At 65.8% G+C, this 57,671-nt stretch carries 46 protein-coding genes and 1 rRNA gene (1 of these 47 running past the window's edge); 34 read left to right on the plus strand and 13 right to left on the minus strand.

Annotation, left to right across the window (positions count from 1 at the left end; translation table 11 throughout):
- Together rrf and KHO41_RS20940 are read left to right on the plus strand one after the other, a co-directional pair.
- A 5S ribosomal RNA gene (gene rrf, locus KHO41_RS20935) occupies positions 1–104 on the plus strand; the annotation flags it as partial.
- Positions 105–413: 309 nt separating this feature from the next.
- Entirely contained in the window at positions 414–1,331 is a 918-nt protein-coding gene (locus tag KHO41_RS20940; RefSeq protein ID WP_211955215.1) for a DUF3047 domain-containing protein, read from the plus strand.
- Between the two features lie 12 nt (positions 1,332–1,343).
- On the opposite strand, the gene KHO41_RS20945 is transcribed toward KHO41_RS20940, so the two are convergent.
- Positions 1,344–2,372, minus strand: a complete 1,029-nt coding sequence (locus KHO41_RS20945; RefSeq protein WP_211955216.1) for a DUF2891 domain-containing protein — start codon at positions 2,370–2,372, stop codon at positions 1,344–1,346.
- A gap of 15 nt (positions 2,373–2,387) precedes the next feature.
- The gene (locus KHO41_RS20950) at positions 2,388–3,581 is read right to left on the minus strand and encodes a M20 aminoacylase family protein (protein ID WP_211955217.1); all 1,194 of its coding nucleotides are present in this window, start codon (positions 3,579–3,581) and stop codon (positions 2,388–2,390) included.
- Positions 3,582–3,904: 323 nt separating this feature from the next.
- Here KHO41_RS20950 and KHO41_RS20955 point away from each other — a divergent pair, with 323 nt between their 5' ends.
- The 5 genes from KHO41_RS20955 to KHO41_RS20975 all read left to right on the plus strand — a co-directional run bounded on the left by KHO41_RS20955 (position 3,905) and on the right by KHO41_RS20975 (position 9,583).
- Entirely contained in the window at positions 3,905–5,491 is a 1,587-nt protein-coding gene (locus KHO41_RS20955) for an ABC transporter substrate-binding protein (protein WP_211955218.1), read from the plus strand.
- 127 nt (positions 5,492–5,618) lie between these two features.
- Positions 5,619–6,596, plus strand: coding sequence for an ABC transporter permease (locus tag KHO41_RS20960; RefSeq protein WP_211955219.1), 978 nt, complete (start codon positions 5,619–5,621; stop codon positions 6,594–6,596).
- A gap of 3 nt (positions 6,597–6,599) precedes the next feature.
- Entirely contained in the window at positions 6,600–7,514 is a 915-nt protein-coding gene (locus KHO41_RS20965; RefSeq protein ID WP_211955220.1) for an ABC transporter permease, read from the plus strand.
- A gap of 15 nt (positions 7,515–7,529) precedes the next feature.
- Positions 7,530–8,528, plus strand: a complete 999-nt coding sequence (locus KHO41_RS20970) for an ABC transporter ATP-binding protein (protein ID WP_211955221.1) — start codon at positions 7,530–7,532, stop codon at positions 8,526–8,528.
- Entirely contained in the window at positions 8,525–9,583 is a 1,059-nt protein-coding gene (locus tag KHO41_RS20975) for an ABC transporter ATP-binding protein (RefSeq protein ID WP_280519708.1), read from the plus strand. The genes KHO41_RS20970 and KHO41_RS20975 overlap by 4 nt, the downstream gene beginning before the upstream one ends.
- Before the next feature lie 63 nt (positions 9,584–9,646).
- Here the strand turns inward: KHO41_RS20975 and KHO41_RS20980 are convergent, their stop codons facing one another.
- Positions 9,647–10,825, minus strand: coding sequence for an ABC transporter substrate-binding protein (locus KHO41_RS20980; RefSeq protein WP_211955222.1), 1,179 nt, complete (start codon positions 10,823–10,825; stop codon positions 9,647–9,649).
- A 300-nt stretch (positions 10,826–11,125) separates the two neighbouring features.
- Here KHO41_RS20980 and KHO41_RS20985 point away from each other — a divergent pair, with 300 nt between their 5' ends.
- Positions 11,126–13,237: a molybdopterin-containing oxidoreductase family protein gene (locus KHO41_RS20985; RefSeq protein WP_211955223.1), complete on the plus strand. Its 2,112-nt coding sequence runs from the start codon at positions 11,126–11,128 to the stop codon at positions 13,235–13,237.
- Between the two features lie 7 nt (positions 13,238–13,244).
- Entirely contained in the window at positions 13,245–14,384 is a 1,140-nt protein-coding gene (locus KHO41_RS20990) for an aminopeptidase (protein ID WP_211955224.1), read from the plus strand.
- A 16-nt stretch (positions 14,385–14,400) separates the two neighbouring features.
- Here the strand turns inward: KHO41_RS20990 and KHO41_RS20995 are convergent, their stop codons facing one another.
- The 3 genes from KHO41_RS20995 to KHO41_RS21005 form a co-directional block, all read right to left on the minus strand.
- Positions 14,401–15,693 (minus strand): branched-chain amino acid ABC transporter substrate-binding protein, encoded by a 1,293-nt coding sequence (locus tag KHO41_RS20995; protein WP_244873933.1) that lies wholly within the window; start codon positions 15,691–15,693, stop codon positions 14,401–14,403.
- Positions 15,694–15,755: 62 nt separating this feature from the next.
- Entirely contained in the window at positions 15,756–19,055 is a 3,300-nt protein-coding gene (locus tag KHO41_RS21000; RefSeq protein WP_211955225.1) for an acetyl-CoA carboxylase family protein, read from the minus strand.
- Between the two features lie 72 nt (positions 19,056–19,127).
- Positions 19,128–20,906: an AMP-binding protein gene (locus KHO41_RS21005; protein ID WP_211955226.1), complete on the minus strand. Its 1,779-nt coding sequence runs from the start codon at positions 20,904–20,906 to the stop codon at positions 19,128–19,130.
- A 205-nt stretch (positions 20,907–21,111) separates the two neighbouring features.
- On the opposite strand from KHO41_RS21005, the gene KHO41_RS21010 reads away from it, so the two are divergent.
- Both KHO41_RS21010 and KHO41_RS21015 read left to right on the plus strand, forming a co-directional pair.
- Entirely contained in the window at positions 21,112–21,747 is a 636-nt protein-coding gene (locus tag KHO41_RS21010; RefSeq protein WP_211955227.1) for a TetR/AcrR family transcriptional regulator, read from the plus strand.
- A gap of 166 nt (positions 21,748–21,913) precedes the next feature.
- Positions 21,914–23,596 (plus strand): long-chain fatty acid--CoA ligase, encoded by a 1,683-nt coding sequence (locus tag KHO41_RS21015; RefSeq protein ID WP_211955228.1) that lies wholly within the window; start codon positions 21,914–21,916, stop codon positions 23,594–23,596.
- A 66-nt stretch (positions 23,597–23,662) separates the two neighbouring features.
- Here KHO41_RS21015 and KHO41_RS21020 read toward each other — a convergent pair whose 3' ends face one another.
- The 4 genes from KHO41_RS21020 to KHO41_RS21035 all read right to left on the minus strand — a co-directional run bounded on the left by KHO41_RS21020 (position 23,663) and on the right by KHO41_RS21035 (position 27,050).
- Positions 23,663–24,115: a hypothetical protein gene (locus KHO41_RS21020; protein ID WP_211955229.1), complete on the minus strand. Its 453-nt coding sequence runs from the start codon at positions 24,113–24,115 to the stop codon at positions 23,663–23,665.
- On the minus strand, positions 24,112–24,615 hold the full coding sequence (locus tag KHO41_RS21025; protein ID WP_211955230.1) for a MarR family winged helix-turn-helix transcriptional regulator: 504 nt from the start codon (positions 24,613–24,615) through the stop codon (positions 24,112–24,114). The genes KHO41_RS21020 and KHO41_RS21025 overlap by 4 nt, the downstream gene beginning before the upstream one ends.
- Before the next feature lie 108 nt (positions 24,616–24,723).
- Positions 24,724–25,725, minus strand: a complete 1,002-nt coding sequence (locus KHO41_RS21030; RefSeq protein WP_211955231.1) for a Bug family tripartite tricarboxylate transporter substrate binding protein — start codon at positions 25,723–25,725, stop codon at positions 24,724–24,726.
- 164 nt (positions 25,726–25,889) lie between these two features.
- Positions 25,890–27,050: a porin gene (locus KHO41_RS21035; RefSeq protein ID WP_211955232.1), complete on the minus strand. Its 1,161-nt coding sequence runs from the start codon at positions 27,048–27,050 to the stop codon at positions 25,890–25,892.
- 390 nt (positions 27,051–27,440) lie between these two features.
- Here KHO41_RS21035 and coq7 point away from each other — a divergent pair, with 390 nt between their 5' ends.
- The 18 genes from coq7 to lpxC all read left to right on the plus strand — a co-directional run bounded on the left by coq7 (position 27,441) and on the right by lpxC (position 48,001).
- Positions 27,441–28,064 carry a 2-polyprenyl-3-methyl-6-methoxy-1,4-benzoquinone monooxygenase gene (gene coq7, locus KHO41_RS21040; RefSeq protein ID WP_211955233.1) on the plus strand — a complete coding sequence of 208 codons (624 nt, stop codon included), beginning with the start codon at positions 27,441–27,443 and terminating at the stop codon, positions 28,062–28,064.
- A gap of 436 nt (positions 28,065–28,500) precedes the next feature.
- On the plus strand, positions 28,501–28,929 hold the full coding sequence (mraZ, locus tag KHO41_RS21045; protein WP_011299133.1) for a division/cell wall cluster transcriptional repressor MraZ: 429 nt from the start codon (positions 28,501–28,503) through the stop codon (positions 28,927–28,929).
- Positions 28,930–28,936: 7 nt separating this feature from the next.
- On the plus strand, positions 28,937–29,935 hold the full coding sequence (gene rsmH, locus KHO41_RS21050) for a 16S rRNA (cytosine(1402)-N(4))-methyltransferase RsmH (RefSeq protein ID WP_211955234.1): 999 nt from the start codon (positions 28,937–28,939) through the stop codon (positions 29,933–29,935).
- Positions 29,932–30,261: a cell division protein FtsL gene (ftsL, locus tag KHO41_RS21055; protein ID WP_211955235.1), complete on the plus strand. Its 330-nt coding sequence runs from the start codon at positions 29,932–29,934 to the stop codon at positions 30,259–30,261. Before rsmH ends, ftsL begins: the two co-directional genes overlap by 4 nt.
- Positions 30,258–32,060, plus strand: a complete 1,803-nt coding sequence (locus tag KHO41_RS21060; protein ID WP_211955236.1) for a peptidoglycan D,D-transpeptidase FtsI family protein — start codon at positions 30,258–30,260, stop codon at positions 32,058–32,060. Before ftsL ends, KHO41_RS21060 begins: the two co-directional genes overlap by 4 nt.
- Positions 32,057–33,619: a UDP-N-acetylmuramoyl-L-alanyl-D-glutamate--2,6-diaminopimelate ligase gene (locus KHO41_RS21065; RefSeq protein ID WP_211955311.1), complete on the plus strand. Its 1,563-nt coding sequence runs from the start codon at positions 32,057–32,059 to the stop codon at positions 33,617–33,619. Before KHO41_RS21060 ends, KHO41_RS21065 begins: the two co-directional genes overlap by 4 nt.
- The gene (locus KHO41_RS21070) at positions 33,616–35,016 is read left to right on the plus strand and encodes a UDP-N-acetylmuramoyl-tripeptide--D-alanyl-D-alanine ligase (protein WP_211955237.1); all 1,401 of its coding nucleotides are present in this window, start codon (positions 33,616–33,618) and stop codon (positions 35,014–35,016) included. Before KHO41_RS21065 ends, KHO41_RS21070 begins: the two co-directional genes overlap by 4 nt.
- A 14-nt stretch (positions 35,017–35,030) precedes the next feature.
- Positions 35,031–36,200 carry a phospho-N-acetylmuramoyl-pentapeptide-transferase gene (gene mraY / locus KHO41_RS21075; protein ID WP_211955238.1) on the plus strand — a complete coding sequence of 390 codons (1,170 nt, stop codon included), beginning with the start codon at positions 35,031–35,033 and terminating at the stop codon, positions 36,198–36,200.
- Positions 36,201–36,258: 58 nt separating this feature from the next.
- Positions 36,259–37,770 (plus strand): UDP-N-acetylmuramoyl-L-alanine--D-glutamate ligase, encoded by a 1,512-nt coding sequence (gene murD / locus KHO41_RS21080; RefSeq protein WP_211955239.1) that lies wholly within the window; start codon positions 36,259–36,261, stop codon positions 37,768–37,770.
- Positions 37,767–39,008, plus strand: coding sequence for a putative lipid II flippase FtsW (ftsW, locus tag KHO41_RS21085; RefSeq protein ID WP_211955240.1), 1,242 nt, complete (start codon positions 37,767–37,769; stop codon positions 39,006–39,008). Before murD ends, ftsW begins: the two co-directional genes overlap by 4 nt.
- Entirely contained in the window at positions 39,005–40,075 is a 1,071-nt protein-coding gene (murG, locus tag KHO41_RS21090; RefSeq protein WP_211955241.1) for an undecaprenyldiphospho-muramoylpentapeptide beta-N-acetylglucosaminyltransferase, read from the plus strand. The genes ftsW and murG overlap by 4 nt, the downstream gene beginning before the upstream one ends.
- Before the next feature lie 23 nt (positions 40,076–40,098).
- Positions 40,099–41,526: a UDP-N-acetylmuramate--L-alanine ligase gene (murC, locus tag KHO41_RS21095; RefSeq protein ID WP_211955242.1), complete on the plus strand. Its 1,428-nt coding sequence runs from the start codon at positions 40,099–40,101 to the stop codon at positions 41,524–41,526.
- Positions 41,523–42,506, plus strand: coding sequence for a D-alanine--D-alanine ligase (locus KHO41_RS21100; protein WP_211955243.1), 984 nt, complete (start codon positions 41,523–41,525; stop codon positions 42,504–42,506). Before murC ends, KHO41_RS21100 begins: the two co-directional genes overlap by 4 nt.
- Before the next feature lie 33 nt (positions 42,507–42,539).
- Positions 42,540–43,424: a cell division protein FtsQ/DivIB gene (locus KHO41_RS21105; RefSeq protein WP_211955244.1), complete on the plus strand. Its 885-nt coding sequence runs from the start codon at positions 42,540–42,542 to the stop codon at positions 43,422–43,424.
- A complete protein-coding gene (gene ftsA / locus KHO41_RS21110; RefSeq protein ID WP_011299120.1) occupies positions 43,421–44,653 on the plus strand; it encodes a cell division protein FtsA in 1,233 nt (410 codons plus the stop codon). Before KHO41_RS21105 ends, ftsA begins: the two co-directional genes overlap by 4 nt.
- Positions 44,654–44,827: 174 nt before the next feature.
- Positions 44,828–46,024, plus strand: a complete 1,197-nt coding sequence (gene ftsZ, locus KHO41_RS21115) for a cell division protein FtsZ (RefSeq protein WP_211955245.1) — start codon at positions 44,828–44,830, stop codon at positions 46,022–46,024.
- A 399-nt stretch (positions 46,025–46,423) separates the two neighbouring features.
- On the plus strand, positions 46,424–46,930 hold the full coding sequence (locus KHO41_RS21120; protein WP_211955246.1) for a peroxiredoxin: 507 nt from the start codon (positions 46,424–46,426) through the stop codon (positions 46,928–46,930).
- Positions 46,931–47,083: 153 nt separating this feature from the next.
- A complete protein-coding gene (lpxC, locus tag KHO41_RS21125; protein WP_211955247.1) occupies positions 47,084–48,001 on the plus strand; it encodes a UDP-3-O-acyl-N-acetylglucosamine deacetylase in 918 nt (305 codons plus the stop codon).
- A gap of 60 nt (positions 48,002–48,061) precedes the next feature.
- Here the strand turns inward: lpxC and KHO41_RS21130 are convergent, their stop codons facing one another.
- The gene (locus tag KHO41_RS21130) at positions 48,062–48,568 is read right to left on the minus strand and encodes a DciA family protein (protein WP_211955248.1); all 507 of its coding nucleotides are present in this window, start codon (positions 48,566–48,568) and stop codon (positions 48,062–48,064) included.
- A 401-nt stretch (positions 48,569–48,969) separates the two neighbouring features.
- Between KHO41_RS21130 and secA the strand changes: the two genes are divergently transcribed.
- The 5 genes from secA to KHO41_RS21155 all read left to right on the plus strand — a co-directional run bounded on the left by secA (position 48,970) and on the right by KHO41_RS21155 (position 56,766).
- A complete protein-coding gene (gene secA, locus KHO41_RS21135) occupies positions 48,970–51,744 on the plus strand; it encodes a preprotein translocase subunit SecA (protein WP_211955249.1) in 2,775 nt (924 codons plus the stop codon).
- A gap of 153 nt (positions 51,745–51,897) precedes the next feature.
- On the plus strand, positions 51,898–53,124 hold the full coding sequence (gene argJ, locus KHO41_RS21140; RefSeq protein WP_211955250.1) for a bifunctional glutamate N-acetyltransferase/amino-acid acetyltransferase ArgJ: 1,227 nt from the start codon (positions 51,898–51,900) through the stop codon (positions 53,122–53,124).
- Between the two features lie 201 nt (positions 53,125–53,325).
- Positions 53,326–54,222 (plus strand): ATP-binding protein, encoded by an 897-nt coding sequence (locus KHO41_RS21145; RefSeq protein ID WP_211955251.1) that lies wholly within the window; start codon positions 53,326–53,328, stop codon positions 54,220–54,222.
- The gene (locus KHO41_RS21150) at positions 54,219–54,647 is read left to right on the plus strand and encodes an NUDIX domain-containing protein (RefSeq protein ID WP_211955252.1); all 429 of its coding nucleotides are present in this window, start codon (positions 54,219–54,221) and stop codon (positions 54,645–54,647) included. The genes KHO41_RS21145 and KHO41_RS21150 overlap by 4 nt, the downstream gene beginning before the upstream one ends.
- Positions 54,648–54,726: 79 nt before the next feature.
- A complete protein-coding gene (locus tag KHO41_RS21155) occupies positions 54,727–56,766 on the plus strand; it encodes an OPT family oligopeptide transporter (protein WP_211955253.1) in 2,040 nt (679 codons plus the stop codon).
- A gap of 23 nt (positions 56,767–56,789) precedes the next feature.
- On the opposite strand, the gene KHO41_RS21160 is transcribed toward KHO41_RS21155, so the two are convergent.
- Positions 56,790–56,981: a DNA gyrase inhibitor YacG gene (locus tag KHO41_RS21160; protein ID WP_011299110.1), complete on the minus strand. Its 192-nt coding sequence runs from the start codon at positions 56,979–56,981 to the stop codon at positions 56,790–56,792.
- A 4-nt stretch (positions 56,982–56,985) separates the two neighbouring features.
- A protein-coding gene (gene zapD / locus KHO41_RS21165; RefSeq protein ID WP_211955254.1) for a cell division protein ZapD crosses the window boundary here: on the minus strand, positions 56,986–57,671 show its 3' portion. Its footprint extends 73 nt past the window's final position; 686 of the gene's 759 nt are visible here — the last part of the coding sequence; its start codon lies off the right edge, out of view; its stop codon occupies positions 56,986–56,988.

Raw genomic sequence — 57,671 nt, forward strand, 5'->3', positions numbered from 1 at the left:
CATAGCGAGCTGGAACCACCCCTTCCCATCCCGAACAGGTCCGTGAAACAGCTCCGCGCCGATGATAGTGCGGATTCCCGTGTGAAAGTAGGTCATCGCCAGGCTCTTATAATGCAGAACCCCTCAGCTCATTCGAGCTGAGGGGTTTTTGCTTTGGCGGCGCCGAAAACGAAAGCGAGTACGGAAGCGACAGCGAGAAAGCGCTCTTTAACCTCCAGCGTAGTGTTGTTCCGCACTGATTCGAGGGTACCGGAGCATTCCGGGCGTTCAGCGCTTCTGATATGTTCTTTCCCAAGCTTCGGCCGGGACCGAAGCGACGTAGTCTGCTGCATGCAATTTGCGGCAAGCAGTATGTAATACCAAAGCCCGATGCGAAGCAGCATCGCGGCGGATTCAGAGAAGCAGGGGGTCACATGGCGGCCAGGAGGTATCGGCTTGTTTTGACTGGCGTGGCGGTCGCGCTGACGTTGGCGGGATGCGCATCGACGCAGGTCAGTCCGCCATCGGATCCGGCGAAGATGGCTGCAGCCTCCGCCATCGATTGCAAAGTCTTCGCGGCCCGTGTCGCGTCTCAGCAAAGCCATCCCGCTGATGAGCCGGTGCCCGATGCACTGACCATCGCCAACGATCAAGCGATCGAGGCGGAAGCTGGCGACGATGGTGATGCCCCGCCGGCGCCGCTCCTGGCAAACCTTCCCCGGTTCTCCGCTGCATCTCTGCAAAGCCGCCTGCCTGTCGGGTGGCAACCATGGACGATCAACCGGAACAAGACGCCGACGCGTTATGCGCTCGCGGAAGTCGACGAGCGCGTCGTCGTCCACGCCCAGGCTGACAGTTCCGCATCAGGTCTCTACGTGCCCTTGCGCGATCGCGATGCGGGCATGCTGCGGTGGACGTGGAAGACTAACGGCATCATCCGCAATGCTGACAATGGCCAGGGGCCGCGTGAAGACGCCCCGCTACGCCTGTTTGTCGCATTTGATGGCGACAAGGGCAGTTTGTCGCTCAAGGACCAGTTGATGTACGAGATGGCCCGTCTGACAACCGGCCGCGAAATGCCCTACGCGACGCTGATGTATATCTGGGGCGGCAAGCGGGCGGAAGGCTCCGTGCTGTCGAATCCGCATACTGATCGAGTGCGCATGATCGTGGTAGATACGGGCACGAAGCACACCAATGAATGGCGTTGCCATGAACGTGACCTACGTGCCGATTACCGCAAGGCCTTCGGAACGGACCCCGGCCGGGTTATCGCCGTTGGCATCATGACCGATACCGACAATACACGGAGCACGGCAGAGTCCTGGTACGGCGACATCGCCCTGGACTGATCGACGCCTCCATTACTGGCCTCCCACCGGTTCGCTGAGTGCCAGCACGGCGAACGACGCAAGCCAGTGCGTTGCCACGTAGTCACCGTGCACGGCCTGCGGCAGCGAGGCGTCGATATGATCCGACCACGCGCGCACCGCGAGCGGGCGCAATTCCTCGGGCAAGACGGGCTCCAGCATTCGCCAGCACCACGCACGTGACAGGTTGAGACCGTCGAGGTGCGTCATTTTCGGGTCGCTGCGGTCCGTGACCGCTACAGGCGTGAGCCAGTTGGCCAGCTCCGTGCGCGTCGGGGCGAACAATTCCCACCATTCCGAAAAGGCACATCCGTCCATGACGGCGTGCATCAGCACGGCCTCTGTCAATCCTCCCGACAGGAACTCATCGCCGCCCGGCTCGTAACGCGCCGGATAGCGCTGATCGTGGCCGAACCAGCGGTGCGCGCGGCGAACAATCGCGCGGCGCAGTGCGTGATGCTGGTCCGTGCGCGCGTAGCTCAGCGCCATGATCAGTGCGAACGCGCTGTTGAAGTGCGTACCGGTGCGGACCGGGAAGTCCGCGACATCCAGATAGTCGACCAGTTGCTGGGCAAGGTGCCGGGCTAGTGGCGCACAGTTTTCGGCCCACCGGGCGATCTGCACGTCCTGTGTGCCTGCCGCCTGCAGTTCGGCCTGCAGCCGCAGCAGCCAGGCCCAGCCATAAGGCCGTTCGAACGTGCGCGAAGCCGGCTGCTGGAAGTACGCCAGTTCGGCGCCGATCACCTCCGGCTGGAATTGCCTTTCGAGCGTGGCCCGGATCCGCGGTGCATCATCCAAGTCCGGGCAGAGCGAGAGCAGGCGCACCAGCATCCAGTGCATGTGCACGCTCGAGTGCCAGTCATAGCTGCCGCAGAACACGGGATGCAGCAAGGCGGGATCGAGTGGCTCGTCCGGCCGCGTCAGCATGTGGTCCAGCTTGTACGGGTAGCGGCGTCCGATGTTCTCAAGCGCTACGCGCGCAAAGCCATCGGCGATGTCCAGGTCCAGTGCGATGCGCGCCATGGCTGTCGTGTTCGCTCAGGCCCGGGGCAGCCACTTCTCCACCAGCTTCACAAAGAAGGTCGACCCGACGGGCAGCAGTTCGTCGTTAAAGTCGTAGCTCGGGTTATGCAGCATGCACGGCCCCATGCCGTGGCCCGACTCGCGATGCGCGCCGTCGCCATTGCCGATGAACAGGTAGCAGCCGGGCTTTTCCTGCAGCATGAAGGAGAAATCCTCTGCACCCATTGTGGGCTCGACATCGGCATTGACGTTGTCCGCGCCGACCAGTTTCGCCGCCACGCCGGCGGCAAACTCTGCCTCCGCCGCGCTGTTGATCGTGGGCGGATAGTTACGGTGGAATTCGAAGTCGACCGTGCAATCGAAGGCCGATGCCACGGCACGCGCGACTTCCTCCATGCGCCGCTCGATCAGGTCGAGCACCGGCACCGTAAAGGTACGCACCGTGCCGCCGATCCACGCTTGGTCCGGCACGATATTGGTCGCGTCGCCGGCGTGGAACTGCGTGACCGAGATCACGGCCGTATCGATCGGCCGCTTGTTGCGCGTGATGATGCCTTGCAGCGCCGATACGATCTGTGCCGCGGTGAACACCGGATCATTGCCGTTGTTGGGCATGGCCGCGTGCGCACCCTTGCCGCGCACGACAATGCGGAATTCATTGCTCGATGCCATCAGCGGGCCGGCGCGTGTACCGAATGCGCCGACCGGCATGCCCGGCCAATTGTGCATGCCGAACACCGCATCGCACGGGAAGCGCTCGAACAGGCCGTCCTTGATCATCTCGCGCGCGCCGCCGCCGCCTTCTTCGGCCGGCTGGAAGATCAGGTTGATGGTGCCGTCGAAGTTGCGATGCTCGGCCAGATAGCGGGCCGCGCCCAGCAGCATCGCGGTGTGGCCGTCGTGGCCGCACGCGTGCATGCGGCCATCATGCTGAGACCGATGGCCGAAGGTGTTGGCTTCCTGCAGCGGCAGCGCGTCCATGTCGGCGCGCAGGCCGATGCTGCGCTGGCTGTTGCCCTGGCGGATCACGCCGACCAGGCCGGTCGTGCCGAGTCCACGATGGACTTCGATGCCCCAGGATTCCAGATTGTGCGCCACCACGTCCGCGGTGCGCTGCTCCTGGAAACACAACTCGGGATGGGCATGGATATCGCGTCGGATCGTGCGGATTTCGGCTTGCGCCTGCAGGATTTCGGGAATGAGCTTCATGATGCCGGAGACCGTACGACTGTCGTTGGATACCCCGATCATACGACGCCCGCCCGGAAAGCGCCAAAGCACGCCGATTCCGGGTCTTCGCAACATTGTATGGACATCTGCGCGATGGCGCGGTGCAAAACAAGTGGGTGGGTTTCCCCCAATGCCAGCTTTCACCGGCTGCTGGAACAGTTCATGCTTGAAGTGCCCGGCCGGCAATACCGTCGTTACCTGATGCCTGACCGCACCAAAATGCAGCGCCTCTTCGGATGACGCTGCGCGCGCGCATTGCCGATCCTAACGTCTGCTTCATCTGTTCCTGGGAGAGTTGCGCGATGTCCCTTCGCACATTCAAGAAGGCATTTGGTGCTGTCGCGGTAGCCGGGGCCATGAGCCTTGCGCTCGCCGGCGCGGCACAGGCCGCCGACCTCAAGCTGGCCATGAGTTCGCCGCCGACCTCGATGGATCCGCACTTCTACAACTTGTTTTCCAATATCAACGTGTCCGAACACGTGTTCGACTCGATGATCAAGATGGATCCCGACAGCCGCATCATTCCCGGCTTGGCGGAGTCGTGGAAGATGGTCAACAACCTCACGTGGGAATTCAAGATCCGCAAGGGTGTGAAGTTCCACGACGGTTCCGAGCTGACCACCGAGGACATCGTCTGGTCGCTGGACCGCCCGGCCACCATCCAGAACAGTCCCGGCAAGTTCGACGTCTACACCAAGGCGATCATCAACAAGAAGGTGATCGACAAGTACACCATCCAGCTCACCACCAACCAGCCGTACCCGCTGATGCTGAACGACCTCACGTCGATCTTCGTGGTGCAGAAGAAGGCGACGCAGGGCCTGAGCTCCGATGACTTTGCCCAGGGCAAGGGCATGATTGGCACCGGCCCGTTCAAGTTCGTCAGCTACGCGCGCGATGACCGGGTCGAGCTGGTGCGCAACCCCGATTATTGGGGCCCGAAGCCCGCGTGGGATAAGGTGACGCTGCGCTTCATCCCCAATCCGGCCACGCGCCTTGCCGCGTTGCTGTCGGGCGATGTGCAGGCCATCGAGAACGTGCCGACGCCGGATCTGCCCAAGGTGCGCAACGATCCCAAGCTGTCGTTCTTCTCCAAGATCTCGCACCGCGTGATCTACCTGTACTTCGATGCCAAGCGTGACAAGTCGCCGTACGTCACGACCAAGGAAGGCCAGCCGATGGACAAGAACCCGCTGAAGGACGCGCGCGTGCGCAATGCCATCAGCATGGCCATCAACCGGCAGGGCATCAAGGACCGGCTGATGGAGGGCCTGTCGGAGCCGACCAACAACCTCGTGCCACCCACGCTGTTCGGCTATAACCCGAACCTCAAGACGGTCAAGTACGATCCCGAGGGCGCGAAGAAGCTGCTCGCGGAAGCGGGGTATCCGAACGGCTTTGGCGTGACGCTGCACACCCCGAACAACCGGTATGTCAACGACGAGAAGATCGCGCAGACCATTGCGCAGAACCTGACGCGCGTCGGCATCGCGACCAAGGTGGAAGGCATGCCGATGGCGACGTACTCGTCCAAGGGCATCAAGCATGAATGGTCGTTCGGCCTGCTCGGCTGGGGAGCGCAGACGGGCGAGGTCAGCTCGCCGCTACGCGCGCTGCTGGCCTGCGAGGACAGCAAGAAGGGCTTTGGCACGACCAACTGGGGCGAGTACTGCAATCCGAAGATGGATGTGGTGCTCGAGAAGGCGCTGTCCACCGTCGATGACAACGAGCGTTCCAAGCTGCTGCAGGAGGCCACTGCCATCGCGATCAACGACGGCGGTATCATCCCGATCCACCAGCAGGTGACCACCTGGGCCACGCAAAAGGGTATCGTCTATATACCGCGTACCGACGAACGTACCTATGCGCACAACTTCAAGCCGCAGTAAGCGGCGCCATCCGGTCGCCCGCGGGTAGTCATCGCGGCAACGTACACCATGCGGGCCGTGCCTGGGACGGGCGCGGGGCTGGCCCGGCGCGGCCCGTAGTGGTGTGCGAAAGGATAGTGGTTCTGACATGCTGGTTTTCATCATCCGGCGGCTGATGCAGAGCGTGGTCGTGCTCTTCATCATGTCGCTGCTCGTCTTTCTCGGCGTCTTCGCCATCGGCAACCCGGTCGACATCCTGATCAATCCGCAAGCGGACCAGGAGGACATCAAGCGCACCATCGCCGCGCTCGGGCTCGACAAGCCGCTGTGGGAGCAATATCTCGTCTTCCTGCAGAACGCCTTGCACGGCAACCTCGGCATCTCGTTCGCGCACGGCACGCCCGCGCTCAAGCTGATTTTCGAGCGCATGCCCGCGACGCTGGAGCTGGCCGTATGCGCGATCCTGCTGGCCATCGTGCTCGGCATACCGCTGGGGCTGTGGGCCGGGCTGCGGCCCAATGGCATTGCCGGCAAGTCGATCATGACGGTATCGATCCTTGGCTTTTCGTTGCCGACCTTCTGGGTCGGTCTGATGCTGATCATGGTCTTCGCGGTGCAACTCGGCTGGCTGCCGTCCAACGGCCGCGGCGAGACTGTGCGCGTGCTCGGCGTGCCGCTGAGCTTCCTGACGGTCGACGGCATCCGCCACCTGATCCTGCCGGCGGTGACGCTGTCGCTGCTCAATATCGCGATGGTGATCCGCCTGACGCGCGCCGGCACGCAAGAGGCGATGCTCCAGGACTACGTGAAATTCGCGCGCGCAAAGGGGCTGTCCAATACGCGCATCGTCGGCGTGCATGTGCTCAAGAACATCATGATCCCGATCGTGACCGTGATCGCGCTGCAGTTCGGCTCGATCATCGCGTTCGCGATCGTCACCGAATCGATCTTCGCGTGGCCCGGCATGGGCAAGCTGATCATCGATTCGATCCAACTGCTTGACCGGCCCGTCATCGTCGCCTACCTGATGGTGATCGTGACGCTGTTCATCCTGATCAACCTGGCGGTGGACATTATCTACAGCGTGCTCGATCCGCGCGTGCGCATTGCCGACAACAAGGGCTGAGCCATGACTGCCGCTACCGCAGACAAGCCGAAAGCCGCGCGCGAGCAGACGCCGTTCCGCCGCTTCGCTGCCGAATTCCTGTCCAGCAAGATTGCCGTGGCAGGGCTGATCACACTGATCACCGTGATCCTGATCGCCATCTTCGCGCCGTGGCTGGCGCCGCAGAACCCGTATGACCTCGCGACACTAGACGTGCTCGATGCGCGCCTCGCCCCCGGCGAGCAGGCCGGCAATGGGATGACCTTTCTGCTTGGCTCGGACGAGCAGGGGCGGGATATCCTGTCGGCGGTCATGTACGGGCTGCGCATCAGCATCGGCGTGGGCGTGGTCAGTACGGTCATCGCGTTGATACTCGGCGCAACGCTGGGCCTGCTGGCCGGCTTCATGGGCGGGCGTACCGAGGCATTCATCATGCGCGTGGCGGACCTTCAGCTTTCATTTCCGCCGATCCTGCTCGCGCTGATCCTGCTGGCTTTTCTGCGGCCGGGCATTGGCAACATCGTGATCGCTCTGGTCGCCGTCCAGTGGGCCTACTACGCACGTACCACGCGCAGCGCCGCGCTGGTCGAACGCCGCAAGGAATACATCGAAGCGGCGACATGCCTCGGCCTGCCGCCGGGCCGCATCATGTTCCGGCACCTGCTGCCGAACTGCCTGCCGCCACTGATCGTGATCGCGGCGCTGCAGGTGGCATCGGCCATCACGCTTGAAGCGACGCTGTCGTTCCTGGGGCTGGGCGTGCCGATCACCGAGCCGTCGCTCGGTTCGCTGATCTCCAACGGGCAGCAATACATGCTGTCCGGCAAGTACTGGATCAGCTTCTTCCCGGGCATTGCGCTCGTGATCACCATCGTGGCCATGAACCTCGTGGCCGACCAGCTGCGGGACGTGCTGAATCCGCGCCTGCAGACGCAATAGGGAAGGGAGGGCAACATGGCACAACCTACCCTGGTGGTGGAACACCTCAAGACGCAATTCTTCACGCGCGGCGGCATTGCGAAGGCCGTGGACGATGTGTCGTTCACCGTCGGCCGCGGCGAGATCATGGGCCTGGTCGGTGAATCGGGCTCGGGCAAGTCGATGACGGGCTATTCGATCATGGGCCTGATCGATCCGCCCGGCAAAGTGGTGGAAGGCCGCATCGCGCTGACCAGCCGCGATGGCGTCACGCGCGACCTGCGCGCACTCACGCCGTCGCAGCAGCGCGATGTACGCGGCAACCGCATCGCGATGATTTTCCAGGACCCGATGATGACGCTGAACCCGGTCCTGCGCATCGACACGCAGATGATCGAATCGGTGATGGCGCACGACAAAGTCAGCAAGCCGGCCGCGCGCGAGCGGGCGCGCAATGCGCTTGCACGTGTGGGCATTCCTTCTCCGGACGAACGTTTGCTGGCCTATCCGCACCAGTTCTCGGGCGGGATGCGCCAGCGCGTGGCGATCGCCATCGCGCTGCTGAACAAGCCTGACCTGATCATTGCCGACGAACCGACCACGGCGCTCGACGTGACCATCCAGGGCCAGATCCTCTACGAAATGCAGACGCTGTGCCGCGAATCGGGCACGGCGCTGATCTGGATTACGCACGACCTGTCCGTAGTCGCTGGACTGGCCGATTCGGTCTGCGTGATGTACGCGGGCAAGATCGTCGAGTCTGGGGATGTGCGACAGGTGCTTGAGCATCCGGAGCATCCCTACACGCACGGGCTGATCGGCTCGGCACCCTCGCGCAATCCGCGCGGTGCGCCGTTGAAGCAGATCCCCGGCATGACGCCGTCGCTGCTGAACCTGCCCGGCGGCTGCTCGTTCCGCGAGCGCTGTCCCAATGCCACCGAAGTGTGCAGGACGGATCCGACGCTGGAGACCGCTCCTGACGGCCGGCGGCTGCGCTGCTTCCATCCGGTGCTGACGCAGCAGGAGGCGGCATGAGCGAAACGGACCTCGATATGCCAGCCATGACGGATGGAACTTCGCAGCCGGTCACGCCTCCGGCGCCGCTGCTGGAATTGCGCGGCGTTTCCAAGCGCTTCGTCAAATCGCTCGATACCGCGGCACGCATCGCCAATCTGTTCGGCGCTCATGCACGGGAAGAGGTCGTTCATGCAGTCGATCATGTCGACCTGAGCATCCGCACCGGCGAGGTGGTGGGACTCGTGGGCGAGTCCGGCTGCGGCAAATCGACGTTCGGCCGCATGGCCGTCGGCCTGCATACGCTGACCGAAGGCGAGCGGTTCTGGCGCGGCACCAACCTCGATCACCTGCCGCCCGACAAGCGCCGCGAGAAGCAGCTCGCGATCCAGATGATCTTCCAGGATCCATATGCCTCGCTCAATCCGAGGCTACGTGTGATCGACATCGTCGGCGAGGCACCGGTCGTGCACGGCATGGTCGCGCGCGGCGAGCAGAAGGCGTACGTGGAAGACATGCTCGTGCGTGTTGGGATGGACCCGACCGTGCTGCGCCGCTTCCCGCACCAGTTCTCGGGCGGACAGCGCGCGCGTATCGGCATCGCCCGCGCGCTGGCGGTGAAGCCGGAATTCCTGGTGTGCGACGAATCGGTCGCGGCGCTCGATGTTTCGATCCAGGCGCAGGTGCTGAACCTGTTCATGCGATTGCGCCAGGAACTGAACCTGACCTACCTGTTCATCAGCCACGACCTCGGGGTGGTCAAGCACATCAGCGACCGCGTGGTGATCATGTACCTGGGCCGCGTGGTGGAGTCGGCGCCGACCGAGCAGGTGTTCGCCGCGCCGAACCATCCCTATACGCAGGCGTTGCTGGCCGAGGCGCCGAAGCTCGAAGTCGGCAAGAAGACCTATGTGGCAATACGCGGCGAGATCCCGTCGCCGTTGAATCCGCCGACGGGCTGCCACTTCCATCCGCGCTGCCCGCATGCGATGCCGCGTTGCACGGCCGAACAGCCGCTGTTGAAGGAGATCGCGCCAGGCAGGCTATCGGCGTGTCACCTGAACGATATGGCGTAGATCGCTCCAGCAATCCTTTTGTTTTCTCCCCTCTCCCGAGCAAACCGCGTGATCCGCCGCCACTCAGCGAATCACCTGGCCCTTGGAATTGATGATCGTCATTTCCACGAACTTCGACCCGACATGATTCTCGGGCGTGAAGTTGACGATGAATCCGCCCAGGTCGAAGTTGTGCATGCCCTCCAGCGCGGCGACCAGCCGTTCGCGCGTCAGGTCCTTGCCGGTGCGGCGCAGGCCCTCCGTAAAGGCCTTGGCGGCGACAAAACCCTCGATGCCGACATAGTCAAAATCGTCCGGCTTGCCCGCGGCCTGCAGCAGGCGCAGGTATTCGCGCACGACCGGCAGCGTGGCATTGCCCGGGTGCGGCATGACCTGCGAGATGATCACTCCGCTGCCCTGCGGGCCGAGCTCGCGCGCGAGCGCCTGCGTGCCGACATAGGAGACGTTGTAGAACTGGCCGTTGTAGCCGCGGCGCAGCGCTTCCTTCACGAAAGCGCCGGCCGTGCGGTAAGCGCTGATCAGCACTACCGCGTCGGGCTTGGCCTTCATGGTGCCCTGCATGGCGTCGCCGATCTCGACAGTGTTGCGAATCACCGACTCGCGCGACACGATCTGCACGCTGCTGTCCGCTGACGTCTGCAGCGCGCGCGCCAGGCCATCCAGGCCGGCCTTGCCGTAGGCATCCTCGTTGTAGACCACGGCCACGCGCTTGAGTCCGGTGGTGCGGATCTGCCGCACGATGGCGGCGGTTTCCTCATTGAAGCCGGCGCGCACGTGGAAGACGTTGCGCAGACGCGGATCGCGCAGCGATTGCGCGCCGGAGTAGGGCGCGAAGAAGGGCACGCCGGCCTGGCTGGCGGCCGGCAGGGATGCTTCGGCGTTGTCGGTGCCGACGTAGCCGAACAGCGCGAACACGCGGTTCTCGCCAATCAGCTTGCGCGTATTGGCCGCCGCGGTTTCTGGCTCGTTGTAGTCCTCAAGCGTCTGGAGTTCGATGCGGCGGCCGTAGATGCCGCCCTGGCGGTTGACGGACTCGAAGTACAGGCGCGCGCCGGCGCCCATCTGCTTGCCCAGTGCCGCCGTCTGCCCGCTCAGCGCGGCCGACTGGCCCAGCACGATCGTGTCGGCCGTCACGCCGGTTTCCGCTGCAACGGCGGCGCCCGCTGCGCCGCAAAAGCCGATGGCGCAAGCCACCAGCAGGCCGGCGAAACGCCTGGCCTTGACCCCGTTCAGATCAGACATGAAACCCCGCAAGAAAGTCAGGTTGGATACCCATGCGCCACCCGGGCCGGTCTGCGCCGACGTCGAGTCCCCGGGCCCGCATGCGCAGGCCGCGAGCCGGTTCAGGCTGCGGGACGCGGGCGGGCTAACGGGGCATTTCCGGCCAGGACCGGAACGCGCCGCTGAATCATAATCGAATACAATCCGACCAGAAACCGTCCTGTCCGCTGTGGTTTTCCCGGTAGTGACAGGCTTTGGCCGATTCCCCTGGCCATCCGCCCCGACCGCATCCAGTCGCCTTCCTGCCCGCCCGGAGATTTCATGGCTTCCCGCATTGTCCGCGCCGCCTGCCCGCATGATTGTCCCGACACCTGTGCCTTGCTCGTCACCGTCGAGGACGGCCGCGCCATCAAGGTCAACGGAGACCCGGACCACCCGGGCACCCAGGGCGTGCTGTGCACCAAGGTGTCGCGCTACACCGAGCGCACCTATCACCCGGACCGCCTGCTGACGCCGATGCGCCGTGTCGGGCGCAAGGGCGAGGGCAAGTTCGAGCCGATTTCCTGGGACGAGGCACTCGACGAAGTCGCCACGCGGCTCAAGGCCATCGCCGTGCGCGATCCGCAGGCGATCGTGCCGTACAGCTATGCCGGCACCATGGGGCTGGTGCAGGGCGAAAGCATGGCCGCGCGCTTCTTCCACAAGATCGGCGCCTCCCTGCTCGACCGCACGATCTGCGCGAGTGCCGGCGCCACGGCGCTGCGCTACACCTATGGCGGGAGCGTCGGCATGGACATGGAAAACGTCGTCGATGCCAAGCTCGTGATCATCTGGGGCGGCAACCCGATCGCCTCGAACCTGCACTTCTGGACGCGCGCGCAGGAAGCCAAGCGCCGCGGCGCGACGCTGGTGGCGATCGACCCGTACCGCTCTCTGACCGCCGAGAAGTGCCACCGCCACATCGCGCCGATGCCCGGCACGGACGGCGCGCTGGCGCTGGCGATCATGCACGTGCTGATCCGCGACGACTTGCTCGACCATGACTACATCGCGCAGCACACGCTCGGCTTCGACGCGCTGCGCGAGCGCGCGCAGGCGTATTCGCCGGCCCGTGCTGCGGAAATCTGCGGGATTCCGGTCGAAGACATCGAGTGGCTCGCCGGCCTCTACGGCACGCTGGCGGTGCGCGAGCGCCAACCGGTGGCCATCCGCCTGAACTACGGCATGCAGCGCGTGCACGGCGGCGGCCAGGCGGTGCGCGCGGTTGCGTGCCTGCCGTCGCTGGTTGGCGCGTGGCGGCATCCGGCGGGCGGCCTCCAGCTCTCGACGTCGGGTTTCTTCCCGATCGACGACCAGGCGCTGCAGCGGCCCGACCTGCTGCCCGGCTATCCGCGCCTGCCGCGCACCGTCAATATGAGCACGATCGGCGACGCGCTGCTGGACGCCGGTGCGCCGGGCCAGCCGCGCCTCGAGGCCGTGGTGGTCTACAACAGCAACCCGGTGGCGGTGGCGCCGGAATCGGGCAAGGTGGCCGAGGGCTTTGCGCGCGAGGACCTGTTCACGGTCGTGCTCGAACAGTTCCGCACCGATACGGCCGACTATGCCGATATCCTGCTACCGGCCACCACGCAGCTCGAGCACGTGGACGTGCACAAGGCCTACGGGCACACCTACTTCCTGGCCAACAACGCCGCCATCGAGCCGATGGGCCAGGCTCTGCCGAACACCGAGATCTTCCGCCGCCTGGCGCAACGCATGGGCTTCACCGATCCATGCTTTGCCGACACCGATGAGCAGATCGCCGCGCAGGCCATTGTCCCGGGCGACAAGCGCGCGCAGGGCATTACATGGGAGTCGCTGAAGGAGAAGGGCTGGCAGAAGCTGTCGCTGCCGACGGCGCCCTTTGCGCACGGCGGTTTCCCGACTGCGTCCGGCAAGTGCGAGTTCTATTCGGAAGCCATGCGCAGCGCAGGCCTCGATCCGGTGCCGGACTACGTGGCGCCGTACGAAGCACCGTCGTCCGCGCCGGAACTGGCCGGCAAGTATCCGCTGGCGATGATCTCGCCGCCCGCGCGCAACTTCCTGAACAGCTCCTTCGTCAACATCGACAGCCTGCGTGCGACCGAAGGCGAGCCGCACCTGGACATCCACCCGGCGGATGCCGATGCGCGCGGCATTGCCAATGGCGCTCTTGTGCGCGCGTTCAACGACCGCGGCAGCATGCTCGCGCGGGCGCGCGTGACCGACCGCGCGCGGCGCGGGCTGGTGGTGGGCCTGTCGATCTGGTGGAAGAAGCTGGCCCCGGATGGCAAGAACGCCAACGAGCTGACCAGCCAGCGCCTGACCGATCTGGGCCGCGCGCCCGTGTTCTACGATTGCCTGGTCGAGGTGGAGGCATGGCAGGAAGTCGGCGAGGCGGTGGCCGCGCCATGATCCGGTGATGGACTGGAAAAAAGTCCGCCGCCGAACGGCGGCCATCCTGGTGGCGGCGGGGCTGGCGCTGGCGGTGGCCGGCTGCGACACGCTTGGCTACTACTACCAGTCCATCGGCGGCCATCTCGGCGTGATGGCGCAGGCGCAGACGCTCGACGATGCCATTGCGCGCGCGCAGGCGTCCAACGACACGCGCCTCGCGCAGCGCCTGGGGCTCGCGCGCCAGATCCGGGACTACGCCTCGCGCGAGCTGAAGCTGCCCGATAACGGCAGCTATCGCCGCTATGCCAACCTGCATCGGTCCTATGTGGTGTGGAGCGTGTTCGCGACGCCGGAACTGTCGATGACGCTGCACAAGTGGTGCTTCCCGATCGTCGGCTGCATCAACTACCGTGGCTATTACGCGCAGGGTGATGCCGAACACTATGCCGCCGGGCTGCGCCGCGAGGGCCTGGAAACCTATGTGGCCGGCATCCCGGCCTATTCCACGCTCGGCTATTTTGACGACCCGCTGCTGAACACCTTCCTGTACCTGCCGGAAGGCGAACTCGCGCGGATGATCTTCCACGAACTGGCGCACCAGGTCGTGTACGTGCGCAACGACACGCCCTTCAACGAGTCCTTCGCGACCGCAGTGGAAGTGGCCGGCGTGGAGCGCTGGCTTCGCGACGATGCGTCGGAGGACGCGCGCGCGAGCTACCGGCAGTACGACAACCGGCGCAAGCAGTTCCGGGCGCTGCTGCTCGATACGCGCGACCGGCTCGATGCGCTGTACCGATCGGACGCCGACGACGACACCAAGCGCCGGGGCAAGACGGAAATCTTCGACAGCCTGCGCCGCCAGTACGCGGCGCTGCGCACGGAATGGGGCGGCTACAGCGGCTACGACCGCTGGTTCGACCAGCCGCTGACCAATGCGCACCTGGCCGCCGTGGCCACGTACCAGCAATGGGTGCCCGCGTTCACCGCGCTGCTCGACAGCGTGGGCGGCGACTGGACGCGGTTCTATGCCGAAGTGCAGCGCATCGGCGACCTGCCGGAGGCCGAGCGCCACGCCGCGCTGAGCAAGCTGGCGCCGCCAGCGGTGAACACCGGCACGCTGAACGCCGAAGATCACTCATCGGGCGCGGGCAAGTCCGGCCGCTGACCGGACCCGAGCCAGGTCAGACCCCGGTTGGCCGCTTCATGTGGCAGGCCGACGGCAGGTCGAGCGCCTGCGCCGGCGTCACACTGTTCAGGCGGAAGCCGTACTGCGTGCCTTCGGCGCCGACCTTGACGGTCTTGCCATCAACGGGGGCCACGGTCGACACCACCTGCGGCAGCAGGAGCTGGTGATCGCTCTTGCGCATCGTGACCTCGCCCAGCGCCGTCTTCATCTTCATGCCTTCGAGCGCCATCGCGACCTTCGTCGGCTCGTCGGTGCCGGCGCGCCGTATCGCCTCGGTCACGAGCTGCACCGATATCAGCACGCGCGGCGTGAAGTACTCGCCGGCGGCGGTCTGCTTTACGCGCGCCGCGAGCCCGGATAGCGCCGGATCCTCGGTATTGGGCAGCCATTCCGAGACCCACGTGAGCTTGCCGCTTTTTGCCTGCGACACCGCCAGCACCGTGCCGGGCGCGCCGCCGCCGCTGTGGTTCAGGTAGCGCGGGTCATAACCGATGTCGCCGGCCGCCTTGATCAGCAGGCTCAGGTCCTGGCCCCAGTTGCCGGTAACGATGGTGTCGGCGCCGCTCGCCTTGATCTTGCTGACATACGGTGCGAAGTCCTTGACCTTGCCGAGCGGATGCAGCGTGGCGCCGACGAACTGCGTGTCCGGCCGCGCGGTGGCGATCATCTGCTGGCCCAGCGCGGCCCAGACCCGCCCGTGCGCATAGTCCTGGTTCAGCAGGTAGAGCTTGTGGATGTCCTTCTGCTCGCGCGTGAAGTCGGCCAGCGCGCGCATCTTCATGGACGTGTTGGCCTCGGTCGCGAAATGCCAGAAGCTGCAGCGCGCGCCGGTGAGGTCCGGATCGATCGACGCGTAGTTGACGATCAGGATGCGGCGATCGGGATTGCGCTCGTTGTGGCGCGTGGCGGCTTCCACCAGCGCCGTGACCACCGAAGAGCCTGAGCCACCCGTGAACACCACCTTGACGCCCGCGTCGATCGCACTCTGCAGCGCCGACAGACTGTCCTGCGCCGACAGCTTGTTGTCGTAGCTCGTCAGTTCGTACTTGCGGCCGAGCACGCCGCCCTGTGCATTGGCATCATCGATCGCAAACTTCAGGTTGGCCTGGAAGATCTCGCCGACGTTGGCGAGCGGCCCGGAGAGCTGGTCGATAAAGGCGACCTTGATCGGTGCGCCTTGCGCCGCGGCCAATGCGGGCGCCAGGGCCATGGCCGCGGCGGCCAGCAGGCGGACCAGGGGGCGCTTGCGCGCGGCGGGTGATCTGTGCGTTGCCGGGGTGGACTGCATCAGGTGTCTCCTCCTTTGTCGATGAAGAATCCGGGTGGCGCCGTGTTCCCGGCGCGCGTTGCTTACCAGGTGTCGATGAAGCGGCGGTCTTCGCCAGTGCGCCGGCCAAGGCTGCCCGGTGGCACCGAGGCAAGCCCGCGCAGCAGCCAGCGGCGTGTGTCGGCGGGATCGATCACCGCGTCGATCTCCAGATGGCTCGCCATGTTCAATGCGCGACCGCGCTGGTAGGCGGCATCGACCATGCGCGCGAACAGTGCTTCGCGCTCATCGGGATCGGCCACGGCTTCGAGTTCCTTGCGGAAGCCGAGGCGGATCGATCCCTCCAGGCCCATCGCGCCGAACTCGCCGCTTGGCCACGCTGCCGTGAAGAATGGCGCAGCAAAACTGCCGCCGGCCATCGCTTGTGCGCCGAGCCCGTAGCCCTTGCGCAGCACGACCGTGAAGAACGGCACGCGCAGCGCGCCGGCCACCACGAACAGGCGCGAGACGTGGCGCACCGTGGCGCTTTTCTCGGCCTGCGGGCCGACCATGAAGCCCGGTGTGTCACACAGCGACAGGATCGGCAGGCCATGCGCATCGCAGAGCTGCATGAAGCGCGCGGCCTTGTCTGCGGCGGCGCTGTCGATCGCACCGCCGAGGTGGCGCGGATTGTTGGCGATGCAGCCGAACGCGCGGCCCTCGATGCGGATCAGTGCGGTGATGATGCCGGTGCCGAAGGCGGCGCGCAGCTCGAGCACGGAATCCGTGTCCGCCAGCGCGTGGATGACGGCACGCATGTCGTAGCTGCGCAGGCGGTTCTCGGGAATTGCATGACGTAGATGGCGAGGATCTTCGGCCCGCCAGCCGGGTGCGTCACCCTGGAAATAGGACAGATAGCGGCGCGCGGTCTCGACGGCCGCCTGTTCGTCGTCCACCACGACATCGATCACGCCGTTGGGCGCCTGCACGCCGACCGGGCCGACTTCCTCGGGCGCGTACACGCCGAGCCCTCCGCCTTCGACCATGGCGGGGCCGCCCATGCCGATGGTCGCGCTGCGCGTGGCGATGATCACGTCGGCGCAGCCGAGCAGTGCCGCATTGCCGGCAAAGCAGCGACCGTGCACGATGCCGACCAGCGGCACCTGGCCGGAAAGCCGCGCGAACTGGATGAACGAGGTGCAGTCGAGTCCAGCCACTACCGGCATGTCGGTGTCGCCGGGCCGGCCGCCGCCGCCTTCGGCGAACAGCACCACGGGCAGTTGCCACTGCCGCGCGAGCGCGAGCATGCGGTCCAGCTTCTTGTGGCCGTAGTAGCCCTGCGTGCCGGCCAGCACGGTGTAGTCGTAGGCAAGCACCATGCAGCGCGCATCGGCATCGGGAAGCTGCGCCGCGTTCACGGTGCCGATGCCGGTGACGATGCCATCGGCAGGCGTCGAGCGGATCAGGTCGTCTTCGGTGCGGCGCTGGCGCTGGGCGGCGATCGCCAGGCCGCCGTATTCGATGAATGATTCGGGGTCGCACAGTTGCGCGATGTTCTCGCGCGCGGTGCGGCCACCTTGTGCATGGCGCTTTGCCACGGCAGCCTCGCGCGCGGCATCCTGGCCGAGCGCGTGGCGTTCGAGCGTGTCGCGCAGGTCGGCGCGGATATGGTCGAGGTCGGCGGCAGCGCGCGCTTGCTCGGCGTGGCCGGTGTCGTCGCCGGCTTCGAGCAGCACCAGCGTGGCGCCGGCGCGAACGGTGGCCCCGGCCTGCGTTCGCACGGCCAGCACGGTGCCGGCGGCCGGGGCCTCGACCGGGTGCTCCATCTTCATCGCTTCGATGATCGCAAGCGGCTGGCCTCGGCGCACGGTGTCGCCGGGCTTCACATGGAGTGCGGCCAGTGCGCCGTCCATGGGCGCCTGTACGGCCAAGGCGTCGTTGGGCAGGTCGTCTTCATCTCCGGCGTCCTGCTCCGACACCGCAGTACCCGTTGCATGCAACGCAGGATGGTCGCCGTCGGCTGCGGCCAGTGCAGGCAATGCATGGTCGAGATATTGCGTGTGCACGGCATTGCGCCGCACGGCGTCCTGCTGCAGCAAGTCCTGCAGCAGTCGCCGGTTGGTGTCGATGCCTTCGATGCGGAACTCGCATAGCGCGCGGTACGCGAGCGCGAGCGCACGCGCGTAGTTGCCGCTGGGTTCGTGCACGATCAGCTTTGCGAGGAGCGAGTCGAAGCGCGGGTTGGCTGCCATGCCCGCATAGCCCGCGCTATCGACGCGCACGCCAGGGCCGCTCGGCGCCTCGAACGCGGTGAGCGTGCCCGCGGCCGGGCGCAGGTTGCCCTGCCCATCGAGATGTTCGGCATTGATGCGCAGCTGCACGGCCACGCCGCGCGGTGCCGGGACGCGTGCCAGGCCCAGTTGCGCGAGGTCCGAGCCCATCGCGATGGCAAGCTGGGTTTGCACGAGATCCACGCCGGTGACCATTTCGGTGACGGTGTGTTCGACCTGCAGGCGCGGGTTGGCCTCCATGAACCAGAACGCTGGCGGCTGGCCGTCGCGTTCCTGCACGAGGAATTCGAACGTACCGATGCCCCGGTACGCGGCCGCGCGTGCCAGCGTGGCCGCGGCCTCGGCGAGGCGCGCCCGCGTCGCATCGTCGAGCGCGGGGCTGGGCGCGACTTCGACGAGCTTCTGGTGGCGGCGTTGCAGGCTGCACTCGCGTTCGCCGAGCGTGATCACTTGCCCATTGGTGTCCGCGACCACCTGGATTTCGATGTGGCGCGGCGCCGTGACGATCTGTTCGACATAGACCGCGCCGTTGCCGAATGCCGCCGTCGCTTCCGAGGCGCAACGTGTCCATGCCTCGTCGATCTGCGCCGCGTCATGGACTGCACGCATGCCGCGTCCGCCGCCGCCGGCCAGCGCCTTGATCATCATGCCGGTGCCGCGCGGCAGGTCGGCAAAGAAGGCATGTGCCGCGGCCAGCGTGGTGGGCCCGGTCGTGCCTGGCACCACCGGCACGCCATGTTCGCGGGCCAGTGCGCGCGCCCGCGCCTTGTCGCCGAACAGGCGCAACACATCGGGCGCCGGGCCGACGAAGGTCAGGCCGGCGTCGAGGCAGGCCTGCGCGAAGTCTGCGTTCTCGGACAGGAAGCCATAGCCGGGATGAACGAGCTGGCAGCCTGCACGGCGCGCGGCGGCAACCACCTGTTCGATATCGAGATAAGCGCGCGGACCGCTGCCGGGCAGTGCCACGGCTTCATCGGCCTTGCGCACGTGCAGCGCGTCGCGGTCGTCCTCGCTGTGGATGGCCACGCTCGGCATGTCCAGGGCCGCTGCCGCGCGGGCGATGCGGATGGCGATTTCGCCGCGGTTGGCGATCAGGAGCTTGGGCGGATTCATGTCGGATTGCGGTGAGGCATGGGGCAGCCGCCCCAGCAGCGAAATGCTGGGGCGGGGAGAGGGGATAGAACGTCAGCGCAGCGCTTCGGCCATCGGCACCAGGTCCTGCTTGCGCACCTTGCCGGTCGCCGTCAGCGGCAGCGCGTCGACGATGCGAAGCTGCGGCACCTTGTAGACCGCCATGCTGCCGCGGCACCACGCGGTCAGCGCGGCTTCGTCGACGGTGCCGACGGCTTCGGGCTTGAGCATCACGAAGGCGACCGGCACCTGGCCGCGGTCCTCGTCGGGCCGCCCGACCACGGCCGAGCCGAGGATGGCCGGGTGCTGGCCCAGCATGGTCTCGATCTCGGCTGGGAACACGCTCATGCCGTTGACCTTGAGCATCTCCTTGCGCCGGCCCAGGTAGTGCAGGTAGCCGTCGGTGTCGATCACGCCGATGTCGCCGGTGTGGAACCAGCCGTCGCGCAGCGACTCGCGCGTGGCATCGGGCTTGTTCCAGTAGCCTTTGAGCAGCGTGGGCGTGCGCACGCACAGCTCGCCCTCGGTGCCGAGCGGCAGCAGTTCGCCCGTGGCGAAATCGCACACCTTGAACTCGGTGCCCGGCACCGGCAGCCCGACGAACACGGGCTGCGCGCGCAGGTCCATGTCGTTGTCCTGCATGCCGCAGGTGAAGGTGTTGCAGGTCTGCGTCTCGGTCATGCCCCACGCGGTTTCGGCAATGGTCGAGCCGGTCAGCGCCTGCCAGCGGTGGCGGTAATCGAGGTTCAGCTTCTTGACGAAGGACGACACGCCGACATGGCGCAGCGAGCGCAGGTCGTAGTCGGCAACGCGCGGGTGGTCCATGACCTCGACGGCGCTGTCGACGAGCATCGAAGCATTGGTGACCTTGTAGTGCTGCACGGCGGCCATGAAGGTCTGTGCGTCCCACCGTGCCAGCAATACCAGCGGGATGCCGAAGAAGACCGGGAAGATCAGGCACAGGTTCTCGCCCGCGATCCAGAACTCGGGGAAGAAGCCGAGCATGACGGAGTCGTCGGCCAGGGGCAGCGCCACGGCGCCGAACGCGGCGGCCATGTCGACCATGTCGCCCTGCGTGTGGATGCAGCCCTTGGGCAGGCCCGTGGTGCCGCCGGTGTAGTTGAGCGCGGCTGGAGCGTCGAGATCGGGAATCGACTGCGGCGCGGGGGCGGTGCAGGCGGCCATCGCGCGCAGCAGGTCGATCGCGCGGTCCTGCGGCTCGGGTTCCAGGCGCGGGGCCTGCACCATCGGCGGCAAAGGCAGCGTGGGTGCGGTCGGCACGACGTCGGCGTAGCTGGCGACAAAGAGATGGCGCAACGGATCGTCCGCGCCGAGTTCCTCCCGAGTGTCGGCCACAAGCGGCAGCAACTGGTCCAGCGCGATCAGTGCGCAGGGCGTGCTGTCCCGCAGCGCATGCAGCAGCTCGGCGCGCTGCGACAGCGGGCTTACCGGCACGTAGATCGCGCCCAGCTTCAGGATGCCGAAGAACACCACATGGAACTGCGGGCAGTTGGGCAGCAATACCGCGACGCGGTCGCCGGTGCCGATGCCGTGCGCGGCCAGCAGGGCGGCGCAGCGGTCGCTCTGCGCATCGAGCTCCGCGTAGCGCGTGACGTGGCCATAGAAGTGGACGGCGGGCTGCTCCGGACGCTGGCGGGCCCAGTGGCGCAGCATCTCGGACAGTGGCACCCGGCCCAGCGGGTACTGCGGTTCGCGCGGTGCACCGGCTGGCCAGGCGGTGCGCCAGCGGCGGTGCAGGTCATCCAGGTACTCGGCTTCATTCCGTCGTGCGCCAGGTGCGGCGGATACGGGCGGCGTTGCAGTCTGATCCATCAGCGGGTGTCTCCTCGCAGGATGTGTCGGCGACGGCGCGACCAGCACGCCGTAGGTATGTACCTCTTGGTATATTTATTTACCGATGGGTATGATCCTAGGCCGGGCGCGCGTTTGCGTCAATCCGCCGAGCGCCTGTGGCCCCCCGAATGTGGGCTGGGTGCGCCCCGATGGCGAGGTTCCGGCCCCATGCGAGAATTGCGACATGTCGATTGCACCGAAATCCGCAGCGGAGGCCGAGGAAGCGCCGGCCCGTCCGCATATTGCCGAGCGCCAGGAAGCGCGCCGCCGCCAGATCCTGGATGCGGCCGCGCAGCTCTTCTACACCAAGGGCTATCCCGGCATGACCATGAATGACCTGTGCCGCGCGCTGGGCGTGACCAAGCCGGCCGTCTACTACTACTTCACCGACAAGTACGAGATCTTCGACATCCTGTGCCGCGAATCGGCGCAGACCTGCCTTCCTGTGATCCGCGAGACGGCCGATCCGTCGCTGCCCGTGCGCGAACGGCTGCATACATGCCTGCTCGAAATGGCGCGCCGCTGCGTGTCGTGCCACGTGGCGGCCACGCTGAGCTTCCGCGACAACCAGTACCTGAAGCCCGAAACCGTGGCCTGGCTCGACAGCATGGCGCGCGATTTCTATCGCGACCTGTATGCGCTGCTCGAGGAAGGCAAGCGCGAAGGCGTGTTCGCGTTTGGCGATGCGCGCGTCGCGGCCCATTCGATCGGCAGCGTGGTCGGCTTCATGTACACGTGGCACCAGCCGGGCCGCATGGAACCCGAGGCGCTCGCGCAGGAGCTCGCCTCCAACATGATGAAGCTGGTGCTGCCAGCCTGAGCGGGCTCGGGGTTATCCCGTGGCCGGTGCTGCGCCCGTGGCGCATAATGCGCCTGGGGACCGGTCTTTCCCCTGAGGACTTCGTCTAACGTGTTGTTTTCACGCGGGCTGGCGTTTAGCATTCCCGAAAAATCGAACGACCATTCAGAAATCAGGAGACGGTGTCATGGACAGGTTTTGGCTGAAACACTACCCGGCCGGCGTGCCCGCCGAGATCGATGCCAGCCAGTTTCGCTCGCTTGCGCAGCTGCTCGAGCATTCCTTCCGCACCTATGCCGACCGCCGCGCCTTCGTCTGCATGGACAAGGCCATCACCTACGGCGAGCTGGACCGCATGTCGGCGCACTTTGCCGCGTGGCTGCAGTCGCGCGGCCTGCGCCCCGGTGCGCGCGTGGCGATCATGATGCCGAACGTGCTGCAATACCCGGTGGTGCTGGCCGCGGTGCTGCGCGCCGGGTTTGTCGTCGTCAACGTCAACCCGCTCTACACCCCGCGCGAGCTTGAGCACCAGCTCAAGGACAGCGGCGCCGAGGCCATCGTCATCCTCGAGAATTTCGCCACCACGCTGCAGCAGGTGCTGGCACGGACGCCAGTCAAGCATGTGGTGGTCGCGAGCATGGGCGACCTGCTTGGCGGGCTCAAGGGTGCCATCGTCAATTTCGTGGTGCGCAACGTCAAGAAGATGGTGCCGGAGTGGGAGCTGCCCAACTGCGTGCGCTTCAACGCCGTGCTGGCAGAAGGGCGCAAGCTCACGCTGCAGCCGGCCACCACGGGGCCTGACGACGTCGCGTTCCTGCAGTACACGGGCGGCACCACCGGCGTTTCGAAGGGTGCGGTGCTGCTGCATCGGAACGTCGTCTCCAACGTGCTGCAGTCCGAAGCGTGGATGCAACCGGCGCTGAACAAGGGCGCGCCGATCGAGCAGGTCGTCACAATCACGGCGCTGCCGCTGTACCACATCTTCGCGCTGACGGTCTGCTGCCTGCTTGGCATGCGCAATGGCGGCATGAGCGTGTTGATCCCGAACCCGCGCGATATCCCGGGCTTTATCAAGGAACTGCAGAAGTACAAGTTCCACATGTTCCCGGCGGTCAACACGCTGTACAACGCGCTGATCAACAATCCGGAAATCGGCAAGGTCGATTTCTCGGGCCTGCGCGTGGCCAACGGCGGCGGCATGGCGGTGCAGGAAGCGGTGGCCAAGCAGTGGCTCGCCAAGACCGGGTGCCCGATCATCGAAGGCTATGGCCTGTCCGAGACTTCGCCGTCGGCGACTTGCAACCCGACCGACAGCAACGCGTTCTCGGGCACCATCGGCCTGCCGCTGCCGTCGACCGACATCGCCATCCGCGACGACGACGGCGGCGACGTGCCGCTGGGCCAGCCCGGCGAGATCTGCATCCGCGGCCCGCAGGTGATGGCCGGCTACTGGAACCGTCCGGACGAGACCGCCAAGGTCATGACGCCAGACGGCTTCTTCAAGACCGGCGATATCGGCGTGATGGACGAGCGTGGCTACACCAAGATCGTCGACCGCAAGAAGGACATGATCCTGGTGTCGGGCTTCAACGTCTATCCGAACGAGATCGAAGGTGTCGCCGCCGAATGCCCGGGCGTGCTGGAAGTAGCCGCCGTTGGCGTGCCCGACACGCATTCGGGCGAGGTGGTGAAGCTTTACGTCGTGAAGAAGGATCCGGCGCTCACCGAAGCCGACGTGATCGAATTCTGCAAGGAGCGGCTCACCGGCTACAAGCGGCCCAAGTATGTGGAGTTCCGTACCGAACTGCCGAAGACCAATGTCGGCAAGATCCTGCGGCGCGAGCTGCGCGATACGCGTCAGGCTGCCTGATCGCCTGGCACGGCTCAAGCAAAACGGCCTCCCGCTCGGGAGGCCGTTTTGCTTTGCGCGCTTCGTTCAACACTCGTTCGATGGCGCCAGCCGGGCATCGCTGCTGCCATCGACGTAGATCAGCCGCACGCAGGCACCTGGCTCCAGACCAGGCGCGGCGGGCGCGTTGACCGAGGCGATCGTGCCGTCGATGGTGCGCACCTTGTACTGGAACAGGTCGATCTGCTGCGGCGGCGGTGGCCGGTTGAACAGGCGCGAAAGATCGAACGAGAACCCGACCCCCACGCCGCCTCCGCCCCCGCCGCTGCCGCCCACGGCGCCGACCCCGACGCCGCCATAGTTGCCGTAGCCGCCGCTATCGGTCGCGACGTCGATGCGCGTCAGGAACGTCTTTTCGGTGACGCGGCCGAGCTTGATCGTGGCGTTCAGCGGCGTAACTTGCGGCGCCGGCGGCGCGGTATTGCAGCCGGCAACGGTGGCCAGCAACGCGGCCAAAACCAGTGTGTAGGTCGTCTTCATGGTGCAGTCAGCCCGGCCTTGAGCCGGCCAAGCAGTCGGAACAGGGCGCGGCGGTCGGTATCGGCCAGGCCCGAGAACAGTTGCTCGATCCAGTCCTCATGCGCGCGTGCCATGCGCGAGAACGCCTCGCGTCCCGCGGGCGTAAGCCGGATCAGGTAAGCGCGACGGTCGGTCGGCAGGGCCTCGCGCGAGACCAGTCCTTCCTGCTGGAGCTGGTCGGTAATGCCGGTGACGTTGCCGCCGGTCACCATCATGCGGCGCGACAGCTCGCCCATCTTCAGGCCTTCGGGATGGCGGTCAAGCTGGGACAGAAGGTCGAAGCGCGGCAGCGTGCAGGCGAAGTCCTGGCGCAGCCGACTGCGGATGTCGGCCTCGACGAGGTTGGTACAGGTCAGCAGCCGCAGCCACAGGCGCAGCGCCTCGTGCTCGGTGTCGCCGGCACGGGTTTCAAGGTCGACCGGGGCGGCATCATTGTTGCCGGCGGTGGAGGGATTGGGCATCGGGATGAACAGTTATGCGGCCGGGCCGCCCGCCATTGGCGGGTGGTCCAGACATTTGATGCCTCAAGTATATGCCGGTTGGCCGGTTCGGGCCGCTGTCTGGCCCGTTCAGTCGACCTTGGCGCCCGACGCCTTGACCACCTGGGCCCACTTGGCGGTTTCCGAACGGATCAGTGCGGCGAACTGCTCCGGCGTGTTGCCGACCGGTTCCGCGCCCTGGGCCTGCAGGCGCTCGCGCACGGCGGGCGAGCCCAGCGCCTTGGCCACCTCGTGCTGCAGGCGGTTGATGATGTCTGGTGGCGTGCCGGCCGGCGCCAGCAGGCCAAACCAGGAACTGGCCTCGTAGCTGGGCAGGTTCGCGGCGGCCGCGATGGTCGGCACGTCGGGCAGGGCCGGCGACGGCTTCGCGCTGGTCACCGCCAGCGCCTTGAGCTTGCCGGCCTTGATCAGCGCCATGGACGACGGCAGGTTGTCGAACATGACCTGCATGGTGCCGCCCGTCAGGTCCGTCAGCGCGGGTCCGCTGCCCTTGTACGGGAAGTGGACCATATACGTGCGTGTCTGCGTCTTGAAGAGTTCGCCGGCCAGGTGGATCGACGTACCGTTGCCGCTCGACGCCATGTTGAGCTTGCCCGGGTTGGCGCGCGCATAGGCGATCAGGTCGCGGACGTTGCTGATCTTGTTCTGCTGCGCGAAGGCCGGGTTGATGACCAGCACATTGGGCACCGCGGCGACTTCGGTAATCGGTGCGAAGTCCTTGATCGGGTCAAATGGCAGCTTGCCGTACAGCGACTGGTTGATGCCGTGCGTGCCGACCGTGCCCATCAGCAGCGTATAGCCGTCCGGCGCGGACTTGGCCACGATGTCCGCGCCGATATTGCCGCCGGCGCCGGGCTTGTTGTCCACCACCATGTTCCAGCCAGGCAGCTTCGCGAGCTCGGCCGCCACGGCGCGCGCCAGGATATCGGTCGTGCCGCCGGCCGCGAACGGCACCACGAGCCGGATCGGCTTGTTCGGATAGGGATCCGCCGCCAGGACCGGCTGGCTCAGTAATGCGGCGAGACTACCGGACAACAGCAGTGCGACGACGTGCCGGCGATGGGATGGCATGCGGGTCTCCTGAAATGTCCGGGCAAGGCCGGCCTGTGGATGGGTCAGTGCATTCTAGTAGCCACCCGCGTGGACGCCGATGAGGTGATGCCCTATGACCGCACATGCGCCATGCCAAAGAAAAAGGCACCCGAAGGTGCCTTTGCGGTTCAGGCGAAATACGCTCAGAACTTGTGGCGGATACCGATCGAGGCACCGAACATCGAGCTCTGGCCATTGGCCAGCGCATAGCTGTTGCCCAGCGAAAGGCTGGTGGCGTACGTGGTCGCCAGCGATTCCATCGTCAGGCCGGCGTTCTTGGCGTAGGCCGTGCTCAGGTAGACATCGGTACGCTTGGAGAACGAGTAGGTCGCGATGAAGGCGACCTGCCACGGGTTGGCAACGTGCGTGTCGCCGAACAGGCTCTTGACGTTGTCGTAGTTGTATTCCAGCGTGAGGCCCACGGCCGGGGTGACCTGGTAGTTGGCACCGATCCAGTAGAAGTCGTCGCGCTGGATCAGCACGTCGGCAGCGTTCTTCTGCTGGCCCCAACGGTAGCCACCCATGATCTTGGCCGGGCCAAACGAATAGCTACCTGCGACCGAAGCCTTCTTCACGGTGCCGTTGCCGGTACCGATGGTCGGGTTCCACTGGTCATAGCCAACCATTGCGCCGAACGGGCCCGCGGCGTAGGCCACGGCCGCGCCGTAGCCCGTATCGCGACGGAACGCACCCGGGACTTCGCCGTTGCCGCCAATCGGGGTTGCCACGCCAGCCGTTGCCGGCAGGGCTACGCCAGTACCGAACGACCAGTGGGCACCCGCCGTGATCGGACCAAACTTGCCCGTGTACTTGATGGTGTTGTCTTCGCGGTAGTTCGGGCCTTGCTGCAGCACGACAGGTTCGTACTGCGTGGCGTACGCGGTCGGCGAGAAGTTGGCCAGAGCGTCGAACATCGAGACGTACTGGCGGCCGAAGCTGACCTGCCCGACGCTGTCGCTCTGCAGGCCCACGAAGGACTGACGACCAAACAGACGGCCGCTTTGCTGCAGGCCGCCGCTGTCGCTGCTGAAGCCGCTTTCGAGCACGAACACGGCCTTCAGGCCGCCGCCCAGATCTTCGGTGCCGCGCAAGCCCCAGCGCGAGCCGGACAGGCCACCGGCATCCATGCGGGTCACGGAATGGGCCGTGCCGCGATTAAAGGCGGGGCCGACGGGGACGGTGCCAACGTTATTGACGTATTCGATGTTGGCGTCGACCACACCGTAAAGCGTCACGCTCGATTGTGCTTGTGCCGCACCTGCAAACGCGCCCAGTGCTGCCAGCGCGATAAGCGATTTCTTCATGCTCAACGATCTCCACTTAATGAATTGTTATGTGGCGAGTGAGAGAACCTCCTGATCTCCATTCCTCACTGCCAGACTTCCTGCGTTGCTAAGAAGCTGCGAAGTACTGTAACAAACAACCTTAAATTCACTATCTGCGGCCAACCCCGTTGTCTGCTTTTAACAACTCAGGGTTTTCTTGTACCCGAGAGTAAATTGCTAGGCCTGGCATGGGACAGCGGGGTTTAGAGCCTTGCTACAATGCGGGTAATCCCGATGTCTTCGGCGGTTTTGCCATGGCGGCAAGTTACCCCTGCTTTGGCAGGGGTATATCTGCACCAGGCCGGGGATTTCAGGCCTATTTCCCAATTGCCTTTTCCTTTCACTGGTCTTTTCGCTTTCCCGCATCGCATGGACACTTTCATCCGCGAATTCGACATGGCATTGCGCGCCATTGCCGGCGCCACGCGCTCGGGCCGGGCCAACCCCGCTGACCGGCTTGCGCCGGACGACGGGCAACTCGAGCAGGCCGAGCGCCGCCACGTGGCCGGACTGATGCGCATCAACCATGTCGGCGAGGTCTGCGCGCAGGCTCTCTACCAGGCGCAGAAGCTCACCGCGCGCAATGACGAGGTGCGGACCCAGATGGACACCGCTGCGCGCGAAGAGGAAGACCACCTGGCCTGGTGCGCCGAACGACTGCGCGAACTGGATTCGCGGCCGAGCCTGCTGAACCCGCTTTGGTATGCGGGCGCTTTCGCGATCGGTTTCCTGGCCGGCCGCGCCGGCGACAAGGTCAGCCTCGGCTTCGTCGCGGAAACCGAGCACCAGGTCGAGCAGCACCTGAGCGGCCACCTCGACCAGCTGCCCGCGGCCGACGGCCGCTCGCGCGCCATCCTGGAACAGATGCGCGATGACGAGATCCGCCATGGCGATGCCGCACGCGCTGCCGGTGGCGTGCCGCTGCCCGCGCCGGTGCGCGCGCTGATGCGCGGCGCGTCCCGCGTCATGACGACCGCCGCGTACCGGATCTGAGCTTGCGCAGCGGGGCCTGCCACGGGCTCCGCATCGCGCTCTGCGCAGGGCCCGTTTCGCCGGCCATGTCTGGCAAATGTTGTATCCTTCCCCACGGTCGCGGGCCGGTCTTTCCCGCGATTTCGGCAGTCCCTCCCCCAGCGGTTCTCAGGTGGTTTCTCTGCTTTGCTCCCTAAGATCTTCATTTCATTAAGGATTCACGTTTACGGTGCGTGGAGGTATGCGCGCTAAGTCTTTGTTCTGATTCGAAAATCCCGGTTTGTTGCCCTGCAGCGAGCCTTGACCCGCGAAATTGCTTCCTCTAAAGTGGGAAATAGTGTGAGGAAGTGTATTTTTGTGTGAAATTGGACCCGTACCGTGGGATGATCCCGCAAGTCGGGATGCAGCGATTCACGCACATGCCGGCAGCCAGTAGCCGGCCGGACCGGGAGCAAGCTTGTTTCAGGGAGCATCGGCGCTCTCGCTGGATGCCAAGGGGCGGATGTCGATTCCGTCGCGGCACCGCGAAGCGCTGCAACAGCAGGCCGAGGGCCGGGTGACGCTGACCAAGCACCCGGACGGCTGCCTGCTGCTGTTTCCCAGGCCCGAGTGGGAAAGCTTCCGGCAAAGAATTGCGGCGCTGCCGATGGATGCGCACTGGTGGAAACGCATCTTCCTGGGCAACGCTGCCGACGTGGAAATGGACGGCGCAGGCCGCGTGCTGATTGCACCGGAGCTGCGCGGTGCCGCCATGCTCGACAAGGAAGTCATGCTGCTCGGCATGGGCAGCCATTTCGAAGTCTGGGATGCCGCGACATACGCCGCCAAGGAACAGCAGGCGATGGCGCAAGGCATGCCGGAAGCATTGAAGAATTTCTCTTTCTGACGAGGTCATGAGTCCTACCGGATCGCCGGCAACCCCCGCCCTGCGCCATCGCACCGTGCTGCTGGACGAGGCCGTCGAGGCATTGGTCTGGCGGCCGGACGGTGTTTACGTGGACGGCACCTTCGGCAGGGGAGGGCACAGTCGGGCAATTCTGGCCCGGCTGGGGCCAGACGGGGCCCTCGTCGCGTTCGACAAGGACCCAGCAGCAATCGCAGAAGCGGGCACCATCCAGGATGCCCGCTTCTCCATTGAGCACGAGAGCTTTGCGGCCATGGGCGAGCGCCTGGCCGGGCGCGGCCATGTGGCCGGCGTGCTGCTCGACCTGGGGATCAGCTCGCCCCAGATCGATGAAGCGGCGAGGGGGTTTTCCTTTCGTTTCGAGGGCCCGCTGGACATGCGCATGGACACCACGCGCGGCATCACTGCCGCCGAGTGGCTGGCGCAGGCGGAAGAGCAGGACATTGCCAGGGTGATACGAGACTATGGGGAAGAACGGTTTGCTGTACAGATTGCAAAGGCGATTGTTGCTCGCCGGCGCGAACCCGGCGATGGCGGACCTCTCGCCACTACTGCCGACCTTGCCGCGCTCGTGGCGAAAGCCGTCAAAACACGCGAGAAGGGTCAGGACCCTGCGACCCGCACCTTTCAGGCTCTACGGATTCACGTCAATCAAGAGCTTGAGGACCTCGAAAGAGGGCTGAAGGCTGCCTATGACCTGCTGCAGGTAGGGGGGCGCCTCGTGGTGATCAGCTTCCATTCGCTGGAGGACCGCATCGTCAAGCGGTTCATGGCGGCGCACGCCCGTCCCCAGCAGGATGCCGATCCCGCGCTGCGCCGCGCGCCGCTGCGCGCGGCCGACCTGCCGCAACCAACGCTGCGCCTGCTGGGCCGCGTCAAGCCCGGCGCGCAGGAAGTCGCCGACAACCCGCGCGCACGCTCGGCCGTGATGCGCGTCGCCGAAAAACTGGCACCGGCCGCCTCGGGCCGGGGAGCGGTGCCGGCATGAACCGACTGACATTTTTCCTGCTTGCGGCACTCATCTTCTGTGCGCTCTCGCTCGTGAGCGCGCAGCACCAGGCACGCACGCTGTTCGTCGCGATGGAGCGTGCCCAGGCAGAAGAAAAGCAGCTCGACGTCGACTGGTCGCGGTTGCAGTACCAGCAAAGCGCGCTCGGCAAGAGCGCGCGCATTGCCGACGCGGCGCGCACCCAGCTGCGCATGGCACCCATCATGGCGGGCAGGACCCAGTACCTGTCGGGCATCGTGCTGCCGCAGGCGGCACCGGCGCCCGCGGCTGCCGCATCCGCCCCCGCCGGGGAGGAACGTCCATGACCATGGCACGCGGCGGCAACACCTCGCGCAATCGCCCGAACAACTCGCGTCCGCGCACCGGGCAGTTCTCGGCCAGCCCCGTGCTGGGCCTGCGCCTGCCGATGTGGCGCTCCAAGTTTGTCGTGTTCCTGATGTTCGCGGCATTCGTGGCGCTGGCCGTGCGCGCGCTGTGGATCCAGGGGCCCGGCAACCAGTTCTATGAGGCGGAAGGCAAGAAGCGCTTCCAGCGCACGCTCGAGCTGCCGGCCACGCGTGGCAAGATCCTGGACCGCAACGGCCTGGTGCTCGCCACCAGCCTGCCGGTCAAGGCAATCTGGGCCGTCCCCGAGGATGTGCCGAACCAGGTCGAAGCCGCCAAGATCCGCCAGCTCGCGAAGCTGCTCGACATGTCCGAGAAGGACCTGGGCCGCAAGCTGTCCGAGGACAAGAGCTTTGTCTACCTGAAGCGCCAGGTCCAGCCTGACGCCGCCGAGAAGATCGCTGCGCTGAAGATCGAGGGCGTCCACCAGACCCGCGAATACAAGCGCTTCTACCCGGAAGGGGAAGCCATGGCGCACATCGTCGGCTTCACCAACGTGGAAGACCGCGGCCAGGAAGGCGTGGAGCTGGCACGCGAAGCCGGCCTGGCCGGGCGTCCCGGCGCCCGCCAGGTGATCAAGGACCGCCTGGGCCGCGTGGTCGAGGACGTCGGCATCCTCAAGACCCCGCGCGACGGCGAGGACATGCAGCTGTCGATCGACGCCAAGATCCAGTACCTCGCCTACAACGAGCTGAAGGCCGTGGTCGAGCGCAACAAGGCCAAGGCGGCCAGCGCGGTGGTGCTCGACGCGCAGACCGGTGAAGTGCTGGCGCTGGCCAACTGGCCGACCTACAACCCGAACGACCGCACCCGGCTGTCGGGCGAGCAGCTGCGCAACCGCGTGCTGACCGATACCTTCGAGCCGGGTTCGATGATGAAGCCGATCACCATCGGCCTCGCGCTGCAGCTCAAGCGCGTGACGCCGTCCACCGTGGTGGTCACGACCGGCAAGTACAACTTCGAAGGCGCCACCATCACCGACACCCACAACTACGGCGCACTGACCGTGGGCGGCGTGATCCAGAAGTCGAGCAATATCGGCACGACCAAGATCGCGATGATGATGAAGCCGCAGGAAATGTGGGACATGTTCACCAGCGTCGGCCTTGGCCAGGCGCCAAAGATCGGCTTCCCGGGTGCCGTGGCTGGCCGCGTGCGCCCGTTCAAGAGCTGGCGCCCGATCGAGCAGGCCACCATGTCGTACGGCTACGGCCTGTCGGTGTCGCTGTTCCAGATGGCGCACGCCTACACGGTCTTCGCGCATGACGGCGAGATCATCCCCGTATCGATGTTCCGTACCAATGGCCCCGTGACCGGCGAGCGCATCCTGTCGCCACAGGTCGCGCGCGACGTGCGCGCCATGCTTGAAACCGTGACTGCGCCCGGCGGCACCGCACCCGAGGCGCAGGTGATGGGCTACCGCGTCGGCGGCAAGACCGGTACCGCGTACAAGCACGAAGGCCGTGGCTACAACCGCAGCAAGTACCGCGCGTCGTTCATCGGCCTGGCGCCGATGTCGAACCCGCGCGTGATCGTGGCCGTCAGCGTGGACGAGCCGACCGCCGGCAGCCACTACGGTGGCGCGGTGGCCGGTCCGGTCTTCGCCGCGATCACCGGCGGCACGCTGCGTGCCCTGAATGTCCAGCCCGATTCGCCGATCCGCCAGCTCGTGGTCAGCGACAAGGTGCAGGAAAGCGAACCGTGGAGCTCGACGCAATGACGGCCAAGCCGCTGCTCCCGCTAGAAGTCACCGCACAGGCCAGCGACGCGCTGGCCTGGCTGCGTACCAAGGTACCGGCCAGTGCCCGGTTGACCGGCGACACGCGCCGCCTGGCACAGGGCGATGTCTTCCTGGCCTACGTGCTTGGCAACGAGCGCCTGTCCACCGACGGCCGCCCGCATATCGCGCAGGCCATTGCGGCCGGTGCCGGTGCGATCCTGTATGAGGCCGACGGCTTCGACTGGCCTTTCGGCGACGCCGTGCCGCACCTCGCGCTGAACAACCTGCACCAGCTTGCCGGCCCGATTGCCGCGGGCTGGTACGGCAATCCCGCTCGCGGCGTGGCCGTGACCGGCATGACCGGCACCAATGGCAAGACTTCGTGCAGCCAGTGGCTGGCGCGCCTGCTGCAAGCCACCGGCACGCCATGCGCGACGATCGGCACGCTCGGAACCGGCTTCCCTGATGCGCTGCAGCCGACCGGCTTCACCACGCCCGATGCCGTGCAGCTGCAGGCCAGCCTGGCCAGCCTGCATGATGCCGGCGCGCGCGCGGTGGCGATGGAAGTGTCGTCCCACGGCCTCGAACAGGAACGCGTGGCCGGCACGCATTTCTCGGTGGCAGTGCTGACCAACCTGACGCAGGACCATCTCGACTACCACGGCACCATGGCCGAATACGAGGCCGCCAAGGCGCGCCTGTTCCGCTGGGACGGCCTGCGCACCGCCGTGGTCAACCGCGATGACGGGATGGGTCGGCGCCTGCTGGCGTCCAATGGCGCGGCCATCTCGGCGCCGCATGTGATCGAGTACGGCATCGACGGTCCGGCGCGTGCCTCCATCAGCGGCGCGCGTGGCCAATGGCTGCGCGCCAGCGGCGTGCGCGCGACGGCGACCGGCACCGCGTTCCATATCGATGGCAGCTTCGGCAGCGCCGATGTTGCTACGCCGATGATCGGTGCGTTCAATGTCAGCAACCTGCTCGCCGTGCTGGGCGCGGCGCTGGCCAATGGGGTGGCTTGGAATGCGGCGCTCGCCGCGCTGCGCGCGCTCTCGCCCGTCGATGGCCGCATGGAACTGTTCGGCGCGCACGCCGGACAGGATGGCCCGCTGGCCGTGGTCGACTACGCCCACACGCCCGATGCACTGGAAAAGACACTCGAAGCACTGCGCCCGGTTGCCCTGGCGCGCAATGGCCGCCTGTGGTGCGTGTTCGGCTGTGGCGGCGACCGCGATCCGATCAAGCGCCCGCTGATGGGCGGCGTGGCCGAGCGCCTGGCCGACGAGGTCGTGCTGACCAGCGACAACCCGCGCAGCGAGGATCCGCAGGACATCCTGGACGCCATTGCCGACGGCATGGCCGACCGCGCGCGTGGGCGCCAGATCGAGGACCGCGCTGCCGCGATCCTCTATGCAATCAAGCACGCGGCCGGTGCCGACGTGGTGCTGGTGGCCGGCAAGGGCCATGAGGCCACGCAGGAAGCCCATGGCCGCAAGCGGCCGTTCTCGGACCGCGAGCATGTACGCCTGGCCCTCGCCGCGCGGGGGGTATCGGCATGAGCGATTCCAAGATGACGAATTTGCAGGAAGCCGCCGGCTGGATTGCCGGCGCGCGTGTTTTGGGCGATGGCACGCAGGGCTTTGCCCGCGTGCATACCGACAGCCGCACGGTCGAGCCGGGCGACCTGTTCGTCGCCCTGAAGGGCGAGCGCTTCGACGCGCATGATTTCATCGCCGACGTGGTGGCGCGCGGTGCTGTCGCCGTACTGGTGAGCCGCGAGGTCGATGCCGGCGTGCCGGCCATCGTCGCGCCGGATACGCGCATCGCGCTCGGCGAACTCGGCGCCGGCTGGCGCCGCCAGTTCACGCTCCCGACCGTCGCAGTGACGGGCAGCAACGGCAAGACCACGGTCAAGGAAATGATCGCGGCGATCTTCGCCGCGGCGGTAGGCGAAGACCAGCGTCTGGCCACGGGCGGCAACCTGAACAACGATATCGGCCTGCCGCTGACGGTGCTCCGCCTGCGCGCGACGCACCGGCTGGCCGTGCTCGAACTCGGCATGAACCATCCGGGCGAGACGGTCTATCTGGCCGGCATCGCCCAGCCGACGGTGGCAGTCGTCACCAATGCGCAGCGCGAACATCAGGAATTCATGGTCAGCGTGGAAGCTGTCGCCCACGAGCATGCCGCGGCCATCGCCGCGCTGCCTGCCGATGGCGTGGCCGTGTTCCCGCTCGACGAAGAAAGCGGCGGCCAGCACGCCGCCATCTGGCGCACGGCTGCCGGTACACGCCGCGTGCTCAGCTTTGGCACCACGGGCGAGGCCGATGTGCATGCGGCCGTGGCGCTGGTCGACGGCGTGCAGGTCATGCAGGTCCGCGCGCCCGGCCACGCGTTCGAGGTCCGTCTCGGCCTGCTTGGCATGCACAACGTGCGCAATGCGCTCGCGGCCACCGCGTGCGCGCTGGCGGCCGGCGTGCAGGTGCCGGCCATCCAGGAAGGACTGGCGGCGTTCAAGGCGGTCAAGGGCCGCCTGCAGGTCAAGCACACGCCGGGCGGCACCGTGGTGATCGACGACACCTACAACGCCAACCCCGATTCCATGCGCGCCGCGATCGACGTGCTGGCTGGGTTTGCCGCGCCGCGCCTGCTGGTGATCGGCGACATGGGCGAGGTCGGTGACCAGGGGCCGGCGTTCCACACGGAGATCGGCGGCTACGCGCAGACGCGCGGCATCGAAGCGTTGTGGGCGACGGGCGAACTGGCCACGCACGCCGTGCAGGCATTCGGTGCGCAAGGCAGGCATTTCGCCCTGGCGGAGGATCTCGCCCGGGCGCTGGAGGAAGACGCAGGTGGCACGGTGGCGCAGGCTGGCGCCGTGCTGGTGAAGGGATCGCGCTTCATGCGCATGGAACGGATGGTGGCTGCGCTGGTCGCAGACACTCCCGCTCACTAGATAAGTAGAACACGATGTTATTGGCTCTGGCCCAGTGGCTGCAAAACGATTACAGCTTCCTGCGGGTCGTCAACTACCTGACCTTCCGCGCGGTGATGGCCAACCTCACCGCGCTGGTGATCGGCCTCGCCGCCGGTCCGTGGGTCATTCGCAAGCTGACCGAACTGAAGGTCGGTCAGGCCGTGCGCACGATCGGCCCGCAGACCCATCTGGTCAAGTCCGGCACGCCGACCATGGGCGGCGTGCTGGTGCTCGTTTCGATCGCCATCTCCACGGTGCTGTGGTGCGACTGGGGCAACCGCTTCATCTGGGTGGTGATGCTGGTGACGCTCGGCTATGGCGCCATTGGCTGGGTCGACGACTACCGCAAGGTGGTCTATCGCGATCCGCGCGGCATGTCGAGCCGCGAGAAGTTCTTCTGGCAGACGCTGATTGGCCTGGTCGCCGCCGTGTACCTGGCGTTCTCGGTGTCGGAGAGCAGCAATGTGCGGGTCTGGGACCTGTTCCTGAGCTGGGTCGAGGGCGGCCTGTCGCTGGACATGCCGTACAAGTCCAACCTGATCGTGCCCTTCTTCAAGGAAGTCAGCTATCCGCTGGGCGTGGCCGGCTTCATCGTGCTGACCTACCTGGTGATCGTCGGCTCCAGCAACGCGGTGAACCTGACCGACGGCCTCGATGGCCTGGTGATCATGCCGGTGGTGTTGGTTGGCGGTGCGCTGGGCGCCTTCGCTTATGTGATGGGCAGTTCGGTCTACAGCAAATACCTGCTGTTCCCGCATATTCCGGGTGCGGGCGAACTACTGATCTTCTGTTCGGCGATGGCGGGCGCGGGGCTGGCCTTCCTCTGGTTCAACGCGCATCCGGCGCAGGTGTTCATGGGCGACGTCGGCGCACTGGCACTCGGCGGCGCGCTTGGCACCGTGGCCGTGATCGTGCGCCAGGAAATCGTGCTGTTCGTGATGGGCGGCATCTTCGTCGTGGAAACCCTGTCGGTGATGCTGCAGGTCACGTGGTTCAAGGTCACCAAGCGCCGCTATGGGGAAGGGCGAAGGCTCTTCCGCATGGCGCCGCTGCACCACCATTTCGAGCTGAGCGGCTGGAAGGAAACGCAGGTCACCGTGCGCTTCTGGATCATCACCATGCTGCTGGTGCTGATCGGGCTGTCCACGCTGAAGCTGCGCTGATTCGGGCGCTTTCTATATAGACAACAGGATTACTGAACTCAAAAGGCAGGAATACGAAGTGTTTGGCGAGCTGCAAAAACCTCATGTGCTGGTACTGGGCCTCGGCGAATCGGGGCTGGCCATGGCGCGCTGGTGTGGCCTGAACGGCTGCGCGGTGCGCGTGGCCGACACGCGCGAGGCGCCTGCCAACCTTGTCTTCCTGCAGGCCGAGCTGATGTCGGCCGAGTTTGCAGGCGGCCCGTTCGCCGAAAGCCTGCTCGACGGCATCGGCCTGGTGGCGATCAGCCCGGGCCTGTCGCCGCTGGAGGCGAATACCGGCGAGCTGCTTGCCGCGGCACGCCAGCGTGGCATCCCCGTGTGGGGCGAGATCGAACTGTTCGCGCGCGCGCTTGCACACCTGCAGGCCGAATCCGGCTATGCGCCGAAGGTGCTCGCAATTACCGGCACCAACGGCAAGACCACCACGACCGCGCTGACTGGCCGGCTGGTCGAGCGCGCGGGCAAGAGCGTGGCGGTGGCGGGCAATATCAGCCCGTCGGCGCTCGACAAGCTGTCGGCCTGCATCGCTTCGGCCACGCTGCCGGACGTCTGGGTGCTGGAGCTGTCGAGCTTCCAGCTTGAAACGACGCATACGCTGGCGCCGCACGCGGCGACCGTGCTCAATGTCACGCAGGACCATCTCGACTGGCATGGCTCGATGGAAGCCTACGCCGCGTCGAAGGCGCGCATCTTCGGACCGGCGGGCACGGCTTGCGTGCAGGTGCTGAACCGCAATGACCGCCTGACCATGGACATGGCCCGCCCGGGCACCGCCCCAGTGACTTTCGGCACTGACCTGCCCGAGACGCCAGGCAGCTTCGGCGTGCTGCGCGAAGGCGGCATGCCGTGGCTGGTGCTGGCCGAACCGGACTCGGAAGCGGAAGGGGAGGGCAAGCCGCGCCGCCGCAAGGCCGATGCCGCCGCGCAGGAAGCCGTGCCGGTGCGCCACAAGCGCCTGATGCCGGCCGACGCTTTGCATATCCGCGGCATGCACAACGCCACCAACGCCATGGCGGCGCTGGCGCTGTGCCGCGCGATCGATTTGCCGCTTAACGCGCTGCTGCATGGCCTGCGGGAATACCGTGGCGAGCCGCACCGCGTGGAGTGGGTCGCCACCATCGATGAAGTCGAGTATTTCGACGACAGCAAGGGCACCAACGTGGGCGCCACGGTGGCCGCGCTGTCGGGCCTGGACAAGCGCGTCGTGCTGATCGCCGGCGGCGAAGGCAAGGGCCAGGATTTCTCGCCGCTGGCCGCGCCGGTCGCGCAATACGCGCGCGCGGTGGTGCTGATCGGCCGTGCCGCAGGCGAGTTGCGCGATGCCTTGCAGGGCAGCGGCGCGTCGCTGGTCGATGCCGCCACGCTTGAAGAAGCCGTGAACAAGGCTGCGGAGCTGGCCGAGGGCGGCGATGTCGTGCTGCTGTCGCCGGCGTGCGCCAGCCTCGACATGTTCCGTAACTACGTGCACCGCGCCGAAGTGTTCCGCTCGGCGGTGGAAGAACTGGCCCTGTCGCGGGGGATCATGCCATGAGTGACTCGCAGGTCAAGCGCAGCGGTTTCATCGGCGCCACCATCGGCAATGCCTGGGGTGGCCTGCGCGATGCGGTGTCGGGCGTCAAGCCGACCCGATCGCGCATGATGGAGTACGACCAGCCCCTCTTGTGGGTGGCGATCGTGCTGCTCGCGCTCGGCCTGGTGATGGTCTACTCGGCGTCGATCGCGCTGCCGGATTCGCCGCGCTACGCCAACTATCGCGAAAGCCACTTCCTGGTCCGCCATGCGTTCGCGCTGCTGATCGGGCTGTCGGTCGGCCTGGCGGCGTTCCAGATCCCGGTGAAGGTGTGGGACCGCTATGCGCCCAAGCTGTTCATCATCGCGCTGGTGCTGCTGGTGATCGTGCTGGTGCCGTTTGTCGGCAAGGGCGTGAATGGCGCACGCCGCTGGATTCCGCTGGGCGTCATGAATTTCCAGCCATCGGAGCTGATGAAGCTGGCCGTGGTGCTGTACGCGGCCAACTACACCGTGCGCAAGCAGGAGTGGATGCAGACCGTGTCCAAGGGCTTCCTGCCGATGGGCGTGGCGGTCGTGGTGGTCGGCATGCTGCTGCTGCTCGAGCCGGACATGGGCGCGTTCCTGGTGATCGCCGCGGTGGCCATGGGCATCCTGTTCCTTGGTGGCATCAACGGCAAGCTGTTCGCGGGACTGGTCGGCGTGGCGATCGGCGCGTTTGCGCTGCTGATCACGGCATCGCCATGGCGGCGCGAGCGGATCTTCGCGTATCTGAATCCGTGGGAAGAGAGCAATGCGCTCGGCAAGGCGTACCAGCTTACGCACTCGCTGATCGCCTTCGGCCGTGGCGAATGGACCGGCGTCGGCCTCGGCGGCAGCATCGAAAAATTGCACTACCTGCCCGAAGCGCATACCGACTTCATCCTCGCCGTGATTGGCGAGGAATTCGGCTTTGTGGGCGTGCTGGTCGTCATCATCCTGTTCTACTGGATGGTGCGCCGTGCGTTCGGCATCGGCCGTACCGCGCTGCAACTCGACCGCACGTTTGCCGGCCTTGTAGCCAAGGGCATCGGCGTGTGGATCGGCTGGCAGACCTTTATCAATATGGGCGTGAACCTGGGCCTGCTGCCGACCAAGGGGCTGACGCTGCCGCTGGTGAGCTACGGCGGCTCGGGCATCCTGATGAATTGCGTGGCGCTGGCGATCCTGCTTCGTATCGACTATGAAAATCGTGTGCTGATGCGCGGAGGCAAGGTATGACGCAGCAGCGCACCCTGCTCGTGATGGCCGGCGGCACCGGGGGGCATGTATTCCCCGGGCTGGCGGTCGCGCACGCGCTGCGCGAGCAGGGCTGGAAGGTCGTCTGGCTGGGCAACCGCACTGGCATGGAAGCCACGCTGGTGCCCAAGCACGACATCCCGATGGAGTTCATCCAGTTCGGCGGGCTGCGTGGCAAGGGCCTGGTGACCAAGTTCCTGCTGCCGCTGAACCTGCTGCGCGCGTTCTGGCAGAGCCTCGGCGCGCTGCGCCGCGTGCGGCCGAGCGTGGTGCTGGGCATGGGCGGCTATATCACGTTCCCGGCGGGCATGATGGCCTCGCTGCTCGGGCGGCCGCTGGTGCTGCACGAGCAGAACTCGATCGCCGGCCTGGCCAACAAGGTGCTCGCCAAGGTGGCCGATCGCGTGCTGTGCGCGTTCCCGGACACGCTGCCCGACAGCGAGTGGACCGGCAACCCGGTGCGCGAAGAACTCGCACATATGACGGAGCCGGAGGCGCGTTATGACGTGCGCACGGGCCCGCTGAACGTGCTGGTGGTCGGCGGCAGCCTGGGCGCCGCGGCGCTCAACGACGTCGTGCCGAAGGCTATCGCCATGCTGCCCGAAGCGCAGCGTCCGGTGGTCACGCACCAGGCCGGCGCAAAGCAGATCGACACGCTGCGTGCGAACTATGCCGCCGCGCAAGTGTCTGCTCAGACCCTGCCTTTTATCGATGACATGGCGAAGGCGTATGCCGACGCCGACCTGGTGATCTGCCGCGCGGGCGCGATGACGGTCTCGGAAGTGGCGGCCGCCGGTGTGGCGGCGCTATTCGTGCCGTTCCCGCATGCAGTGGACGATCACCAGACGACCAATGCGGAATTCCTGTCCAAGCAGGGCGCAGCCTTGCTTGTGCAGCAACAAGAACTGACGGCGGACGGACTGGCGAAGACCATCGCCGGCCTGAACCGGCCGCAACTGAAAGAGATGGCGCGCCTGGCGCGCGGACTGGCCAAGCCTGAGGCAACCCGGCGCGTCGCCGAGGTATGCAGCCAGATGGCCAGGGACTGAAGCCCAATACATGTAGTGACTCAATGAAGCATATCGTTAAAAACATCCACTTCGTAGGCATCGGCGGCGCCGGCATGAGCGGCATCGCGGAGGTCCTGCTGAACCTGGGCTACAAGGTCTCGGGTTCCGACGTGGGCAGCAACGCCGCCACGCGGCGCCTGGCTTCGCTCGGCGCCACGGTCATGCACGGGCATGACGCGGCGAACATTGCCGGTGCGAACGCCGTGGTGGTTTCCACGGCCGTGAGCGGGGACAACCCCGAAGTGCTGGCCGCCCGCAGCAAGCGCATCCCGGTGGTGCCGCGCGCGGTGATGCTGGCCGAACTGATGCGCCTGAAGCAGGGCGTCGCCATTGCCGGCACGCACGGCAAGACCACGACCACGAGCCTGGTGGCTTCGGTGCTGGCCGAGGGCGGGCTGGACCCGACCTTCGTGATCGGCGGCCGCCTGAATTCCGCCGGCGCCAATGCGCGCCTGGGCACGGGCGATTTCATCGTGGCCGAGGCCGATGAATCCGATGCCTCGTTCCTGAATCTGTTCCCGGTTATCGAAGTCATCACGAACATCGATGCCGATCACATGGACACCTACGGGCACGACTTTGCGCGGCTCAAGCAGGCGTTCATCGAATTCACGCAGCGCCTGCCGTTCTACGGCATCGCCGTGCTGTGCGTGGACGATCCGAACGTGCGCGAGATCCTGCCGTTCGTGTCCAAGCCTGTGGTGCGCTACGGCTTTGCCGAGGATGCGCAGATCCGCGCGGTCAATGCGCGCGCCGTCGATGGCCAGATGCATTTCACCGTGCACCGCCAGCTCAACGGCCATGCCGAGCCGCCGCTGGACGTGGTGCTGAACCTGCCCGGCCTGCATAACGTGCAGAACGCGCTGGCCGCGATCGCCATCGCGACCGAACTGGAAGTGCCGGACGCCGCCATCGTCAAGGCGCTGCGCGAATTCCATGGCGTGGGCCGCCGCTTCCAGCGCTACGGCGAAGTGGCCACTGCGGACGGCACCGGTACGTTCACGCTGGTCGACGACTACGGCCACCATCCGGTGGAAATGGCTGCGACGCTCTCCGCCGCGCGCGGCGCGTTCCCGGGCCGCCGCCTGGTGCTGGCGTTCCAGCCGCACCGTTTTACGCGCACGCGCGATTGCTTCGAGGATTTCGTCAAGGTGCTCGGCACCGTTGATGCGCTGTTGCTGGCCGAGGTCTATGCCGCCGGCGAAGCCCCGATCGTCGCGGCCGATGGCCGCGCGCTGACTCGTGCGCTGCGCGTGGCAGCCAAGGTTGAACCTGTTTTCGTGGAGCAGATGGAAGAAATGCCGCAGGCCATCATGAATGCCGCCAGGCCTGGCGATGTGGTCGTGACCATGGGGGCCGGCTCGATCGGCGCGGTGCCGGGACAGGTGGTCTCGCACCAGCAGCCGCTGCAGGCGGGAGGTGCGGCATGAGCTTCGTCGCCCATCCCAAGATCGACCCGAAATCGCTGGGCAAGGTCGGCGTGCTGTATGGCGGCCGCTCGGCCGAGCGCGAGATTTCGCTGATGTCCGGCAGTGGCGTGCTGGCCGCGCTGCAGTCGCGCGGCGTGGATGCGCACGGCTTTGACCCGGCGATGCAGAGCGTGGCCGAACTGGCCGCGGCCGGCTTCGACCGCGTCTTCATCGCGCTGCACGGCCGCTACGGCGAGGACGGCACCATGCAGGGTCTGCTCGAGCAGCTCGGCGTGCCCTACACCGGCAGCGGCGTGCTCGCGTCGGCGCTGGCCATGGACAAGCAGGCGACCAAGCGCCTGTGGATGACGCATGACCTGTCCACGCCGCGCTTCGCCATGCTGTATGCCGATACGGATTTCGATGCGGTCGTGGCCGATCTCGGCCTGCCGCTGATCGTCAAGCCGGCGCGCGAAGGCTCGTCGATCGGCCTGAGCAAGGTCACCGAAGCGTCGCAGATGCGCGAAGCATTCGAGAAGGCGGAAGCCCTGGATAACGACGTCATTGCCGAGAGTTTCATCGATGGCGCCGAGCTGACCTGCCCGCTGGTAGGGGAGGGCGCCACGGCCGAAGCGCTGCCGGTGATCCAAATTGTTGCGCCGGGTGCCAACTATGACTATCAAAATAAGTACTTTACTGACGATACCCAATATCTGTGTCCGTCAGGCCTGAGTGCTGAAGTCGAGCGCGAGGTGCAGCAACTGGCGGTGCAGGCCTACCGCGTGCTGGGCTGCCGTGGCTGGGCGCGTGCGGACGTGATGCTGCGCGCCGACGGCAAGCCTTTCCTGCTTGAAATGAATACCTCGCCGGGCATGACCGGCCATTCGCTCGTGCCGATGGCCGCGCGCGCGGCTGGCATCAGCTATGAGGATTTCGTGATGCAGGTCGTGGCCGCTGCAACGCTGGACCTGCATCCGAACGAACACTGGAAACCCGAATAACCCTGGCAAGACCATACCGGACGACCCTGCAACATGTGGCATAACGCTCGCCTGCTCAACCTGATCGCCTCCGCGCTCTACGCGCTGGTGGCGGTGATGGCGCTCGCGGCTGGTTTGCTCTGGCTGGCGCAGCGGCCGGTGTTCGCGATCACCCATGTCGTGGTGGCGCCGATGGACGGCGGCGCGCTGCGCCACGTCAACGCGCCGAGCGTGCGGTCCAATGCGCTGGGCAAGCTGACCGGCAATTTCTTCACGCTGGACCTGAACGCGGCACGGCAGGTGTTCGAGTCGGTGCCATGGGTGCGGCGTGCAAGCGTGCGGCGCGAATGGCCAAACGGGCTGGCGGTGGAAGTCGAGGAACACGAGGCGCTGGGCACCTGGGGGGCAACCGACAGCGGCAGGCTGATCAACACCTATGGAGAGGTGTTCGTCGCCAATACCGCCGAGGCCGAGGAAGACGCCCAGTTGCTGGCGCTCGACGGCCCGCCCGACAGCGAAGGCGACGTGATCGAGAAGCTCGAGGTCATGCGCGAATGGTTCAAGCCGCTCAAGGCCGAACCGCTGTCGGTGGCGCTGTCCGGCCGCTATGCATGGCGCACCAAGCTTTCCAACGGCATGGTGGTCGAGCTGGGCCGCGAGCAGAACGACGAGGAACGCGCGGCGATGGAACAGCGCGTGAAGCGCTTCGTCGCCGCGTGGCCGCAGGTCACCGAGCAGTGGGGCAAGCAGATCGACTACGCGGACCTGCGCTACCCGAACGGGTTCGCGATCCGCACGGCCAATGCCCGCTTCCTGACCGACGCGCAGGCAGCTGCGGCGGCGAAGGCGGCGGCGGCAGGCAAGGGATCCACAGTAACTGGTACTTCCACTAACAATCCGACGCGACTGAAGAGCAAGAACGCGGAGAAAACCCGATGAGCAAGGAATACAAGGACCTACTGGTCGGTCTCGACATCGGCACCTCGAAGGTGGCGGCCGTGGTGGCGGAACTGCGCCCCGACGGCAGCTACGAGGTGATCGGGATGGGCCAGTCAGAGTCCAAGGGTCTGAAGAAAGGGGTCGTGGTCAATATCGAGGCCACCGTGCAGTCGATCCAGAAGGCGCTTGAAGAGGCCGAGCTGATGGCCGACTGCAAGATCGCCGAGGTGTTCACCGGCATTGCCGGCAGCCATATCCGCAGCTTCAATTCGAGCGGCATGGTGGCCATCAAGGACAAGGAGGTCACGCAAACCGACGTGGCGCGCGTGATCGAGACCGCCAAGGCGGTCAATATCCCGACCGACCAGCAGATCCTGCACATCCTCACGCAGGAATTCATCATCGACGGCCAGGAAGACGTGCGCGAGCCGATCGGCATGAGCGGCATCCGGCTGGAAGTGAAGGTGCATATCGTCACCGGCGCGGTCAGTGCGGCGCAGAACATCGTCAAGTGCGTGCGCCGCTGCGGCCTGGAAGTGCATGACCTGATCCTGCAGCCGCTGGCCTCGAGCCTGGCGGTGCTGACCGAGGACGAGAAGGAACTCGGCGTAGTGCTGGTCGACATCGGCGGCGGCACCACCGACATCGCCATCTTCAGCGAAGGCGCGATCCGCCATACGGCCGTGATCCCCATCGCGGGCGACCAGATCACCAACGACATCGCGATGGCGCTGCGCACGCCGACGCCCGATGCCGAGGACATCAAGGTGCAGTACGGCATCGCCAAGCAGGCCATTGCCGATCCGGAAGACATGATCGAGGTGCCCGGCGTAGGCGACCGCGGTACGCGCACGCTGTCGCGCCAGGCGCTGGCGGCGGTGATCGAGCCGCGTATCGAAGAACTGTATTCGCTGGTGCACCAGGTGGTGCGCGAGTCGGGCTACGAAGAGCTGCTGTCGTCGGGCGTGGTGATCACGGGCGGCACGGCGATGATGCCGGGCATGGTGGAGCTCGGCGAGGACATTTTCCTGAAGCCGGTTCGTGTCGGCGTGCCCGAGTATCGCGGCAACCTGCACGAGGTGGTGAAGAGCCCGCGCTATTCCACGGTGATGGGACTGCTGCTCGAAGGCCGCGTGCAGCGCATGCGCGGACGAAAGGTTGCGGTGCAGAGCGGCTCGGTCAAGCAGGTGTGGGGTCGCATGAAGGAATGGTTTGTCGGCAACTTCTGACGTGAAGCTTGTCTGACAAAAGGAAAGTCGCGCTGTCCTTGTCGTTCTTGTCTACCTGGGCAGGGATGGCGCGTTGAAGTGAACAATTTCTTTTAATTGGTTTCTTGTTCAGGAACCAGCGGTTGCGGCGGGGAGGCTGCAACGTCTGGGGACTGATTTTTCTCGGAGGCAGTGATGGACTTTGACATGATCGAAACGGAAGTGATGGACGGCACCATCATCAAAGTGGTTGGTGTGGGCGGCGCGGGCGGAAATGCCGTGCAGCACATGATCAGCCGCGGCGTGCAAGGTGTGGAGTTCATCTGCATGAACACCGACGCGCAGGCGCTGAAGCGCTCGACCGCTTCGCGCGTGCTGCAGCTCGGCAATTCGGGCCTGGGTGCCGGCGCCAAGCCGGAAGTCGGCCGCAACTGCGCCGAGCAGGCCCGCGAGCAGATCGCGGACGCGCTGCGCGGTGCGCACATGGTCTTCATCACTGCCGGCATGGGCGGCGGCACCGGTACCGGCGCCGCGCCGATCGTCGCTCAGGTGGCCAAGGAAATGGGCATCCTGACCGTGGGCGTGGTCAGCAAGCCGTTCGAGTTCGAAGGCGCACGGCGCGCCAAGGTGGCCGAACACGGTTCGAGCGAGTTGGAAAGCTCGGTCGACTCGCTGATCGTCGTGCTCAACGAGAAGCTCTTCGAAGTCATGGGCGATGACGCCGAGATGGACAAGTGCTTCCAGTGCGCCGACGACGTGCTGCACAACGCCGTCGCCGGTATCGCCGAAATCATCAATGTCGATGGTCTGGTGAACGTCGACTTCGAAGACGTGAAGACGGTGATGGGCGAGCAGGGCAAGGCCATGATGGGCACGGCGACCGTGTCGGGCGTGGACCGCGCCCGCCTGGCTGCCGAGCAGGCCGTGGCCAGCCCGCTGCTGGAAGGCGTGGATCTGTCCGGTGCGCGCGGCGTGCTGGTCAACATTACCGCCAGCCGTTCGCTCAAGCTGTCGGAAACCAAGGAAGTCATGAACACCATCCGCAGCTACGCCGCGGAAGATGCGACCGTGATCTTCGGTACGGTGTATGACGACGCGATGGGCGATGCGCTGCGCGTTACTGTTGTGGCGACGGGCCTGGGCCGTTCGGCCAAGAAGCAGCAGCCGATGACGCTGCTGAAGACCGGTACCGACAACATGCCGGTGCAGATGATGGCTGGCATGGCTGCGGCCGCCACCACGCACCACAGCTCGCCCGACTACAGCGGCCTGGATACCCCGGCCGTGTGGCGCAGCTCGCGTGAATCGGCGTCGGCCCACGTGGCGGCGCTGCAGGAAAAGGGTGTGGATACGTACGATATCCCGGCCTTCCTGCGCAAGCAGGCAGACTGAGCCGGAGCGGCCGGATCCAGCATCGCAGGGCCGGTCCCTGACGGATTGCACGTCCTTGTCGCGAAGCACGCAGCGCTCCCTATCCGCGCGTGCCTTGCATGGATGGTGTGACCCGCCCGGGCTGCCGGTGATGCCGCGTCCGCGCTGAACCGCCTCCGTTCACATCCTGTCGCCGGGACGGGCGGCCGCTGGCCGCCTCCCCGGACTGGTTCCCGCCCTCCCGGTCGGGATGTGTCGCCGTCCGCGCGGCGCGCTGCAAGGCGCGCCGCGCGGACGTTTTTGTAGCAAGCTGTATCGAAATGCCACCGGATGTCATCGTCCTTGGACGAGCGCGCCATGGCGCCTATGATTGCCGGCAGGCTTTCAACTCCCTCCCTTTTTGACAGGAAGTCACCCACCATGATCGCTGTCGGACAACGCGTGCCGGACGCCACGCTGCAGGAATTCTTCGATACCCAGAGCGAAGGCTGCTCGCTCGGCCCCAATGCCTTCCGCGTCGCGGATCTCGTCAAGGGACGCAAGATCGTGGTCTTCGCCTTGCCTGGTGCGTTCACGCCGACCTGCTCGGCCAAGCATGTCCCCGGCTACGTGGCCGAAGCACAGGCCCTGCGCGGTGCGGGTGTGGACGAGGTCTGGTGCGTTTCGGTCAACGATGCGTTCGTGATGGGCGCCTGGGGCCGCGAACAGCACACCGAAGGCAAGGTGCGCATGATGGCCGACGGAAGCGCAGAATGGACCCGTGCACTGGGTCTTGACCAGGATCTCTCTGCGCGCGGCATGGGCGTGCGCTCCAAGCGGTACGCCATGATGCTGGACGATGGCGTCGTGACCCACCTGCAGGTCGAGGCGCCCGGCGAATTCAAGGTCAGCAGCGCGGAAGCGATGCTAGAGGCGTTGCGCGGCTGACACAGATTCTCAATTCGGTGTGTCGCAAATGACACGTGATGTGCATGTATTAACACACCGAAACAAAGTGTCTTAGCGGGATTTCCCTAGCAGTGGTAAAATCACTTAATCGAATATGAAACCTGATAGGTTTTAATAATTACTGAGGCCGCCATGCTCAAACAGCGCACCATCAAGTCCCTGGTGAAGACGGTCGGCATCGGTCTGCACTCGGGTCGCAAAGTGACGCTGACCCTGCGGCCGGCACCGGCCGACACCGGTATCGTCTTTACCCGCGTAGACCTGCCCGAAGCCGTCGAAATCCCCGCGGCTGCCGGAGCCATCGGTGACACGCGCCTTGCGTCGGTGTTGCAGAAGGATGGTGCGCGCGTCTCGACGGTCGAGCACCTGATGTCGGCCTGCGCTGGCCTCGGCATCGACAACCTCTATGTCGACGTCGACGCCGAAGAAATTCCGATCATGGACGGCAGCGCGGCTTCGTTCGTGTTCCTGCTGCAATCGGCCGGTATCGAACAGCAAAATGCCGCCAAGCGTTTTATCCGCGTGAAGAAGGCCGTGGAAGTGCGCGAGGGCGACAAGCTTGCGCGCCTGGAACCGTTCTTCGGCTTCAAGCTGTCGTTCACGATCGATTTCCGCCATCCGGCCGTCGACAAGACCGGCCAGAACTTCGAGATCGATTTTGCCGATACCAGCTACGTGCGTGAAATCGCGCGTGCGCGCACCTTCGGCTTCGCCCATGAAGTGGAAGCCTTGCGCGAGATGGGCCTGGCTCGCGGTGGCAGTCTCGACAATGCGATCGTGCTGGACGAGCACCGCATGCTCAACAATGAAGAGCTGCGCTATGGCGACGAGTTCGTGCGCCACAAGATCCTGGATGCGATCGGTGACCTGTATGTGGTCGGCCATCCGCTGATTGGCGCTTATGTGGCGCACAAGTCGGGTCACGGGTTGAACAACCAGTTGCTGCGTGCGTTGCTGGCTGACCAGGAAGCGTATGAGATCGTGACGTTCGATCGCGTGGAGGATGCGCCCGTCGCGTTCCTGCCGCAGGTGCAGCCGGCGTTTGCCTGATCGGAGCAGGCACCGAAAACAAAAAACCGGCCAGAAGGCCGGTTTTTTGTTCTTGTGATCCTACCGATGATGCGAGAGCAAGGTCTTCAACGCGTCCTGTAACCGTGAAGGCGGCAAACTGCGCGCCAGTTCATCGAGGCTGGCCAGCCCGACGGCGGTCATCTTCCCGTTGGTCCGCGGCCGCACCACGGGCCCGGTATCCCAGTCACTGTGCCGCGTCGCCTCCGGTTGTACCCGTACCCGGATTGCACTGACCTGCGAGCCCCGCTCCTGCAGGCGGGACAGCAACGTCGGCACCACCTGGCGCACACGCGCCGCCGCCGCGCCATGCGCGGCCAGTAACAGCAGCACCTGTTCCTGCTGAGGTCCCCGCCCGTCCCGCTTGACGCCGGCAACGGCAATGCCGTTGCGCATGCCGGGCGGCAGCAGTGACAGCACCTCCGCTTCCAGCGAAGCCAGCTCCCGCGCGGTCTGCATCAGCGCGGAGACAGGTCCGGCCTTGGCCAGCCAGTCATTGAGAGGCTTGGCTGCCGGGGTCTGCAGGGCGTGGTGGGTGAACAGGCGCATCAACACATTTTAACAACTTGGCAGGCCGGTGTTCCGGCATGGCCGTTCTGGCCGGGGCAGGCGAGGCCGCTCGACCGGCCCGCCCCTGCATTTGGAGGCCCATGTGAACGGCGTGCCACGCAAGCGGCACGATTTCCTGACGGCCGCGGGAGGACTTCCGCGGCCGCCACGGCAAGCCGTTGGGCAACTGGCGATTGAACCTTGCCGATCCGCCCCGATCTGTCAATAAATCCACATCGCGCCGGGGCTTGCGGGGTGTTGGCAACACGGCTGCTGCTGTCCCGGCCGTGACCCCGGCACATGATAAACTCGGCGTTTTGCGCCAATCTATCCATGCCTGGCACGGCTGGGGCTGCCCGTACATGGGTCGCCGGTCCGGACCGCGCAGGTGAAAGCACTCGATGATCACGGGCCTTCTCAAGAAAGTCTTCGGCAGCCGTAATGAACGGCTGATCAAACAATACCGCCGCACGGTGGAGCAGATCAACGCGCTGGAGCCCAAGTTCGAGCAGCTCTCGGACGACCAACTGCGCGGCATGACCGAGACCTTCCGGCAGCGCCACGCTGGCGGCGAGTCGCTCGAGTCGCTGCTGCCCGAGGCCTTTGCCGTGTGCCGCGAGGCCAGCAAGCGCATCATGAAGATGCGCCACTTCGACGTGCAGCTGATCGGCGGCATGGTGCTCAATGACAACAAGATCGCCGAAATGCGCACCGGCGAGGGCAAGACGCTGACCGCGACGCTGGCCGTGTACCTCAATGCCATCACCGGCAAGGGCGTGCACGTGGTGACCGTCAACGACTACCTGGCCCAGCGCGACGCTGAGTGGATGGGGCGCCTGTACAACTTCCTGGGCCTGTCGGTGGGTGTGAACCTGTCGCAGATGGCGCATGACGAGAAGCAGGCTGCGTACAACGCCGACATCACCTACGGCACCAACAACGAGTTCGGCTTCGACTACCTGCGCGACAACATGGTCTATGACCCGTCGCAGCGCGTGCAGCGTCCGCTGAACTACGCGATCGTCGACGAAGTGGACTCGATCCTGATCGACGAGGCGCGTACGCCGCTGATCATCTCGGGCCAGGCCGAGAACCACACCGACCTGTACCAGCGCATGAACGGCATCCCGAGGCTGCTCGAGCGCCAGATCGGCGAGGAAAAGGCCGACGGCACGGGCGTGGAGAAGCCGGGCGACTACTACGTGGACGAGAAGGGCCATCAGGTCTACCTGACCGAGGCCGGTCACGAAAAGGCGGAAGAGATCCTGGCGCAGCAAGGCCTGATCGGCGAGGGCGAATCGCTCTACGCGCCGCAGAACATCACGCTGATGCACCATCTGTACGCGGCCCTGCGCGCGCAGAGCTTGTTCCATCGCGACCAGCACTACGTGGTGCAGAACGACGAAGTCGTGATCGTCGACGAATTCACCGGCCGCCTGATGACGGGCCGCCGCTGGTCGGACGGCCTGCACCAGGCCGTGGAAGCCAAGGAAGGCGTGTCGATCCAGCAGGAAAACCAGACGCTGGCGACCATCACGTTCCAGAACTACTTCCGCATGTACACCAAGCTGGCCGGCATGACCGGCACGGCCGACACGGAAGCCTACGAATTCCAGGAGATCTACGGCCTGGAAGTGGTCGTGATCCCGACTAATCGCGCCGCACAGCGCAAGGACCTGCAGGACCAGATCTACAAGACGTCGAAGGAACGCTACGACGCCGTCGTGCGCGATATCCGCGACTGCTACGACCGTGGCCAGCCGGTACTGGTCGGCACGACCTCGATCGAGACGTCCGAGTACCTGTCGGACCTGCTCAACAAGGAAAAGCTGCCGCACCAGGTGCTCAACGCCAAGCAGCACGAGCGCGAGGCCGAGATCGTGGCCCAGGCTGGCCGCCCGAAGATGATCACCATCGCGACCAATATGGCCGGCCGCGGTACCGACATCGTGCTCGGCGGCAACGTGGAGAAGCAGGCGGGCTTTATCGAGATCGACCCGAACCTGTCGGACGCCGACAAGGCCGCGCGTATCCAGCAGCTCAAAGACGAATGGCAGTCGCTGCATGAGCAGGTCAAGTCGTTCGGCGGCCTGCATATCGTGGGCACCGAGCGCCATGAGTCGCGCCGTATTGACAACCAGCTGCGTGGCCGTGCCGGCCGCCAGGGCGACCCGGGTTCGTCGCGTTTCTACCTGTCGCTGGACGACCAGCTGCTGCGTATCTTCGCCGGTGACCGTGTACGTTCCATCATGGAACGCCTGAAGATGCCCGAGGGCGAACCGATCGAGGCCGGCATCGTTACGCGCTCGATCGAATCGGCGCAGCGCAAGGTCGAGGGCCGCAACTTCGATATCCGCAAGCAGCTGCTGCAGTACGACGACGTTGCCAACGACCAGCGCAAGGAAATCTACAAGTTGCGCAACGACGTGCTCGAAGCCAACGACGTCGGCGAAATGGTCAAGAACCTGCGCGAAAGTGTGCTGATCGAGCTGTTCCGCGAGCATGTGGCGGCCGACACCATGGAAGAGCAGTGGGATATCGCCGGCCTGGAAAACCGCCTGCGCGAGGACTGGGGCCTGGAGCTGCCGCTGGCCAAGACCATCGAAGGCGCGCAGAGCATCGAGGACGAAGCGCTGCTCGACATGATCCTCAAGGCGGCCGAGGAACGTTACGAAGGCAAGGTGGCGATGGTGGGCCGCGAATCGTTCGCGGGCTTCGAGCGCTCGGTCATGCTGCAGAGCATCGACTCGCACTGGCGCGAGCACCTGGCCGCGCTGGACCACCTGCGCCAGGGCATCCACCTGCGCGGCTATGCGCAGAAGGATCCGAAGCAGGAATACAAGCGCGAGTCGTTCGAACTGTTCGCGCGCCTGCTGGACGTGATCAAGAACGAAGTCACGCGCGTGACGTTCAACGTGCAGATCCAGTCGCCGGAAGAGCTGGAGCAGGCTTCGGAGCAGATCGAAGAAGGCCTGTCGCACCTGGAGAACGTCCAGTACAAGCACGACGAGTTCGCCGAGGGCCGCGAGCCCGTGGAAGACGCGCCGTCGCCGCGCACGGGTGCCGCGCTGGCTGCCGAAATGGCGGTGGCAGGCATGCCGAAGGTCGGCCGCAACGATCCTTGCCCGTGCGGTTCGGGCAAGAAGTTCAAGCAGTGCCACGGCAAGCTGAGCTGAGCCCCGCGCCAGCCGCGCCATGCAGGATTGCCCTTGCCGCCGTAGCGGAAGGGGCGAAGAGGTAACGACATGCCCGCGCCAAGCGGGCATGTTCGTCTGACGACTGAACAGACAGGTCAAGCAGGACCACAGGACTACAGGACAGGAGCCGATATGCCCGTCAATCTTCCGCTGCCGCAGGCAGAAAACCTGAAACCCGTTGCCGGCGTCGAGCTCGGCTGGGCCGAGGCCGGCATTCGCAAGGCCAACCGCAAGGATGTGCTCGTGGTCCGTGTGGCCGAAGGCAGCACGGTCGCTGGCGTGTTCACGCGCAACCGCTTCTGCGCCGCGCCGGTGCAGGTTTGCCGCGAGAACCTTGCTGGCGGAAAGGGTATCCGCGCGCTGGTGATCAACACTGGCAACGCCAATGCCGGGACCGGCGAGACCGGCCTGGCCAATGCGCGTGCCACGTGCGACGCGCTGGCTGGCCAGCTCGGCATCGCCGCGAATCAGGTGCTGCCGTTCTCGACCGGCGTGATCCTCGAACAACTGCCGATGGACCGCCTGCTGGCTGGCCTGGCGCCGGCTATCGCCAATGCGAAGGCCGACAACTGGCTGGCCGCCGCCGAATCGATCATGACCACTGACACGCAGCCCAAGGCGGCATCGCGCACGGTGCAGATCGACGGCAAGACGGTCACGCTGAGCGGCATCAGCAAGGGCGCAGGCATGATCCGCCCGAATATGGCGACCATGCTCGGCTTTATCGCCACCGACGCGGCCGTGGCCCAGCCGGTGCTGCAAGCGCTGGTGTCGCATGCTGCGGATCACTCGTTCAACAGCATCACGATCGACGGCGATACCTCGACCAACGATTCGTTCGTGCTGATCGCCACGGGCAAGTCGGGCGCCGCCATCGATCGCGCCGAAGGGCCGGCCTTCGAGGCGCTGCGCGAGGCTGTCACCAGCCTGGCGCAGGAACTCGCGCAGATGATCGTGCGCGACGGCGAGGGCGCCACCAAGCTGATGACCATCCGCGTGGAAGGCGGCAAGGACGTGGCCGAATGCCGCCAGATCGCCTACGCCGTGGCCCACTCGCCGCTGGTCAAGACGGCGTTCTACGCTTCGGACCCCAACCTCGGCCGTATCCTGGCCGCGGTCGGCTATGCCGGTGTGGACGATCTCGATGTCGACCGCGTCAACCTGTGGCTCGATGACGTCTGGGTCGCGCGCGACGGCGGCCGCAATCCCGACTACCGTGAAGAAGACGGCCAGCGCGTGATGAAGCAGGCCGAAATCACCGTGCGCATCGCGCTGGGTCGCGGCAATGCCGAGGCCACGGTGTGGACTTGCGATCTGTCGCACGACTACGTGTCGATCAACGCGGACTACCGCTCTTAAGCACTGTTTGTTTGCTCCCCTCTCCCGCTTGCGGGAGAGGGGCTGGGGGAGAGGGGCTGGGGGAGAGGGCCGGCGTTTCATTTAGCGTGGTGCCCAACTAAACTACCCCTCTCCCCAACCCTCTCCCGCTGAGGGGAGAGGGAGCTAGAACAATCGGTACCAGTTCATTCTCATTGCCTACGTTCCACTTGCCCCACTGCCATGTCTGACCTCGCCTCCCGCCTCGACAACTTCCTCGCCCGACTCGAACAGTGGCTGCCGCCGCAGCTCACGGATGCGGACTGGCAGGAGGCGGTAGCGTTCCGCTGGCGCAAGCGGCAGAGCCTGTTCGGCAATATCGGCTACCTGCAGCCGGTGCGCCAGTTGCCGCCGATCCATCTGGACGACCTCAAGAACATCGAGCGCCAGAAGGACGCCATCGTCGCCAATACGCGCCAGTTCGTGAACCAGCTGCCCGCCAACAACGTGCTGCTGACCGGCGCGCGCGGTACCGGCAAGTCGTCGTTGATCAAGGCTTGCCTCAATGCCTTCGTCAAGGACGGGCTGCGTCTGGTGGAAGTGGACAAGAGCGATCTGGGCGATCTCGGCGATATCGTCGAGCAGGTCTCGCAGCGCCCCGAGCGCTTCGTGATCTTCTGCGATGACCTGTCGTTCGAGGAGGGCGAGTCGGGCTACAAGGCGCTCAAGTCGGCGCTGGACGGCTCGGTCGCCGCGCAGTCGGACAATGTGCTCGTGTACGCCACGTCGAACCGCCGCCACTTGCTGCCCGAGTACATGAAGGACAACGAGTCCTACCGCCACACCGATGACGGCGAGATCCATCCCGGCGAAGTGGTCGAGGAAAAGATCTCTCTGTCCGAGCGTTTCGGCCTGTGGCTGTCGTTCTACCCGCCGAAGCAGGACGAGTATCTGTCGATCGTCGGTCACTGGCTCAAGCATTTCGGCTGCACCGACGAGGACATTGCGGCCGCGCGTGGCGATGCGCTGGTGTGGGCACTCGAGCGCGGCTCGCGCTCGGGCCGCGTGGCGTGGCAGTTTGCGCGCGACTGGGGCGGCAAGCATGGCAAGCCGTTCATCGCGGATGTGGAGGGCGCATGACGCAGACGCAAGATAACGCGGTGCCGCGCAAGGTGACCGAGGTGGCGGTGGGCGTGCTGGTGCAGCCCGATGGCCGCTTCCTGCTGGCGCAGCGCCCGGGCGGCAAGCCGTACGAGGGCTACTGGGAATTCCCGGGCGGCAAGCTGGAGCCCGGTGAGACCGTCGAAGCCGCGCTCGCGCGCGAGCTGCATGAGGAGCTGGGCCTGGACATCACCGAGTGCGTGCGCTGGCACGTGCTCGAACACGATTACCCGCACGCGTACGTACGGCTGCATTTCTGCAAGGTCACGGCCTGGCGCGGCGACCCGGTCGGCCGCGAAGGGCAGGCTTTTTCCTGGCAGACGGTTCCCGTGACCGTGGAACCGCTGCTGCCGGCCACCATCCCGGTGGTCGAATGGCTGGGCGAAGAATCCCGGCCCGCCTGACAATTCGAGCTTTACCCGCGCCCCTGCGGCCGCGGCGCCCGTGATCGCGCCGGCATAACAACAGCAAGAAAGGACCCGTATGCTACGTGCAGATCGCGTTGCCGACGACATTTCCCTGCCTGAGCTGACCCTGCGCGGCATCATCCTGGGGGCGCTGATCACGGTGGTGTTCACCGCCTCCAATATCTATCTGGGTCTCAAGGTCGGGCTGACCTTCTCCTCGGCGATTCCCGCCGCCGTCATCTCCATGGCGGTGCTGCGCCTGTTCCCGGGCGCCAATATCCTCGAAAACAATATGGTGCAAACGCAGGCCTCGGCCGCGGGCACCTTGTCGTCGATCATCTTCGTGCTGCCGGGCCTGGTGATGCTGGGCCACTGGCAGGGCTTCCCGTTCTGGCAGACGCTCTCGATCTGCGCGGCCGGCGGCATGCTTGGCGTGCTGTTCAGCATCCCGCTGCGCCATGCGATGGTGGTGCAGAGCGAGCTGCCGTATCCGGAAGGTGTGGCCGCCGCGGAAATCCTGCGCGTAGGCAGTGCCGGGCAGGACGCGGCGCCGGGCGCGAAGAAGCAGGGCACCGGTCTGGCCGACCTGCTGGCCGGCGGTCTCGTGGCGGGCGTGTTCAGCTTCGCCGCGGGCGGGCTGCGCTTGCTCGCGGAGGGAGCGAACCTGTGGCTCGCCGCTGGCGCTTCGGTAGTGCGGTTCTCGATGGGCTTCTCGCTCGCACTGGTCGGTGCAGGCTACCTCGTCGGCATCGTCGGCGGGCTGGCCATGCTGCTCGGCCTGCTGCTGACGTGGGGCATCGCCGTGCCGTGGCTGACGGCCATCACGCCGCGCCCGGAAGGCGCCACGCTGCAGGCCTTCGGCACCATGGTGTGGAGCACGCAGGTGCGCTTCATCGGCGCGGGCACGATCGGTATCGCGGCGATCTGGACGCTGATCACGCTGGCGAAGCCGATGCTCGACGGCATCCGTGCCTCACTGGGCGCGATCAAGGGCGCAGGCGCGGCGGGCGGCGCCGGGGTGCCGCGCACGCAGCAGGACATGCCGGTGCGCTGGATCGGCGTGCTTGCCGTCGTGCTGGCGGTGGTGCTTGCTGTCACCTTCGGCTACTTCATGATGCCGGCGCCGCTCGACGCAGGCGCACGCTGGCGCCTGGTCGGCTGCGCGGTGCTGTTTGCGTTCGTGTTCGGCTTCCTGGTCGCGGCCGCGTGCGGCTATATGGCGGGCCTGGTGGGGTCATCCGCAAGCCCGATCTCGGGTATCGGCATCATCGCGGTAATTCTCGTGTCGCTGCTGATCCTCGTGATCGGCACGGCCGATGGCTTGCTCGATACGCCCGAAGGCAGCAAGTTCGCCATTGCACTCGCCATCTTCACGACTTCGGCCGTGCTGGCCGTGGCGACCATCTCCAACGACAACCTGCAGGACCTGAAGACCGGCTGGCTTGTGGGTGCGACGCCGTGGCGCCAGCAGGTCGCGCTGCTGATCGGCTGCGCGGTCGGTGCGGCGGTGATCCCACCGGTGCTGGAACTGCTCTACAACGCGTACGGGTTTGCCGGCGCATTGCCGCGCGCGGGCATGGACCCGGGCCAGGCGCTGGCCGCTCCGCAGGCCACGTTGATGACAGCCATCGCCACCGGCATCTTCACGCACAAGCTCAACTGGAACATGATCCTGATCGGCATCGCGCTTGGCGTGGTGCTGATCGTGATCGACGAGATGCTGCGCCGCCGTGGCGGTACCGCGCGCCTGCCGGTGCTGGCCGTCGGCATCGGCATTTACCTGCCGCCGACGATCAGTTCGGCACTGGTGGTGGGCGCGGTGCTGGCGTGGGTCCTGCTGCGCGCCGAGCGCCGCCGCGCTATCGCACGTGGCGACGACGTCAAGCTGGCGCTCGAACATGCCGAACGCCGCGGCACGCTATTGGCCTCGGGCCTGATCGTCGGGGAAAGCCTGATCGGGGTGCTGCTGGCGGCCGTGATCGGCCTGTCCGGCAAGGATGCGCCACTGGCCGTGGTGGGCGAGGGCTTTGCCGGCATGGCCGAATGGCTCGGGCTGGCCGTATTCGTGCTGGTGTGCGTGGGGTTCTACCGCCGCGTGCTGGCCGCGGCGCACTGACTGCGCTGCGGGACAGGGACGACTCAGTCGTCCTCGTCTTCAGGCAGGTCGGGCGAAGGCGTTTCGCCGGGCTTGCTGCCGATCACATACTTCTCGGACGCCCACGCGCCCAGGTCGATCTGCTTGCAGCGCTCGGAGCAGAACGGGCGGAACTTGTTCTCGGGAATCCATTCCACCTTGGTGCCGCAGGTGGGGCATTTGACGACGGCAGGCATGACTTCAGAAATTGCAGAGCTTGAGCAGGAACGGAATGTCGGCATCGACCGAACGCGGGCGCAGGTCGCCGTCCTGCTGCGTAAAGCGCACCCATAGCATGTACTTGTTGGCGCTCATCTCGGGGATGAAGGCCAGCAGCGAGTCATCGAGGTGCACCTGCATGAGCTGGTAGCTGCGTCCCGACAGCATCTGCTGGTAGCTGCCGCCTGTGGCGATCACCTTGCCGCTCTGGCCCGATTCGCGCAGCAGGCGCAGCACGGTGGACGTGCCGGCACGTAACGCGACCAGTGGCCGGGCCCATTTCAGGATGTCGGCGCGGCGCTCGTCAGCCGGTCGGTGCTGCCACGCATAGTACGCCGGCAAGTCAAATTCGCACGTGCCGCCGGGAATGATGGCGCGGCTGCGGATGCTGGTCAGCCACTCATTGTCGGCCAGCAACTGGCCCGCCTTGCCGACGGTCTGGTTGAGCATGGCAATGCCTTGCTCGATCTCGCCGATGATGGCGTCCAGTGCCTCCTGATCGATCTGCGGATTGACGCGCAGCGCGGTCAGCGCCTGGCGCTGGCGCTCGAGTTCCTTGATCAGGTCGGTCTTGAGGTCGGCGCGGCCGGCGACGTCGATGATCTCGAACAGCGTGGTCAGCGCGACATGGTGCTGTAGTGGATGTTCCTGGCCGAGGAAGTAATCCA

Source organism: Cupriavidus numazuensis, assembly GCF_905397435.1.
GTDB lineage: Bacteria > Pseudomonadota > Gammaproteobacteria > Burkholderiales > Burkholderiaceae > Cupriavidus > Cupriavidus numazuensis.

Bases quoted from the DNA above. Each gene is read 5' to 3' on its own strand.
- coq7 (WP_211955233.1), top strand. From the start codon at position 27,441: ATGGACACTTTCATCCGCGAATTCGACATGGCATTGCGCGCCATTGCC.
- argJ (WP_211955250.1), top strand. From the start codon at position 51,898: ATGCCCGTCAATCTTCCGCTGCCGCAGGCAGAAAACCTGAAACCCGTT.
- KHO41_RS20945 (WP_211955216.1), bottom strand. From the start codon at position 2,372: ATGGCGCGCATCGCACTGGACCTGGACATCGCCGATGGCTTTGCGCGC.
- KHO41_RS21145 (WP_211955251.1), top strand. From the start codon at position 53,326: ATGTCTGACCTCGCCTCCCGCCTCGACAACTTCCTCGCCCGACTCGAA.
- KHO41_RS21030 (WP_211955231.1), bottom strand. From the start codon at position 25,725: ATGCCATCCCATCGCCGGCACGTCGTCGCACTGCTGTTGTCCGGTAGT.
- KHO41_RS21025 (WP_211955230.1), bottom strand. From the start codon at position 24,615: ATGCCCAATCCCTCCACCGCCGGCAACAATGATGCCGCCCCGGTCGAC.
- KHO41_RS21035 (WP_211955232.1), bottom strand. From the start codon at position 27,050: ATGAAGAAATCGCTTATCGCGCTGGCAGCACTGGGCGCGTTTGCAGGT.
- KHO41_RS21130 (WP_211955248.1), bottom strand. From the start codon at position 48,568: ATGCGCCTGTTCACCCACCACGCCCTGCAGACCCCGGCAGCCAAGCCT.
- KHO41_RS21070 (WP_211955237.1), top strand. From the start codon at position 33,616: ATGAGCGATTCCAAGATGACGAATTTGCAGGAAGCCGCCGGCTGGATT.
- KHO41_RS21065 (WP_211955311.1), top strand. From the start codon at position 32,057: ATGACGGCCAAGCCGCTGCTCCCGCTAGAAGTCACCGCACAGGCCAGC.
- KHO41_RS21100 (WP_211955243.1), top strand. From the start codon at position 41,523: ATGAGCTTCGTCGCCCATCCCAAGATCGACCCGAAATCGCTGGGCAAG.
- murC (WP_211955242.1), top strand. From the start codon at position 40,099: ATGAAGCATATCGTTAAAAACATCCACTTCGTAGGCATCGGCGGCGCC.
- KHO41_RS21105 (WP_211955244.1), top strand. From the start codon at position 42,540: ATGTGGCATAACGCTCGCCTGCTCAACCTGATCGCCTCCGCGCTCTAC.
- KHO41_RS20965 (WP_211955220.1), top strand. From the start codon at position 6,600: ATGACTGCCGCTACCGCAGACAAGCCGAAAGCCGCGCGCGAGCAGACG.
- KHO41_RS21000 (WP_211955225.1), bottom strand. From the start codon at position 19,055: ATGAATCCGCCCAAGCTCCTGATCGCCAACCGCGGCGAAATCGCCATC.
- ftsL (WP_211955235.1), top strand. From the start codon at position 29,932: ATGAACCGACTGACATTTTTCCTGCTTGCGGCACTCATCTTCTGTGCG.
- KHO41_RS20950 (WP_211955217.1), bottom strand. From the start codon at position 3,581: ATGAAGCTCATTCCCGAAATCCTGCAGGCGCAAGCCGAAATCCGCACG.
- KHO41_RS20960 (WP_211955219.1), top strand. From the start codon at position 5,619: ATGCTGGTTTTCATCATCCGGCGGCTGATGCAGAGCGTGGTCGTGCTC.
- KHO41_RS21010 (WP_211955227.1), top strand. From the start codon at position 21,112: ATGTCGATTGCACCGAAATCCGCAGCGGAGGCCGAGGAAGCGCCGGCC.
- lpxC (WP_211955247.1), top strand. From the start codon at position 47,084: ATGCTCAAACAGCGCACCATCAAGTCCCTGGTGAAGACGGTCGGCATC.
- KHO41_RS21120 (WP_211955246.1), top strand. From the start codon at position 46,424: ATGATCGCTGTCGGACAACGCGTGCCGGACGCCACGCTGCAGGAATTC.
- KHO41_RS20975 (WP_280519708.1), top strand. From the start codon at position 8,525: ATGAGCGAAACGGACCTCGATATGCCAGCCATGACGGATGGAACTTCG.
- ftsW (WP_211955240.1), top strand. From the start codon at position 37,767: ATGAGTGACTCGCAGGTCAAGCGCAGCGGTTTCATCGGCGCCACCATC.
- KHO41_RS20970 (WP_211955221.1), top strand. From the start codon at position 7,530: ATGGCACAACCTACCCTGGTGGTGGAACACCTCAAGACGCAATTCTTC.
- KHO41_RS20985 (WP_211955223.1), top strand. From the start codon at position 11,126: ATGGCTTCCCGCATTGTCCGCGCCGCCTGCCCGCATGATTGTCCCGAC.
- KHO41_RS21015 (WP_211955228.1), top strand. From the start codon at position 21,914: ATGGACAGGTTTTGGCTGAAACACTACCCGGCCGGCGTGCCCGCCGAG.
- mraY (WP_211955238.1), top strand. From the start codon at position 35,031: ATGTTATTGGCTCTGGCCCAGTGGCTGCAAAACGATTACAGCTTCCTG.
- secA (WP_211955249.1), top strand. From the start codon at position 48,970: ATGATCACGGGCCTTCTCAAGAAAGTCTTCGGCAGCCGTAATGAACGG.
- murG (WP_211955241.1), top strand. From the start codon at position 39,005: ATGACGCAGCAGCGCACCCTGCTCGTGATGGCCGGCGGCACCGGGGGG.
- ftsA (WP_011299120.1), top strand. From the start codon at position 43,421: ATGAGCAAGGAATACAAGGACCTACTGGTCGGTCTCGACATCGGCACC.
- KHO41_RS21150 (WP_211955252.1), top strand. From the start codon at position 54,219: ATGACGCAGACGCAAGATAACGCGGTGCCGCGCAAGGTGACCGAGGTG.
- KHO41_RS20995 (WP_244873933.1), bottom strand. From the start codon at position 15,693: ATGCAGTCCACCCCGGCAACGCACAGATCACCCGCCGCGCGCAAGCGC.
- KHO41_RS20955 (WP_211955218.1), top strand. From the start codon at position 3,905: ATGTCCCTTCGCACATTCAAGAAGGCATTTGGTGCTGTCGCGGTAGCC.
- KHO41_RS21060 (WP_211955236.1), top strand. From the start codon at position 30,258: ATGACCATGGCACGCGGCGGCAACACCTCGCGCAATCGCCCGAACAAC.
- rsmH (WP_211955234.1), top strand. From the start codon at position 28,937: ATGAGTCCTACCGGATCGCCGGCAACCCCCGCCCTGCGCCATCGCACC.
- KHO41_RS20940 (WP_211955215.1), top strand. From the start codon at position 414: ATGGCGGCCAGGAGGTATCGGCTTGTTTTGACTGGCGTGGCGGTCGCG.
- KHO41_RS21160 (WP_011299110.1), bottom strand. From the start codon at position 56,981: ATGCCTGCCGTCGTCAAATGCCCCACCTGCGGCACCAAGGTGGAATGG.
- KHO41_RS20980 (WP_211955222.1), bottom strand. From the start codon at position 10,825: ATGTCTGATCTGAACGGGGTCAAGGCCAGGCGTTTCGCCGGCCTGCTG.
- KHO41_RS20990 (WP_211955224.1), top strand. From the start codon at position 13,245: ATGGACTGGAAAAAAGTCCGCCGCCGAACGGCGGCCATCCTGGTGGCG.
- ftsZ (WP_211955245.1), top strand. From the start codon at position 44,828: ATGGACTTTGACATGATCGAAACGGAAGTGATGGACGGCACCATCATC.
- KHO41_RS21020 (WP_211955229.1), bottom strand. From the start codon at position 24,115: ATGAAGACGACCTACACACTGGTTTTGGCCGCGTTGCTGGCCACCGTT.
- KHO41_RS21005 (WP_211955226.1), bottom strand. From the start codon at position 20,906: ATGGATCAGACTGCAACGCCGCCCGTATCCGCCGCACCTGGCGCACGA.
- KHO41_RS21155 (WP_211955253.1), top strand. From the start codon at position 54,727: ATGCTACGTGCAGATCGCGTTGCCGACGACATTTCCCTGCCTGAGCTG.